This is a genomic window from Streptomyces sp. NPDC057287 (assembly GCF_042667905.1).
Taxonomy (GTDB): Bacteria; Actinomycetota; Actinomycetes; order Streptomycetales; family Streptomycetaceae; genus Streptomyces.
The window spans coordinates 56,702-107,246 of the sequence record NZ_JBHUYV010000008.1; the positions used below are offsets into that span (position 1 = coordinate 56,702).

Genomic DNA, 50,545 nt, shown 5'->3' on the forward strand with positions numbered 1-50,545 from the left:
GGTGTTGGACGGCGCTACGTGCAGAAAGACCATGGCCACGTGTGTGCAGGCCAGCACCGCCATGACGGACAGTGCGAACGCCGCGACGACCTGGTACGGAAGCGAGAGCGCGGCCATACCGGCGCCCGGCCGCCGCCCGGCGGGCACGGATGCCGGGCCGGGTACGGGTGCGGGGCCCTGGCCGGGCTCAGGCTCAGGTGCGGAGGCGGGCGCGGAGGCGGTGTCCGGTGACGGCACCGTGGCGACCGGGCCCCGGGCATCGCCCGATCCGGCCTCAGGTATCCCGGCTGATGCGGCCTCCGCGTCCTGGTCCGACAGCGGGCGGTTCGTCACGCCGGGCCAGGAGAGCTTCTTCTCGTTTCCGGTGCGCCCACCGTGGTCCGCATCCATCCCGCCCCGATCACCGTCGATCACCACTCAGTTATCCACAGGGTTGACACCCTACGGGCCTCCGACCCACCATTGAAGTCGATGAACCGAACGATCGGTCGGTAGGGAGCCCGGGATGGCGGCAGTGACTGCGGACCAGACGACGCAGGAGACGGCAAGCACGGCGGACGCAGCGGACGCGGAGCGCTTGGCGGCTTTCGACGCCGCGGTGGCGGCGGACGACCGGATCGAGCCACGCGACTGGATGCCCGAGGCGTACCGGGCATCACTGGTCCGCCAGATGGCCCAGCACGCCCACTCCGAAATCATCGGCATGCAGCCCGAGGCGAACTGGATCTCACGCGCCCCCTCACTGCGCCGCAAGGCGATCCTCATGGCGAAGGTCCAGGACGAGGCGGGTCACGGCCTCTACCTGTACAGCGCGGCGGAGACGCTGGGCACCAGCCGCGAGGAGCTGCTCGACAAGCTGCACGCCGGCCGGCAGCGCTACTCATCGATCTTCAACTACCCCACGCTGACCTGGGCGGACGTCGGCGCGATCGGTTGGCTGGTGGACGGCGCCGCGATCACCAACCAGGTGCCGCTCTGCCGCTGCTCCTACGGCCCCTACGCCCGGGCCATGGTCCGGATCTGCAAGGAGGAGTCCTTCCACCAGCGCCAGGGGTACGAGCTGCTGCTCGCCCTCAGCCGAGGCACCCCCGCCCAGCACGAAATGGCGCAGGACGCGGTGAATCGCTGGTGGTGGCCGTCCCTGATGATGTTCGGTCCGCCCGACGACTCCTCGGCACACTCCGAGCAGTCGATGGCCTGGAAGATCAAACGGCACTCCAACGACGAGCTGCGCCGCCGGTTCGTCGACATCTGCGTCCCTCAGGCGCAGGCTCTGGGGCTCACCCTCCCCGACCCCGACATCCGGTGGAACGAGGAGCTCGGCCAGCACGACTACGGAGCGATCGACTGGACGGAGTTCCAGGAGGTCCTCAAGGGCAACGGCCCCTGCAACGAACAACGGCTCAGCCAGCGGCGCACGGCCCACGAAGAAGGCGCCTGGGTGCGCGACGCGGCAGCAGCGTACGCAGACAAGCACGCGGCACGACCCGGCCCGACCGGAGCGGCCGTCCAGCCCGTGGAGGCGACCGCATGAGCAGCTCGACCGACTGGCCCCTGTGGGAGGTGTTCGTGCGCTCGCGGCGCGGACTGTCCCACACCCACGCGGGCAGCCTGCACGCACCGGACGCCGAGATGGCTCTGCGCAACGCCCGCGATCTGTACACACGCCGCTCGGAAGGCGTCTCCCTCTGGGTGGTCCCCTCGACAGCGATCACCGCGTCATCGCCCGACGAGAAGGACTCCTTCTTCGAGCCCGCCGGGGACAAGCCGTACCGCCACCCGACGTTCTACGAGATCCCGGAAGGGGTGAAGCACCTGTGACCGCGGCCCTGGCTCTCGGCGACGACGCACTGGTGCTCTCGCACCGCCTGGGGGAGTGGGCGGGCCACGCCCCGGTCCTGGAGGAGGAAGTCGCCCTCGCCAACATCGCGCTGGATCTGCTGGGGCAGGCCAGGTTGCTGCTCTCCTTCGTGGGCGACGAGGACCAGCTGGCCTTCCTCCGCGAGGAGCGGGCCTTCCGCAACGTCCAGCTCGTGGAGCAGCCGAACGGCGACTTCGCCCACACCATCGCCCGGCAGCTCTACTTCTCCGTCTACCAGCACCTGCTGTACGAGGAGCTCGCCGCCGGTGACGGCGAATTCACGGATCTCGCGGCCAAGGCCGTCAAGGAGGTCGCCTACCACCGCGACCACGCGGAGCAATGGGTCCTGCGGCTGGGCGACGGCACCGCAGAGAGCCACGGGCGCATGCAGGCCGCCCTGGACGCGCTGTGGCGGTTCACCGGCGAGCTGTTCGAGCCCGTCGAGGGGGTCGACGCCGACTTCCACGCCCTGCGCGACGGATGGCTCGCCGCCGTGTCCTCCGTGGTGGAGCGTGCCACTCTGGCTCTCCCCTCGGGGCCGCAGTCCGGAGCGTGGGCGGCCGGCGCGGGCCGACAGGGCCTGCACACGGAGCCGTTCGGGCGGCTGCTCGCCGAGATGCAGCATCTGCACCGCAGCCACCCGGGGGCGTCATGGTGACCACCGAGACCCCGCTGGAGGCGGAGCTCCACCGGATTGCGGGCTCCGTGCCCGATCCTGAACTCCCGGTCCTGACCCTGGACGAACTCGGCGTGGTCCGTGGTGTGCGGGTGGACGGGCCGGACAAGGTCACCGTGCGGCTCACCCCGACGTACACGGGCTGCCCTGCCATCGAGACCATGTCCCACGACATCGAGCGTGTGCTGCACGAACACGGGGTCGTGGAGGTGTCCGTGGTCACGGTCCTCGCCCCGGCCTGGTCGACGGACGACATCAGCGACGAAGGCCGCAGGAAGCTCGCGGAGTTCGGCATAGCACCGCCGCGGCCCGGGAGCGCGCCGGGCGGACCGGTACCCCTGACTCTGTCCGTCCGCTGTCCGCACTGCGGCTCCACGGACACGGAGCTGCTGAGCCGCTTCTCCTCCACGGCGTGCAAGGCACTGCGCCGCTGTGTGGCGTGCCGCGAACCGTTCGATCACTTCAAGGAGTTGTAGATGTTCCATCCGCTCCGGGTCAGCGCGATCGAACGGATCACGGACGATGCGGTGGCCGTCACCTTCGCCGTGCCGCCGGAACTGCGTGAGACCTTCCGGCACACGCCCGGACAACACCTGAACGTGCGCTACCGGGTCGCCGGCGAGGAGATCCGGCGGTCCTACTCGATCTGCGCGCCTGCCACCGAGCAGCCGGGCGACCCCTTGCTGCGTGTGGGCATCCGCATGGTCGACGGGGGCGCGTTCTCGACGTACGCCCTCAAGGAGCTGGCGGTCGGGGACCGGGTCGAGGCGATGGCCCCGATGGGCCGTTTCCTCCTCGATCCGCGCCCGGGCCACTTCGCCGCGATCGTCGGCGGCAGTGGCATCACACCGGTGCTGTCCATGGCGGCGACGCTGTTGGCGCGGGAGCCGCTCGCGCGCTTCTGTCTGATCCGCAGCGACCGCACCGCCGCCTCGACGATGTTCCTCGACGAGGTGGCGGACCTCAAGGACCGCTATCCGGACCGCTTCCAGCTGGTGACCGCCCTGTCCCGGGAGGAACAGGCTGCCGGTCTGCCCTCGGGCCGGCTGGACCGCGAGCGGCTCACCGTGCTGCTGCCCGCGCTGCTGTCGGTGCCCGATGTGGACGGCTGGTTCCTGTGCGGGCCTCTCGGCCTGGTCCGAGGGGCGGAAGGCGCGCTCCGCGCCCTCGGCGCCGACCGGTCACGCATCCACCAGGAGATCTTCCACGTCGCCGACGAGGGGACGGCTCTACCGACAGCCGCCCGGGTCGCCGCGCCGTCGGAGAGCACCCTCACGGCGACGCTCGACGGACGATCGGGCAGCTGGCCTGTCCAGAACGGCGAATCACTGCTGGACACGGTGCTGCGGAGCCGCTCGGACGCTCCGTATGCCTGCAAGGGGGGAGTGTGCGGGACCTGCCGTGCCTTCCTGGTCACGGGCGAAGTTCGGATGGACCGCAATTTCGCACTGGAACCCGAGGAGACCGAAGCCGGCTTCGTTCTGGCCTGCCAGTCGCACCCCGTAACTCCGGAGGTCGAAGTCGACTTCGACCGCTGACAGCCCGCTCGAGGCCCACCCGGGAGACCGCTCGACCGCACAGCGGTCAGCGGTCAGCGGTCAGCGGTCAGCGGTCAGCGGTCAGCGGATGGTCTCCGGCCGAGCCCGTGCGACGTAGTACGCCGCGCCCCACCTGCCCGGGTGTGGTGTACGCGCAGCGCGCCTACGCCACACCCGGGGCGACCTCGGAGGCGGCCTGGGGCCGCCGCGGTCAAGGAGCACCGACCCGACTGTCGCGGCGACGGGTCGGCACCAGCAGGCCTCGGCAGCCCGCCCGCCGGCGGAGGCGGGGAGGGCGGTGAAATGGCTGATGGCGGATTGGTCGAAACGACGGAGCCTGCCGGGGAAACCGTCAGAGCACGAAGGCCGGGCTTCCGTTGTCCGCGACCATCGGGCGCCCGGCGCCGTCCCACGCCTGCATACCGCCGTCGATGTTCACCGCGTCGATGCCCTGCTGCACCAGGTACTGGGTGACCTGGGCGGACCGGCCTCCGACCCGGCACATCACGTGCACGCGCCGACCGTCGTCCGCCGCCTCGGTCAGCTCGCCGAAGCGGCCCACGAAGTCACTCATGGGAATGTGCAGCGCACCCTCGACATGCCCGGCCGCCCACTCGTCGTCCTCCCGGACGTCCAGCACGAAGCCGTCCGACGGAACCGCCGCGGCGTCCACCGAGGGCAGCTGAGCGAAATTCATGGGGATGCCTTCTCTCGTACGTACGCGCCAGAGTCATCCGGAACGCTACTGCACCAGCCCTGCAAGCTCGTCCTCCCGCTGGGCCACATCGGCCAGCAGCTTCTCGCCGATGTCGTCCAGCAACCGGTCGGGGTCGTCCGGCGCCATGCGCAGCATCGAGCCGATCGCGCTCTCCTCCAGCTCCTGGGCCAGAACCGTCAGCAGCTCCTTACGACGGCTGAGCCATTCCAGCCGCGCGTAGAGCTCCTCGCTCTCGCTCAGACGCAGCTCCGGCGTCACGGGCCCCGCCGCCCACTCGGCGGCCAACTCCTTGAGCAATGCCACGTCCCCGCGTCCGTACGCCGCGTTGACCCGGGCGATGAACTCGTCCCGCCGTGTCCGCTCCGTCTCGTCCGGTGCCAGGTCCGGGTGGGCCTGACGGGCCAGCTCCCGGTAGAGCTTGCGCGCCTCCTCGCCGGGCCTGACCCGCTTCGGCGGCCTGACCGGCTGCTCGGTGAGCATGGCCGAGGCCTCCGGCGAGAGACCGTCCGAGTCCATCCAGTCGTGGAAGAGCTCGTCGACGCCGGGCATCGGCATGACGATCGCACGCGCCTCCTGGGCCTTGCGCAGATCCTCCGGATCACCGGATTTCGCGGCCCGCGCCTCCGCGATCCGGGCATCGAGCTCGTCCAGGCGTGCGTACATCGGACCGAGCTTCTGGTGGTGCAGCCGGGAGAAGTTCTCCACCTCGACCCGGAAGGTCTCCACCGCGATCTCGAACTCGATCAGCGCCTGCTCGGCCACCCGGACGGCCCTGGCGAGCCGCTCCTCGGGCCGAGGAGCACCGGTCTCACCCGCCACGCCGTCGCCCGCCTCACCGCCCGTGGACCCTGCCGGATCACCCTCCGCGCCGCCGGTGGCGGGGCCCGCCGGCGGCGTGTCGTCCGGATCCGCCGGCACGTCGCTCCGCGGCTCGTCCTGAGCACGCTGCGGCGCGTCCTGCCGGTCCTGGTCCTGCCGGTCTTCGTCGTTCCGGGTGGTCGGCACCCCGGCGGCTTCGTGGGTCACCCGTCCAGCGTATGGCCACCGCCCGTACCTCGAGGACACACGGTGGCGCCACGGCCCGCTCAGACACCGAGCTCCGCGGCTATTCGCCCGGACCGGACGGCCCTGACGAGCTCGGCGTGGTCCGCCTCCGTCCGGTTCGCGTACGTCACGGCGAACTCGGCCACCGCCGCGTCCAGCTCGGTGTTCTTCCCGCAGTAGCCCGCCAGCAGCCGGGGATCGGCGCTGTGGGCGTGCGCCCTGGCCAGCAGCGCCCCGGTCATCCGCCCGTAGTCGTCCACCAGGTCCGCCGCCAGGGCGGCAGGATCCACACTGCCCTTGCGATTCCTGAACTGTCGTACCTGATAGGGCCTGCCGTCCACCTCGGCCCAGCCGAGCAATATGTCGCTGACCACCTGCATCCGCTTCTGGCCGAGCACCACGCGTCGTCCCTCGTGCACCACGTCCGGCACCTCGAAGCCGGCCTGCGGGAGAAAGGGGGTGAGCGCGGACGGCCGGGCCTCCTTCACCTGCAGGACCAGCGGCTCTCCACGGTGATCGAGCAGCAGCACCACGTAGGACCGGGTTCCCACACTTCCCGTGCCGACCACCCGGAACGCCACATCGTGGATCGCATAGCGGGCCAGTAGCGGAACCCTGTCCTCCGAGAGCGTTCCGAGGTACCCCCCGAGCCCTGCCGCGACGGCCGCGGCCTCCGCGTCCGGCACACGGCGCAGCACGGGCGGCGCGTCGACGAAGCGGCGCCCGCCGTCCTCGCACTCCTCCGTGGACCTCGCGGCGAAGCGGGCACTCGTGTTGTTGCGCGCCTTGGCGGAGACCCGCTCCAGGGTCCCCAGCAGGTCCCGCGCGTCCGTGTGGGAGACGAGCTCCTCGTCCGCGATGGCGTTCCACGCGTCGAGTGCGGGCAACCCGGCCAGCAGCCGCATCGTTCGCCGGTACGCGCCCACCGTGTCGTAAGCGCCCCGGCGGCAGGTGTCCTCGTCCGCCCCCGCCTCCCGGCCCGCGAGCACCAGCGACGTGGCGAGCCGCTTGAGATCCCACTCCCACGGCCCGAACGCGGTCTCGTCGAAGTCGTTGAGATCGATGACCAGGTTGCCGCGGGCATCGCCGTACAGCCCGAAGTTGGCCGCGTGCGCGTCGCCGCAGAGCTGGGCGCCGACCCCCGTGACCGGAGTTCCCATCAGGTCATGTGCCATGAGGCCCGCCGAGCCGCGCAGGAACGCGAACGGTGTCGCAGCCATCCGTCCCACCCGTATGGGCGTCAGACCGGGGACCCGCCCCTGGTTCGATTCCTCGACCGCCTGCAACGCGTCCGGCCTTCCGGCGGGCAGGACCAGGGAACTGTGCGCGGACCGGGGCACCTTGAGCCTCAGCGCCTTGCCGGCCGCCTTCGGGGACACCGCCCCCGCTCCGGCAGGCCGCACCCCTCCGGCCACACGCCGCGCGAAACCGGGAACGACGGGGATGCGCCCGCCTCCCGCAGCCCTCTGTGCCGGCACCGTCGCCTCGACTTCGCCCATGGAGCGCCGCCTCCCCCGCTCGTCAGCCGTTCCGCCCGGTCAACATCAACTGCGGGCGACGGTACAGCCGGTCCGTGACGACCGTCTTCCCCTGTGGACAACTTGGGAGCCGCTCTGTGGACAACGTCGTCGGCAGGCACATCCCTCACCGCCAGCGGGTACGCCACCCCATCACGCACCCCCCAACCGCACCCCGCAAGCCCCCGCAGTCCCGGGCACCTCGCCGGGTCACACCCCGACGGCCTCTTCCATCTCTTCCTCGGCACCGGCCGTAGTCCGCGCGGCCGCCGCCTCACGGGCGCGGGCCCGCTCCGCGACCTCACGGCGTCGCCTCGCCTCGGCCGCACCCGCCACCGCCATGACGACCAGGCCTGCCACGAACCACAGCGCCAGCACCAGCAGGTGACCGCCCAGCGCATGCCCGCCGAAGTACACGTGGCTGCGGACGCCCTCGACGAAGCCGGCGCCGTTCCAGAACGAGTGCAGGGATCCGAAGAAGCCGGGCTGGAGCTCAGGCCGGAAGATCCCGCCGGAACTCGTGAAGTTGAGCATGACGAAGAGCAGCATCACGCCGAGCGTGGTCCACCGCTTGAGGAAGGTGTGCAGCCCGACCCCGACCAGCAGGATCCCCGCCGAGTAGAGCCATGCCATCCCCCAGAGCCCGCCGAGCCCGTGGTCCACCAGGCCGAACACAGGTCCGGCGAAGGCGGCGCCTACAAGGCTGACCACGAAGGAGGTACCGAGGGCGAGCACGGCCCTGATCCGCAGGGCGAGAACCGCACCCGCGCCGCCGATCACCGCGACCGACGCGTACGACCCGATGCTCACCGCCACCAGCAGGAAGAAGGTCCCCTGTCCGGTCGGGTCCCCGTGCGCCGTGGGCGACACGTCCGTCACCTGGAGAGGTGAGCCCTGCTCGGCGGCGACCTCGGTGAAGACCTTCTGCACCACGGTCGCGCTGGTGTCCGACGATGCGGTGGCCACCATCAGTCGGGGGCTGTCCCCCGGCACGTAGGCGCCGTAGCTCTGCTGCGTCCGCAGGTGGTTCACCGCTGTGCCGCGGTCGGCTACGGTACGCACACTCAATGCGCCGTCGCCCTTGTCCTGCAGGGTCTGCGCAAGCACCTGCGCGCTTGCTCCCGAGCCCACGACGTCCACTCTCAGGTCGTGCGGCTCCGGGGCGTGAAAGGCCCCCAGATAAGCAAGCCCCATGCCGATACACATCAGCAGCGGCGTGACGAGATGACTGAGTACATGACGCAGCGCACCGGCGTTCGAGCCGGGAGCGGAGCTCGGACCTGCGGACATTCGGCCACTCCTCCAATAGTTGGCTTTTACAACCCTTACACTCGTTGTAGCATACAACTAAAATCTCGAGAAGGTGATTCATGTGGCAGACACCACCAGGGGCCGCGAGGATTCGCTGGATGTCATCCAGCGCGAGCTGACCGCTTTCGCTCGCCGCGCACGCTCAACCGCGGCACGGCTCCACCCGGACCTGCCTCTGGTCTCGTACACGCTGCTCGCCCACATCGACCACCGGCACGGCTGCCGTGCGACGGATCTGGCAGCGCACTACATGCTGGACAAGTCGACAGTCAGCCGACAGGTCGCGGCGCTGGAGAAGCTCGGCCTGGTCGAGCGCCACCCGGACCCGGACGACCAGCGCATCCAGGTGCTGCATCCCACCGTCGCCGGCACCGAGGCCCTCGCCTCGACACAGGCCAGCCGCCGCGCCGCCTACCGCGAACGACTCGGCGCCTGGACGTCGGACGATCTCGAGCAGTTCGCGGAGTACTTGCTGCGCTACAACGCAGCGGGCGAAGACACCCCGCCCCGGTAGACAACCCCACACCGCATTTCCGGCGCCACACCGGAGACCCACACGCGTCGGCGGCACACCCGGTGGGCGGTCAGCAGCCCCCCGGCTCCGTCAGATACGTATCCGCCCACTGCCCCAGCTCCTTGAGCGCGGGCCCCATGGCGGCACCGGCCTCCGTCAACCGGTACGCGACCCTCAGCGGTGGCCCTTCATCGACCTCGCGCACCACAAGGCCGGCCGCACCCAGCTCGGACAGTCGGTCCGACAGCATGCGCTCGCTGATGCCAGGAATCGCCCGGCGCAGATCGGCGAAGTGCACCGGCTGCTGCATCAGCACCGAGACGATCGGCCCCGTCCAGCGCTTCCCGAACAGCCCGAAGACGCGAGTGATGCCCACATCCACCCGCCGACAGGCCTGTTCGCTGTGATCCGCCATGCCCCCAGCGTACTGCGCCGCAGTGAGGGGCTTATTAAAAGTAAGGGACTGTGTTATCAATAGGTACGTACAGAAAAACCATGCGCTCTTGCGCCTCTGTGGCACCACCCGCGGGACCTCAGAGAGCCGACCACTCGATTCCTACGGAGATCCCCATGGCTACGCTCCTCCACCTCGACTCCGCCGTCTTCCCTCAGGGCTCCACGTCTCGCGAGGTCACAGCCGCCTTCGTCGCAGCCTGGCGCGAGCAGCACCCCGACGGTGAGGTCGTGTACCGCGACCTCGCCGCCGACCCACTGCCCCACCTGGATGCCTCTGCTGTGGCCGCAGGCGCCGCAGACACGCTGCGGGGCGAACTGGCCGCAGAACTGACCGCTGCGGACGCCGTACTCATCGGCGCTCCGATGTACAACTTCTCCATCCCGTCCACGCTCAAGGCATGGCTGGACCAAGTGATCATCGTGGGCCACAACGCGGGAGCCGACGGGCCCGTCGCCGGGACCCCCGTCACCGTTGTGGCCAGTCGCGGAGGTTCATACGCCCCCGGCACCCCGCGCGAGGACTTCGAGTTCGTCCAGAACTACCTGGAGAAGGTGCTGACGGGCATGCTCGGCGCTGAAGTCGACTTCATCGTGCCGGAGTTGACGCTGGCCCACTCGAAGCCCGAGATGGCCGACCTCATCCCCCTCGCCGACGCGTCCCGCGACCAGGCGTTCACTGCCGCCACAGAGAAGGCCAAGGCCCTCGCTGCGCGCCTCGCCGCCTGACACGCCACCACGGGCGGCCGCACGAGCCGCCTTCGGTGCGGATGCGACGTTTCACGTGAAACAGCACCCCTCTTCGGCCTCAGTGCGTGCTTCGTCACAGAGCACGCCAGGCCGTCGTGGGTCGGCCGAGACGGCCCGGAAGGACTCTCGCGAGGCGGCCGCAGGCGACCCGGGCCAAAGGCCCGCACCGGCAACCCGGAGAGATACGCACAACGAAGAACCCCCGCACCGAATCTCTTCGGTGCGGGGGTTCTGTCGAACCAACCCGGCAGTCGCAAGCGACTACCCGTTGTGCGCGAGGGGGGATTTGAACCCCCACGTCCCTAAGGACACTGGCACCTGAAGCCAGCGCGTCTGCCGTTCCGCCACTCGCGCAAGAGTGGTGTTTTCAGGCTCTCCCACTGTTCGGTGCGAGCGCCTGGCGACAAACGAAAGATTAGCACGCTGGGCAGGGTGGATTCGCATCTGTTGTTTCACCGGACCCACGAGGGGAAGCGGGAACGCGGGAAGCTCGGCCCCACTCCTCCAGAGTGCGCCCGGAGTGCGGGACACTGTCAGGAGGGCACCTCTACGATCCGTGTGAGAGGTGACACTCATCCACTGTGCAGACAAGGGGAACCAGCCGATTTCCCGACGCGTGGATACGATCAGTAAGCAGTACAGGGATGACGACACCGGAGGAGGTGCCCCATGGGAGTCATGAAGCGTTTCGAGCAGCGTCTCGAAGGTCTGGTCAATGGCACCTTCGCCAAGGTCTTCAAGTCCGAGGTGCAGCCGGTCGAGATCGCGGGAGCCCTCCAGCGCGAGTGCGACAACAACGCGACGATCTGGAACCGCGAGCGGACTGTCGTACCCAACGACTTCATCGTCGAGCTCAGCACCCCGGACTACGAGCGGCTCAGCCCGTACTCCGGACAGCTCGGCGACGAGCTGGCCGGCCTCGTACGTGACTACGCCAAGCAGCAGCGGTACACCTTCATGGGACCGATCAAGGTCCACCTGGAGAAGGCGGACGACCTGGACACGGGTCTCTACCGCGTGCGCAGCCGGACCTTGGCGTCGAGTTCGTCACAGCAGGGCCAGCAGAGCGGCCCCGCTCCCCAAGCCCAGCCGAACCGCCCCTCCGCCCCCCAGGGGCAGGGCGGCTACGGCTACCCACCGGCCTCCGCCCCGCCCATGCCCCCGGCCCCGCCGGGCGCCGGGCGCTCCGGAGGCCCATCCAGCGACTGGCGCCCGCCGGCCGCGTCCGGCTCCGCGCCGGACGCACAGGTACGGCGCTGGATCGAGATCAACGGCACCCGCCATCAGATCTCCCGCCCGACGTTGGTGATGGGACGAAGCACCGACGCCGACGTGCGGATCGACGACCCCGGCGTATCCCGCCGGCACTGTGAGATCCGGACCGGAACGCCCTCGACGATCCAGGATCTCGGGTCCACCAACGGCATCGTGGTGGACGGGCAGCACACCACCCGCGCTACGCTCCGCGACGGCTCGCGGATCGTCGTGGGCAGCACCACCATCGTTTACCGGCAAGCCGAAGGGTGAAGCGGGGGCAATGTCAGAGCTGACCCTGACGGTCATGCGGCTAGGTTTCCTGGCTGTTCTGTGGCTATTCGTAATCGTGGCCGTTCAGGTCATTCGCAGCGACCTGTTCGGTACGCGCGTCACGCAGCGCGGCTCACGCCGCACTGCGGGTGACGCCCGTCCCCAGCAGGGCCGCCAACAGCAAGCAGCGCCGCCTCAGCAGCGCCAGCAGTCCGGGCGCCAGCGCCGCGGGGCACCCACCAAGCTGGTCGTCTCCGAAGGCACGCTGACCGGCACCACGGTCGCGCTCCAGGGCCAGACCATCACCCTGGGCCGGGCGCACGATTCAACGATCGTGCTGGACGACGACTACGCGTCCAGCAGGCATGCCAGGATCTACCCGGACCGTGACGGCCAGTGGATCGTCGAGGATCTCGGGTCCACCAACGGCACCTATCTCGACCGGACCCGGCTCACCACCCCGACACCTGTTCCGCTGGGCGCGCCGATCCGCATCGGCAAGACCGTCATCGAGCTGCGGAAGTAGTACGACAATGAGCGAGCGGAGCGAGCGAGCCGGGGCGGTCCGGACGACGGACGCTGCCCGGCTCCCGACCGGAGGGTGGGCAGTGTGGCTCGAGACCGGCTGTACCCCGAGCCGACGGGCGAGGTGCGCATGAGCTTGTCTCTGCGCTTCGCCGCCGGATCGCACAAGGGCATGATCCGGGAAGGGAACGAGGACTCCGGTTACGCCGGGCCCCGTCTTCTCGCCATCGCCGACGGCATGGGCGGCCAGGCGGCCGGAGAGGTCGCCAGCTCCGAGGTGATCTCCACACTCGTCCAGCTCGACGACGACGTGCCGGGCTCCGACATCCTCACCGCGCTCGGCACGGCGGTCCAACGGGCCAATGACCAGCTGCGCGTCATGGTCGAGGAGGACCCCCAGCTGGAGGGCATGGGCACGACGCTCACCGCCCTGCTCTGGACCGGTCAGCGCCTCGGCCTCGTCCACGTGGGCGACTCCCGTGCGTACCTCCTGCGCGACGGCGTCCTGACGCAGATCACCCAGGACCACACCTGGGTGCAGCGTCTCGTCGACGAGGGCAGGATCACCGAGGAGGAAGCCACCACCCATCCGCAGCGCTCCCTGCTGATGCGGGCCCTGGGAAGTGGCGACCATGTGGAGCCCGATCTCTCCGTCCGGGAGGTCCGCGCCGGTGACCGCTACCTGATCTGCTCGGACGGGCTCTCCGGCGTCGTCTCCCATCAGACGATGGAGGAGACCTTGGCCAGCTACCAGGGCCCGCAGGAGACCATCCAGGACCTCATCCAGCTCGCCCTGCGCGGCGGCGGTCCCGACAACATCACCTGCATCGTCGCCGACGTCCTGGACGTCGACAGCAACGACACCCTGGCCGGGCAGCTCAACGACACCCCGGTCATCGTCGGTGCGGTCGCCGAGAACCAGGCGGCCCAGGCGAACGACGGCAGGGGCATGGAGACGCCGGCCGGCCGCGCGGCCGGCCTCGGCCGCCCGGTCCCGCCGCCCGCCGGAGGCTTCGGTCCTCCCGGCAGCGGCAACGACATGGGGTACGGCTCAGGTCCGGACGGCGCTTTCGACGCGTACACCGACGACGACTTCGTGAAGCCGCGGGGCCGCCGCAGGTGGCTGAAGCGTTCGTTCTACATCGTGCTGGCGCTGGCCGTCATCGGCGGTGGCGTCTACGGCGGCTACCGCTGGACCCAGACCCAGTTCTACGTGGGCGCGCAGGACGACAACGTCGCGCTGTACCGCGGAATCAGCCAGGACCTCGCCTGGGTGTCCCTCTCGAAGGTCGAAGAGGACACCAAGATCGAACTGAAGTACCTCCCGCCGTACTGGCGCAAGAAGGTCGAAGCGACGATCTCCCAGGGCAGCCTCGCCGACGCACACAAGAAGCTCGGCGAGCTCGAAGTGCAGGCCTCCGCCTGCAAGAAGGACGCCCAGCGCCGCGCGGCCGAGGCGGACAGCAACGCCGCCAAGGACAAGGCCGACACCAATGCCGCCAAGGACCAGGGCGACAGCACTTCCGCCACTTCTCCCGCCAAGGGGACCAAGACCGCGACTCCCACTCCCGGCCCCAGCCTCTCGGAGGAAGAGAAGAAGCTGGCCCTGCAGTGCGGTAAGCAGTAAGCCGTAGGGGGCCTTCAGCACATGAGCGTTGTCACCAACACGACCACCATCGGCGCGATCGACGCGCCTAGCCGCCGTAACACCGAACTGGTTCTGGTCGCCTTCGCCGTCCTGATCTCGGTGTTCGCGTACGCCAACGTGGGCCTCGCCCTCCACGGCGAACTGCCCGCAGGCATGCTCGGCTACGGCCTGGGCCTCGCGCTGCTCGGCGGTGTGGCACATCTCGCGGTACGGAGATTCGCCCCGTACGCGGACCCGCTGCTCCTGCCTCTGGCAACGCTGCTGAACGGGCTGGGCCTGGCCTTCATCTGGCGCCTGGACCAGTCGGAGCGGTTCCAGGCCACCGACGACTTCGTGGCCGCGGCCTCCAAGCAGCTGATGTTCTCGGCCGTGGGCGTGGCCCTGCTGGTCGGCGTCCTGATCGCCCTCAAGGACCACCGCATTCTGCAGCGCTACACCTACATCTCCATGCTGGTGGCGCTGGTCCTGCTGATCCTTCCCATGTTCTTCCCGGCGGTGAACGGCGCCAAGATCTGGATCAAGATTCCCGGCGTCGGCACGATCCAGCCCGGAGAGTTCGCGAAGATCATCATCGCGGTGTTCTTCGCCGGCTATCTGATGGTGAAGCGCGACGCCCTCGCCCTGGCCAGCCGGCGCTTCATGGGGCTCTATCTGCCCCGCGGGCGTGACCTGGGCCCCATCCTCATGGTCTGGGCCTTCTCGATCCTGATCCTGGTCTTCGAGACCGACCTCGGATCCTCGCTCCTGTTCTTCGGCATGTTCGTCGTCATGCTGTACGTCGCCACCGAGCGCACCAGCTGGATCGTCTTCGGCCTGCTGATGTCGGGGGCCGGCGCGGTCGGTGTGGCCACCTTCGAGCCGCACGTCCAGGACCGTGTCACCGCCTGGCTCGATCCCTTCGCGGGATGGGGAAAGCTGGCCGCCAGCGAGCAGATGGCCAAGTCCCTGATGGCCTTCGGCTCCGGAGGCACGCTCGGCACCGGCCTCGGCCAGGGCAACTCCGACCTGATCGGCTTCGCCGCCAACTCCGACTTCATCCTCGCCACCGTCGGTGAGGAGCTCGGACTGGCCGGAATGATGGCGGTCCTGCTCGTCTACGGCCTGGTCGTCGAGCGCGGCGTCCGTACGGCGCTGGCCGCCCGGGACCCGTTCGGGAAGCTCCTCGCCATCGGGCTCTCCGGCTCCTTCGCCATCCAGGTCTTCGTCGTCGCCGGCGGTGTCATGGGGCTCATCCCGCTGACGGGTATGACCATGCCCTTCCTCGCGGCCGGTGGTTCGTCCGTCATCGCGAACTGGGCACTCATCGGGATCCTGATCAGGATCAGCGACACGGCACGCCGTCCCGCCCCGGCCCCCGCACCGTCCCCGGACGCCGAAATGACCCAGGTGGTCCGACCGTGAACAAGCCGCTCCGCAGGATCGCTATCTTCTGCGGCGTACTCGTCCTGGCCCTGTTGGTCCGCACCAACTACATCCAGTACGTCCGCGCCGACGAACTCAACTCGAGCGAGCACAACCGCCGCGTCCAGATCGAGCGCTACGCCCACGAGCGCGGCAACATCATCGTGGACGGCGAACCCGTCACCGGCTCCGTCGAGACCGAGGACAGCGACTTCACGTACAAGCGCGTGTGGAAGAACGGCCCCATGTGGTCGCCCGTCACCGGCTACTCCTCGCAGGCCTTCGACTCCTCGCAGCTGGAGAACCTCGAGGACGGCATCCTCACCGGCAACAGCGACCAGCTGTTCTTCGACCGCACCCTGTCGATGTTCACCGGTGAGAAGAAGACCGGCGGCAACATCGTCACCACGCTCAACGGTGCCGCCCAGAAGGCCGCCTTCGAGGGACTCGGCAGCAAGAAGGGCGCGGTCGCCGCGCTCGACCCGCAGACCGGCGCCGTCCTCGCGCTGGCCAGCACGCCGTCGTACGACCCCTCGGTCTTCGCCGGCAACTCCATGAAGGACTCCGACGCCCGGCAGAAGCTGCTGGACGACAAGGACAAGCCGATGCTGAACCGGGCCCTGCGGGAGACCTACCCGCCCGGCTCGACGTTCAAGGTCGTCACGGCGTCCGCGGCGCTGGAGAACGGCCTCTACACGGACATCGACGCGAAGACGGACTCCCCGCTGCCCTGGCGGCTCCCGCAGTCGTCCAACCTGCTGCAGAACGAGGGCAGCATCCCCTGCAAGGACGCCTCGCTGCGGGTGGCGCTGCGCTACTCCTGCAACACCGTCTTCGGCAAGATGAGCGACGACCTCGGCAACGAGAAGATGATCGAGCAGGCCGACAAGTTCGGCTTCAACAAGGAAGTCTTCACCCCTGTCCGGGCCGACGCCAGCGTCTACCCGGAGGACAACAAGCCGCAGAACGCCATGGCGGGCATCGGCCAGGCCTCCAACCGCGCCACACCGCTCCAGATGGCCATGGTGGCGTCCGCGATCGCCAACGACGGCAAGCTCATGCAGCCGTACATGGTCGCGCAGCGCCAGGCCCCCAACCTCGACGTCATCTACACCCACGAGAAGGAGCAGCTCAGCGAGCCGCTCTCGGCGGAGAACGCCCAGAAGGTGCAGCAGATGATGGAGACCGTGGTCAGTGAGGGCACGGGAACCAACGCCCAGATCGACGGCGTCACTGTCGGAGGCAAGACCGGCACCGCCCAGCACGGCCTCAACAACAGCGAGAAGCCGTACGCGTGGTTCATCTCGTACGCCAAGACCGACAGCGGGTCCCCCGTCGCCGTGGCCGTGGTCGTCGAGGACGGCAACGCCAACCGGGACGACATCTCCGGTGGCGGCCTGGCAGCACCGATCGCCAAGAACGTGATGAAGGCGGTACTCGACGGAAAGTAGTGACACCCGTCACAAGTTCTGTCCACACCGGCACATTGGGATACCGGTCGGATATCAGCTGACGGGTGCGGGCCGATCACGCTGTGGGTGCCCGGTAGCGTAGGCGCGAGCAGCGCACCGCCGGACCACACACGGGTGCGGTCGGGACTGACGGAGAGGGCTGGATCAGTTATGGAAGAGCCGCGTCGCCTCGGCGGCCGGTACGAGCTGGGCTCGGTGCTCGGCCGTGGTGGCATGGCCGAGGTCTACCTCGCCCACGACACCCGGCTCGGCCGCACCGTAGCTGTGAAGACGCTCCGGGCCGATCTCGCCCGCGACCCGTCCTTCCAGGCACGGTTCCGCCGTGAGGCCCAGTCCGCCGCCTCGCTCAACCACCCCGCGATCGTCGCCGTCTACGACACCGGCGAGGACTACGTCGACGGGGTCTCCATCCCGTACATCGTGATGGAGTACGTCGACGGATCGACACTCAGAGAGCTCCTGCACTCGGGCCGCAAGCTGCTGCCGGAGCGGACCCTCGAAATGACGGTCGGGATCCTCCAGGCACTGGAGTACTCGCACCGCGCGCAGATCGTCCACCGCGACATCAAGCCGGCGAACGTCATGCTGACGCGCACCGGCCAGGTCAAGGTCATGGACTTCGGTATCGCCCGCGCCATGGGTGACTCCGGCATGACGATGACCCAGACCGCGGCGGTCATCGGAACCGCTCAGTACCTCTCTCCGGAGCAGGCGAAGGGAGAGCAGGTCGACGCACGCTCCGACCTGTACTCCACGGGCTGCCTGCTCTACGAGCTGCTCGCGGTCCGGCCCCCGTTCGTCGGGGACTCGCCCGTCGCGGTCGCGTACCAGCACGTGCGCGAGGAGCCGCAGCCTCCGAGCAACTTCGATCCCGAGATCACGCCCGAGATGGACGCGATCGTCCTGAAGGCGCTGACCAAGGATCCCGACTACCGCTACCAGTCGGCCGACGAGATGCGCGCCGACATCGAGGCCTGCCTCGACGGCCAGCCGGTCGCGGCCACGGCGGCCATGGGCGCGGCGGGCTACGGCGGGTACGACGCCTACGGCAACGACCAGCCGACCACCGCCCTCCGCGCGACGGACCCGGGTGGCGCCCAGACGTCGATGCTGCCGCCGGTCAATCCGGACGACGGCGGCTACGGCTACGACGACCGTCCCGACCGGCGGCGCCAGAAGAAGAGCAACACCTCGACGATCCTCCTGGTCGTCGCCGGCGTTCTCGTCCTCATCGGCGCGATCCTCATCGGACGTGTGGTCTTCAGCGACACCGAGGGCGACGCCACCAAGTTCGACGCACCGAACATGATCGGCTCCACGGTCAGTGAGGCGCAGAAACTCGCCGACAACGCGGAAGTCGTCCTGGCGGTGGGTTCCAGGGAGCCCTGCGAGGACCAGGAGAAGGGCCAGATCTGCAGCCAGCGCCCGTCCCCGGACGCCCAGATGAAGACGGGCGAGACCGTGACGGTCGTCGTCTCCACCGGCGCCCCCAAGGTCGAGGTGCCGGATGTCCTGGAGAAGTCCGAGGCCACCGCGCGCAAGGCGCTGGAGGACGACGGCTTCACGGTGAACGTGAAGACGGTCGAGTCCGAGAAGACCACGGACACGGTCATCTCGCAGGACCCCGAGGGCGGTTCGAAGGTCGAGAAGGACACCGAGGTCACGATCACGGTGGCCAAGGAGGCGACCGAACCGATGCCCGACGTGCGCACCCGCTCCTACGACGCGGCCGTGGCACAGCTGAACGGCCTCGGCTTCACGAACGTGTCGAAGCAGGACGTCGACTCGGAGGAGCCCGCCGGGACGGTCGTCGAGCAGAGCCCGACAGGACCGAGTGACCAGGCCAAGGACGTCCAGATCGTCCTGAAGGTCTCCAAGGGCCCGCCGCAGCCCGAACAGGTCACCGTCCCGGGCGACATCGTCGGCAAGCGGTACCAGGAGGCGAAGGCCCAGCTCGAGGGCATGGGCCTGGTGGTCGCACTGGCCCCCAACTCGCCCGACAAGCCCAACGCCTTGGTGATGGGTGCCGAACCGGGAGCCAACGCCCAGGTCGCCAAGGGCGGCACAGTCACCCTCACCACCCTCGGTGGCGGAGGCGACGGCAACATCTTCGGAGGCCCGTCCGGCACAGCGGCGGACTGACCCGCCGAGCGCCCGGAAACGGATCAGGGCCCCGGTCACCTCAACGGTGACCGGGGCCCTGTGTTTCTGTCCGCGGGCGCCTTACCGCAGCTCCTCCGGGAGCGTGCGGTCCCTGTCCACCTTCTCGGTGCGCACCAGCTCGCCCCACACGATGTAGCGGTACTTCGAGGTGTAGACGGGCGTGCACGTGGTCAGCGTGATGTAACGGCCGGCCTTCTTCACACCCGATTCCCTGGGTACGGCAGCGATCGCGTCGACGTTGAACTTCGACGTCTCCGGAAGCTTCGCGAAGACCTTGTAGACGTACCAGGTGTCCTTGGTCTCGAAGACGACCGCGTCGCCCTTCTTGACCTTGTCGATGTTGTGGAACTTGGCGCCGTGTCCGTCCCGGTGGGCGGCCAGCGCGAAGTTGCCCTGGTCCGCCGAGGGGAGTGCCGACTTCACGGGGTCCGTGTAGTAGCCGGCGATGCCGTTGTTGAGGGTCTCGGTGTCGGTGCCCTTCTTGACCAGCACCTCCCCGTTCTTCATGGCGGGGACGTGGAGGAATCCGATGCCGTCCCTCGTGTCCAGCGCCCCCGGGCCGCCGGCCCACCGGTCGCGGACGGTGTTGCCCTGCTTGTCGGCCTCGCGGTCGGCGAGCACATTGGTCCACCACAACGAGTAGGCGACGAACAGGCCCAGCACCACCCCGGCCGTGATCAGCAGTTCGCCGAAGACACTCACCGCCGTCGCGACGGGATGGCGGCTCCTGCGGCGCACCGGGGCCGACGGCTCTCCGGTGCGCTCCTCGTGCTCGGTCCTCGCTGCCACCGCACCCGTCCCTGTCGTGATGTCGTCCAGCCCCGCGTCAGCCGACGAGCGCGTCGGGCTTCCCCTTGCTGCGCGGCCGTTCGTCGACCATTTTGCCCCACACGATCATTCGGTACGTACTCGTGAATTCCGGCGTGCAGGTCGTCAGCGTGATGTACCTGCCCGGGCCGGTGAAACCGGAGCCCGGGGGGACTTCGTCGATCACGGCCACGTTCGACGGCGACGTCTGCGGAAGGATGCTGGTCATCTCGTACGTGTAGTAGGCGTCCTGCGTCTCGACCACGATCGGATCGCCCGGTTTCAGCTTGTTGATGTAGCGGAAGGGCTCGCCGTGGGTGTTGCGGTGGCCCGCCACCGCGAAGTTCCCCTGCTCCGCCGAGGGCATGGCGGTCTTCAGCTTGCCCTCGCCGTAGTGACCGACCATGCCGCGGTCGAGGACCTTCTCCTTGCTGATGCCCTCGGCGATCGGCGCGACCACGTCCAGCTTCGGGATGTGCATGATCGCGAAGCCCTGGCCGGGCTCGAACGCGCCGGGGCTGCGCGCGCCGCTCGCCCAGTCGTCCTGGATCTTGTGCGTCTCCTGGCCGGCGATCTGGTCGGCGCGGACGTTGGTCCACCACAACTGGTAGGTGACGAACAGGAGCATCAGCACGCCGAAGGTGATGAACACCTCGCCGACGACCCGGCTGGCCACGACGGCGGGGCTGTCCTTGGCGGCACGCGCCGCGCGGCGCGCCTCCAGCCGTGACATCGGAACCGCGGGCGCACCGGCCTCGGGTTCGGGGGCGGGCCGGGCCTCACCCCGTCGTCTTCCCCGCCCCTTGGCCGCCCTCCGGCGCTCGGCCCTGCCACCTGTCGGCAGCGGTTCGGGAGCGGCCTCCGCATCCGCGGGGCCTGCGGGCGCGGCCACCCTCCGCGTATCGGCCGTCCGCAGGGCGACGGTCTCGTCGTTCCGGACCGTAGGGTCGCCGGCCACAGGCCGCACGGGATCCGGGACGCCGGGGACAGGCCGCCCGGGATCGGGGACGGGCGACGCCGGCACCGGGGCCGGCCCTTCCGCCCTGGGACCGGGCACGCCCGCCGTCGGGCCGGGTATCACCGCGGTCCCCCGGACGGTCCCCGCCATGGGAGCCGCCGCAGCCTCCTGCGGCCCGTACCAGTCCCTCTGATAGCCCTCCGGGTCGTACCACTCACCCGGGGCCTCCGCAGGCCCCTGAGCCGCCGTCTGGGGCGCCTGGGGTGCACCGTCGTCGGCCGATGCGGCCTCGGTCCGGAACCAGGGCGAGGTGTGCGGTCCCGGCAGCGGGTCGTTCAGCGGGTCCGCGAGCTGCTCCACCGCCTCGGCGAATGTGCCGTCGGGCTCGTACGCTCCCTGCGCGTACGGGCCTTCCTGTCCGGCGCCGGGGCGGGGTGAGGTCACGCGGCGGCCTTGCCCACCACCGGGGCGAGCCCCGCCGATCTCCCGACGGCCCCCGCGTCACCGCACTGCCCGAGCCAGTTGGCGAGCATCAGGTGGCCGTGCTCCGTGAGCACCGATTCGGGGTGGAACTGCACGCCCTCCACCGCCTGTTCACGGTGGCGCAGGCCCATGATGATGCCGTCGGCGGTGCGTGCGGTGACTTCGAGCTCGGGCGGAACCGTCGTGGGTTCGGCGGCGAGCGAGTGGTAGCGCGTCGCGGTGAAGGGGGACGGCAGACCGGCGAACACACCCTTGCCCTCGTGCAGCACGGGGGAGGTCTTGCCGTGCAGCAGCTCCGGCGCGCGGTCCACCACGCCGCCGTACGCGACGGCCATCGACTGCATCCCCAGGCACACGCCGAAGACGGGGACGCCGGACCGCGCGCAGTGGTGCACCATCTCGATGCAGACACCCGCCTGCTCCGGTGTGCCCGGGCCGGGCGACAGCAGGACGCCGTCGAAGCCGTCGTCCGCGTGTGCCGTGGTCACCTCGTCGTTGCGCACCACCTCGCACTCGGCACCGAGCTGGTAGAGGTACTGGACGAGGTTGAAGACGAAGCTGTCGTAGTTGTCGACGACGAGAATGCGTGCGCTCACTGGCCGGACCCCGCTCCGCCGGTGCCTTCGCCGTCCAACGTCGCATCACCGAAGGGGAGCAGCGGCTCCGCCCAGGGGAAGACGTACTGGAAGAGCGCGTAGACAACGGCCAGGGCCAGCAGGAGCGAGATGAAGCCCCGCACCCATGCGTTGCCCGGCAGATGCCGCCAGATCCAGCCGTACATGCTGTTGCCTCCATTCGGTACGGCACCAGACTAAACGGCCGGGGCACAGGCGTGGGTCAGCTGTGGAAAGCCGCTTGTCCGCCGCCTGTCGCGGGCGCCGCGCATACCGTCGGCCCCGTCGACCCGGGGCTACTTCACCGGCTGTGCGTAATGGAGATCGACGGTGCCCGAATAGCCGGGAAGCGTCAGCTTGTCATCTTCTTCGACCTTCCATCCCAGACCGTACGCCTTTACGTACAGCTGGTAGTTCTGGATGGCCGTGGAGCCGTCGAGCGCCTGCCTGAGCTTCTCGCGGTCACCGACGGCGGTGACCCTGTACGGAGGCGAGTAGACCCGGCCCTGAAGGATCAGCGTGTTGCCGACGCAGCGCACCGCGCTGGTGGAGATGAGCCGCTGGTCCATCACCCGGATCCCGCGGGCCCCGCCCTCCCAGAGGGCGTTGACCACGGCCTGCAGGTCCTGCTGGTGGATGACCAGGTCGTTGGGCTGGGGCTCGGGGTACCCGGGGTTGGCCGTGGCGTTGGGCGGGGCGTCGTTCAGCGTGACGGACAGCGCTTCGCCGGTGACCGCCGTGGTGCCCGCGGCCTTCTCCAGCGCGTCGAGCTCGGCGTCCTCGGCGCGGGTACTCCCGTCGTCGCGCCGGGCGAGGGTGTCGATGTCCGCGCGCACGGAAGCGGTCGATTCGTCCAGCTCGGCGTTCTTCTCACTGCGCTGCTGAATGAGGTCGGAGAGCTTCAGCAGGGAGGAGTCGGTCCGGATATCGGTCCCTTTGGCCGTGTTGGCACTGGTGACGAAGATCAGTCCGGCCAGTGCGAAAACGGCAGCGGTGAGGCTTTGGACCGGCCATCGGGACAAGCTCCGGGCCCGGCCTCGGGGAGAGTCGGCAGAATTGCTCAACGTACCCTTATCTCCTTAGGCGCCACGGAAGCACTACGCTAACGGACGCCCCGGGGAGGCAGCATTCCCCCTCGCGCCCCGGCGCCAGCCACAGATCCCTGCGCGGTCACGCAGCGCATCGACAGGAGAGTCCCTCGTGCCGAAGTCACGTATCCGCAAGAAGGCAGATTTCACGCCTCCGCCGGCGAAGCAGGCGACGAGCATAAAGCTGACCAACCGCAGTTGGGTGGCGCCGGTGATGCTGGCGCTCTTCCTGATCGGCCTGGCCTGGATCGTGGTCTTCTACGTCACCGAGGGCGACCTGCCGATCGACGCCCTCGGCAACTGGAACATCGTCGTGGGCTTCGGATTCATCGCCGGCGGCTTCGGCGTCTCCACCCAGTGGAAGTAGCTCTGCCCTGAAGTTACCCACAGAGTTATCCACAGGTGGGGGAAAAGGTCTGACGATCTGTGGATAACTTCCCTCGAAGTTGACGCCGGTGTGACTACACACTTACGCATCCCGAGGCCGTGCGCCCCTTGTCCTGACTGGAAAAACCCGGTTCAGCGACAAGGGGCACACCTGTTCCCCACGTCATGCACAAGATCCGGCACCCTCTGTGGACAACCGGCCTCCTGGAGCGATGGTTCCGCTCAGGTGAGCGCCACTGTCCTGACGAGGACGGCCACGACGACCACCACGAGGGCCAGCGCACAGGCGCCGTACTGCACGAGATTCCGGCGCTCGCGCGGCGCGTGGACCATGGCGACCGCGATCAGGGCTCCGGCGACGAGCCCGCCCACATGAGCCTGCCAGGCGATCCCGCCCCAGGGGTTGAAGGTGAAGATCAGGTTCACCACGAGGAGCGCGATCACCGGCCGCATGTCGTAGTTCATCCTGCGCATCAGGACCGCCGTGGCACCCAGCAGACCGAAGACGGCGCCGGACGCACCGAGCGAACCCTGCGCGGGGTCGGCGATCCAGTAGGTGAGCGCGCTGCCCGCGAGCCCGGAGAGCAGGTAGAGCGCGAGGTAGCGGGCACGGCCCAGAGCGGCCTCCAGGGGCCCGCCGAGCCACCACAGCCCCAGCATGTTGAAGGCGATGTGCCACACCTCCTGGTGCAGGAACATCGACGTCACCAACCGGTACCACTGGCCTTCCGCCACTCCCTCGATGCCGCCGGACGGGCCCGTGTAGGCACGTCCGAACAGCAGCAGGTCGTCGACCAGCGGATACTTCGTACGCTCGGTGACGAGGACCGCGACGAAGACGGCTAGGTTGATGCCGATCAGGATCTTGGTGACCAGCCTGGGGTCGGCGGCGACACGACCGCCCGCCAGGGTCCGCGGCCGCCGGGCCGCGGGGTGGCGCCCCGCACCCGCCCCTTCGCGGACGCACTCCGGGCAGTGGAAACCGACCGAGGCCTCGATCATGCAGTCCGTACAGACCGGGCGGTCGCACCGGGTGCAGCGGATCCCCGTCTCCCTGCCCGGATGCCGGTAACACGTGGGCGGACCGCCCGCGGCCGCGGACCCGTCCTGGTCTTCCGGCGGCTGCTGGTCCATCGGTCACGGCCCCTTCGGTCCTCGTCCGTGGAGGCGGCGCACACACGGCCGCCCCGCTCGCCCGTTATGTATCAGTACGGACGAGCAGGGCGGTTGGTTCCCGAGAGGGCGGCGGCCGCAGGTCAGCGGCCCGTGCGGCTCAGCCCTCGGATCAGCGGGTCTCGATGACGACCGACTCGATCACCACGTCCTGGAGCGGGCGGTCGGTCCGGGGATTGGTCTCAGCCGCGGCGATGGCGTCCACGACCTTCCTGCCCGCCTCTTCGGAGACCTCACCGAAGATCGTGTGCTTGCCGGTCAGCCACGCGGTGGGCGACACCGTCACGAAGAACTGCGAACCGTTGGTGCCCGGACCCGCGTTGGCCATGGCCAGAAGGTACGGCTTGGTGAACGCGAGGTCGGGATGGAACTCGTCACGGAACTCGTACCCGGGGCCGCCCGTGCCGTTGCCCAGCGGGTCGCCTCCCTGGATCATGAAACCTTTGATGACGCGGTGGAAGACGGTGCCGTCGTAGAGCTTGTCCGTGGACTTCCTGCCGGTCGCCGGATCGGTCCACTCACGCTCGCCCGTGGCGAGCTCGACGAAGTTCTTGACCGTCTTCGGCGCGTGGTTCGGCAGGAGCCGGATCTCGATGTCGCCCTGGTTGGTCTTCAGAGTGGCGTAAAGCTGCTCGGCCACGATCCGCCTTCCTTAAGTCTTCGCTGACGACCACCGATCCTCGCACGGGGGCGCTCGTCCGCCGGGCGACCACGGCCCGGGGACGGGCCCACTCACCTTGTTGCCCGCTTTCCTGCACCTTTCCCACACTTCCCGCACGACATGGGCGGCCAGGTGCCCGACGGCGCGGAGCGCGCCGACACGAACCGTGGCATCGTCGGCGACACGCTCCCCTTGCACCGCTTTGCCCGAGAATGACGTTCATGACCCGGATGCCCGTCCCGCATGGCGCACAAGGCCCCAGCGGGCATGATTTCGAATTGGGTGGATAGGCGGAGTACCTACCCGCCACCAAGGAGGAGGATCCCGTGACCCGCATCGACAGCGTGCGCGCCGCAACCTACTCGGCGAAGGACAGCGCGCAGCACGCCGCGGAAGTGGTGGCGCCCTACGCCGACACGGCCAAGGAACAGGCCGCGCACTACGCGCAGGAGGCTCGTGCACGGCTCGCGCCCAAGGTGTCGAAGGCAGCCGCGCAGGCCCGCGTCCAGTACGGCGCGCATCTCGCACCTCGCATCGAACAGGCGCTGACCCACGTGCCGCCCAAGGTCGACGTAGCCGCGCACAAGGCCGCCACCCGGACGCGCAGCGCCGCCCGCACCGCAGCCGACTACACCGTTCCGCGCGTCGAGTACGCGGTGGCGGCGAGCCGGCCCATGGCCGAGGAGGCCACCGCCCGCAGTACGGCCGCGCTGGCCGCACTGCGCGGTCAGGTGACCGCCAAGGAGATCCAGAAGCTGGTCAGGAAGCACGAGCGCCGGGCCAGGGCGGGCCGGGCGGCCAAGGGCTTCCTCGTCCTGGGCGTCCTGGCCGGCGGAGCCTTCGCCGCCTGGAAGTGGTGGGACAAGCAGGCCAACCCGGACTGGCTGGTCGAGCCGCCCGCCCCCACCGATGTGTCCGACGACCGTGCCCCGCTGACCTCGGTGGACGGCAGCGGCCGTACGGTGCTCGACCCGGAGGTCCGCGTCAAGCAGGACGAGGCGGAATCCGGATCGGACCCGGTGGACGGAACCGACCGCGACGACCGGCGCTGACCCGGCCCGCCGGGAACGACGCCTGAGAGGGGCGCCGGAAGACCTCAGGGTCTCCGGCGCCCCTCTCTCGTGCGGTGCTTGCGGGGAGCCCTCAGCCGACCCGGCACGGCTCGAAGACCGTGCTGCGGAGGCCTGCCAGGGCATGCTGCTCGGCCCGGTGGAAGTGGAGGCCCCGCGCGATGCGAAGGGCCTCGCGGTGGTGCTCGGCGGCCTCGCGGGGGCAGCCGAGCGCGGACATCGCGCGTCCCGCGGCGTTGCGGCACTCCGCCTGGGCCCAGAGGTCTCCCAGCTCCTCCGCGACCTCGATACCGGCCAGACACAGGGAACGGGCGGCCTCGCGGTCGCCCGTCCTCGCCTTCAGGGCGCCCAGATAGGACTGGGCCAGGGCCTTGGGGCGCTGGAGCCCTCGGTGGTCCCTGCTGAGGGCGAGACCGGCTTCGAGGGAGAGCGCGGCGGTGTGCGGGTGGCCCAGCGCCTCGTGGACCAGACCCAGCTCGACCAGGGTCATCGCCTCGGCCCCGCGGTGTGACTGCGAGCGGGTCAGCCGCAGGCAGCGGGAGTACAGGCGGTATGCGGCGCCGGGCGCCCCTGCGTCCAACTCGACGCGGGCGAGCGCCCCGTAGGCGAGGGCGGTCCGCAGATGGTCGGTCCCCGCCGAATAGAGGCGGACGGATTCCGTCAGGTGCCCGCGCGCCTCGTCCAGCGCGCCGGTGGTCCAGCGGGCGCGTCCCAGTTCCTCCCTGGAGGCGGCCAGCAGATCCGGCCAGTCGTGGAGCTCACTGAGCCGCAGGGCTCGCTGGACGTGTTCCTCCGCGGAGTCGACGAGGCCCGCGGTGAGGGAGGCGTCGACGAGGCTGAGGGAGAGTTCGGTCTCCGCCCGCGGGTTCGATCCCCGTTGCGCGGCCCGCAGCCCGGCCCGCGCGACGGCGAGCCACTCGGGGACACGTGACCGGCGCTTGCAGGTCTCCCGCAGCATGCCCGCGAGTGTCCAGGCGGCGACGTACGGACCGTGCTCGGCGGTGTGCTCCACGGCGGCGGTGAGATTGCGCAGTTCGGCCTCCGCGTCCTCCCTGGAGACCGGTGCGCCCTCGGTGGCACGGGGCTGCTGCCCCACCACGTGGATCCGGCCGGCACGGCCGTCGAGCACGCTGGCGACCTGCGTGTACCAGCCCAGGAGACGGTTCAGCGCCTCGTGGCGCGACTCCGCCGGCTCCTCGTCGCCCGCCCGGTTCCAGGCGTACTCCCGGAGCAGGTCGTGCGGGAAGCGGAAACGGCCCGGAGCGTGCTGGACCAGGAGGTTCGCCGTGGCCAGCGCGTTGAGGGCGGGGCGCACGGCGGTCTCGTCCGTGCCGGTGAGGGCGGCAGCGGCCGCGTAGGTCAGATCACGGCCGGGGAGAAGGCCGAGCATGCGCAGGGCGCGCCGGTCCCGGTCGTCGAGCCGCTGGTAGGACAGGTCGAGCGACGCACCCACGGACGCCCGTTCGTCGTCCGCGACGGAGGCTCCGGCCAGCGGTCCGGCCGCGGCGAGCTCCCGGGCCACGGACCTGAGGTCGAAGTGCGGGGAGACCGCGGATCCTGCCGCCACCACCCGCAGGGCGAGCGGCAGGTGTCCGCAGAGCCGCGAGATCTCCGCCACGGCGGGATCCGGTTCCCCCGTCGGCCGCGGGCGGCCCAGCGCGCTCCTGAGCAGCTCCGCCGATTCGTCGGGCCCCAGCACGGGCAGCACGATGCGCTGCGCGTCCTCGTGCACCGCCAGGCTGACCAGTGCCCGCCGGCTGGTGACGAGGACGGCGCAGCCCGTCGCGCTGGGCAGCAGGAGCCGTACGTGGTCGGCGTCGGCCGCGTTGTCCAGAACGATCAGCATGCGACGGGTGGCGATGACCGAGCGGAAGAGTGTGCCGCGTTCGAGGCAGTCGTTGGGGACGTGCTGGGCCGCCACACCCATCGCCCGCAGGAACGAGCCGAGGATCTCGCACGGATCCGCCGCGCCGAGACGGTCGAAACCCCTGAGGTCGACGAAGAGCTGACCGTCCGGGAAGTCGTCGGCGACCTGGTGGGCGCAGTGCACCGCCAGTGCCGTCTTGCCGATCCCCGCGGTGCCCTCCACACAGACGACGGGCGCGTTCCCGGAACGGAGCCGGTCGGTGATCCGGCCGATCTCTTCCGTGCGGCCTGTGAAGTCCCGTACCGCGCTGGGCAACTGGTGGGGTGTGAGGGGTGCTTCCGGAGTCCGTTCCCGGGGCAGCACCGCGCTCAGGACGAACTGGTGCGCGTCCCTGAGCTCGGCGCCCGGCTCCACGCCGTACTCCTCGACCAGCCGCTCGCGGATGCGCGCGTAGGCGTCCAGAGCCTCCACCTGGCGGCCGCTGTCGGCGAGCGTCCGCATGAGGAGGGCGTGCAGGCGTTCGCGGAGCGGGTGCACGTTGATGAGGCGCACGAGCTCGGGGAGGTGGCGTTCCCCCTGTCCGAGCGAGACCTCCAGTGCGTACAGCTCCTCCTCGGCGGCGAGCCGGCGCTCCTGGAATCGATCGCGCTCCAGTTCGATACCGCGGCTCTCGGTTCCCTCGGCGAGCGGGCCGCGGGCCAGGGCGGTCGCCCGGGCCAGTGTCTCGGCGGCGTCCGCGGGCCGCCCCGAGTCGCTCAGGGCACGGGCGGCGGCGAACAGTTCCTCGAACTCGAGGAGATCGCAGTCGAAGCCGCCGGGCGTGCCGAGCACGTAGCCGGCCTCGGAATGGGTGAGGGGCAGGGAGGACGGCAGACAGCGCCGCAGTCCCGAGACGTACTTCTGGACGAGATTGAGGGCGTGGGCCGGCGCGTCGTCACCCCAGACCATCGCGATGATCCGGTCCGCGGGTACGGGACGGGGGCCGCCGAGCAGCAGGGCGACCAGCACCGCGCGCTGGCGGGGCGGTCCGAGCGGCAGTGACAAGTCGTCGACCAACGCCCTTAACGGGCCCATCACTTCGAAACGTACATGCGAGTCAATCATTTTCCCCCCCGGTAACGGTAAAGAGAGCGTAAGCCTCCGGCCGGTCGGATCTCTTGGTATTAACACGCTGTTTCTGCGCCAGCCTCGACGGGCGCCGTGCTTCCGAAGCAGTTCAGCGTCCCTTCCAGCGCCCCGTCAGCACCTCCGGCGAAGGTCCTCCCCAGGAACCGACCCGAACGAGACATCTGCAGACAGGTCCAGGAGGACTTCCGGAATGACACTGCCCGTCGGCCGCCAGTCAGCATCCGAATCAGCCCCCGTCCCCGTCGTCGTCCCGGCGCCCGTGCCGCTCAGCTTCGACTCCACCCTTCCCCGCTCAGTGGTCCACCGGGCCTCCGTGGCGGAGGTGTTCGTCACGGACTCGGTGGAGACCGGCACGCCCGCGCCGGGCGCCACCACCCGCACCTTCGACGTGGCCGCCCAGCTGCCCCGCGGCCACCTCGTCGGCGAGCACCCGGCCGCGTACGACTTCCTGCTGCTCGTCGAGGTCCTGCGGCAGTCCGGGGTGTGCGTCGCGCACCGCCACCTCGACGTGGCGATAGACAGTGCGTTCATATTCAGCGCGCTCAACTTCGACGTGCTGTCCCTGGAGGCGCTGCGCATAGGCGCGCGCCCGGCGCAGACGGTGCTGCACCTGTCCGTGCGGCCGGAGACGAACCGCGGCGGCCGGATCCTGGGCTTCGACTTCGACATCGTCGTGGATCTCGACGGAACACCCACGCTCCGGGCGTCGGGCGGTCTGACCTTCGTCAGCCGCCGGGCGTACGGGATGCTCCGGGCCCAGGGGCTCGGCAAGGCACGGGCCGCGTCCGCCGCGCGCGCCCACCGGCCTGCTCCCGCCGCCCCCACCACCATCGGACGCAAGGACGCCCGGAACGTCGTGCTGACCGAGCCGGCCGTCGGTGTGGGAGGCGAGGCCTCCGCGTTCCTGGTCGTCGACACCGCCCATCCGCACCTGTTCGACCACCAGCTGGACCATGTGCCGGGGAACCTCCAGCTGGAGGCCGCCCGGCAGCTCGCGGTGGCCTCGGTGGCACGGCTGCACGGACTGTCCCCCGTGGATCTGGTCGTGACGTCCGTGCGCGCGCGGTTCACCGACTTCGCCGAGCTCGGCCTCAGCACCCCGGTGACCGCCCACGTCGACGGGGTCCAGCACGCGGAGGCCCTCGGAACCCTGACCGTCCCCGTCGAGGTGCGTCTCGGCCAGGGCGACAGCTCGGTGAGCGAGGTCAATCTGGAGGTGGCCCAGTGGGCGTGACCCCCGGGACCCGGACGGCCACGGCCGCGCTCCCCGACGCACCACCGATCACGACGCTGGTCTGCGACTACGGAGGCGTCCTGACGAACCCGCTCGCCGAGACCTTCGCGGTCTTCTCGGACAGCACCGGCATCCCGGTCGAGGACCTCCAGGTGGCCTTCGGCCGCGCCACCCGGCGGTACGGCGTGAGCCCCATGGCGGAGCTGGAGATCGGCGCCATCCGGGAGGACGAGCTCGTACGGCGCGTGCTGTCCGAGCTGGACACGGACCCCGGCGATGTTCTCCGGGGCCTCCCGTTCGGCGAGGTCTGGTTCCGCGGCCGGCGCACCAACGAGGACCTGACCGCCTTCCTCCGCACCGTCCGGGCAGCCGGTCACCGGGTCGGGCTGCTCACGAACAACGTCCGGGAGTGGGAACCGCGCTGGCGCGCGGCCCTCCCCGTCGCCGAGCTGTTCGACACCGTCGTCGACTCCTCCCGGGAGGGCGTCCGCAAGCCGGACCCCGAGATCTACCGCCGGCTCGTCGCCCGGCTGGACGCCGTCCCGGCCACCGTCCTCTTCCTGGACGACCTGGAGGAGAACTGCGCCGCCGCCCGGGCGCAGGGGATGCATGCGATCCGCTTCGACTCGACGGATCAGGCCGTCCGGGACGTGGGCCGCCTGATGGATCTGCCCGCTCTCACCGAGGAACCCTCCGGAGGTACGTCATGACCCGTTCGCCCACCCCTCAGGTGCTGATCGTCGGCGCGGGCCCGACCGGTCTCACCGCGGCCTGCACCCTGCTGCGGCACGGTGTGCAGGTCAGGGTCGTGGACCGCCGGCACGGACCCACCAGCGCCCCCAAGGCGCTGATCCTGTGGAGCGGCGCCCTGGAGGTGCTCGACCGGCTCGGGACGGCGGTCGCGATCGGCGAGCGGTCGCTGCCGCTCACCGGCGCCTCGTACTGGTCGCGCGGCAGGAGAATCGCCGGGCTGGGGTTCGGCGCCCTGCGCGGCACCCGTTTCCCCGGCCCTCTGTGCGTCCCGCAGCCGGTGACGGAGGAGCTGCTGTACGAACGGCTCATCCAGCTGGGCGGCGCCGTCGAATGGTCGACGGAGGCCGAGTCGGTCACGGTGGAGGCCGAAGAGGCCGCTGTCGTGCTGAACGGCCCCGGCGGGGACCGCAGCACCTCGCGCCCCCGTTGGCTGATCGCCGCCGACGGGGCGCACAGCAGGGTCCGCGAGGAGCTGGGCATCCCCTTCGAAGGCAGCACGTACGCCCGTGACTTCCTCCTCGGTGACGGGCTGCTGGAGGCCACCGGCGCCACCCCGCTGCCCCCCGCCGAGGCGCAGTACCACCTCACTCCGGACGGTGTACTCGTCGTCGTCGCCCTCCCCGAGGGCGGTCACCGGGTCTTCTTCGACCTGCCGGCCGGCAGCGGCGAGGGTCCGCCTGACGACGCCGAGCTCCAGCAGCTCCTCGACGCCCGCGGGCCCGGAGGCTGGACCCTGACGAGCACCGCGTGGACCAGCAGGTTCCGGGTGCACACCAAGGTCGCCGCGGCCTTCAGGTCGGGTCCGGTGCTCCTCGCCGGGGACGCCGCTCACTGCCACAGCCCGGCCGGCGGCCAGGGCCTCAACACCGGGGTGCAGGACGGCTACGACCTCGGCTGGAAGCTCGCGGCGGTCTGCGCGGGTGCGGATCCCGCCCTGCTCGACAGCTACGAGGCCGAACGGCGGCCCAGCGCCGTCCGGGCCGTGGGCAACGCCGACCGGCAGACGAAGCTCTGGCTCCTGCGCTCCGCGGTCTCCCGCTTCCTCCGGGACACACTGCTCCGCAGGCTCTCGGCGAGCGGCGCGCTGGAGAAGCGCCTCGTGCCCGAACTCGCCCAGGTCGACCTGGACCTGACCGGCAGCCCGATCGTCTCGGGAACCCCCGTGGACGGTGTGCGGCCCGGCCGCCGCGTCCCCGACACGGTCCTGTCCATGGTCTACGGCCGGGAGGCCGACAGCCTCCACGGCTACGTCGCCGCCGGCCGGCACACCGTCGTCGTGCTCGGCGTCTCCGGCACCGACACCGTCGCGGTGCAGGCGGCCGAGACGGCGGCGGCGCGTCACCGCGGCACGTCGGGCGGAAACGTCGACGTACTGCTGATCCGGCCGACCGACCGCGGCGACGCCTTCTCCGTTCCCTCGGCTCTGCCCGCGCACGATGTCGCCGCCGGCCGGTACGGCACCACCACGCAGGCCCTGTACGTCCGGCCCGACGGGGTCGTCGGCGCCCGGGTGTCCCTCGACGGACCGGGCCGCATCGCCGAGCTCCTCGCCAGAATCCCGGTCGGCGGTGAGCAGGACCGTGTTCCGCACATCTCGTGAGTCCCGTTCCCCGGTGCGGCGGCGCGGGCCCTGGTTCGTCCTGCTCTTCACCCTGCTCCTCGCGGCGAACTCCGTCGTCATAGGCGCGGACGTCGGCGACCGGCTGCTCGGCGGCGGGACCGACGATCCGTCCTCCGCCTCCTCCCGCGCCGGTGCCCTGCTGGAAGCCCACTTCCCGTCGAGCGCCCCCGATCTGGTGCTGCTGGTCCGCGGCGAGGACGGTGCGGGCGTCGACAGCGAACAGGTGGCCGCGCAGGGGGCCAGGCTCGCCGAACGCCTCGCCTTCGAGCCACGGGTCTCCGGCGTCGTCTCGTACTGGCAGACCGGATCCGAGCGCCTGCGGTCCGCCGACCGCTCCGAGGCGCTGATCCTCGCGCACCTCGAAGGCGACGACGACACGGCGGCCAGGACCTATGACCGGCTGGCACCGCTCTACCGGGGCAGCCCGCCCGACGCGGACGCTCTGGACGTGTCCCTGGGCGGCAGCGTCGCCGTGCAGCAGGAGATCCAGACGACGATCGAAGCCGACCTGCTCACCGCCGAACTCATCGCCCTGCCCCTGACGCTGATCATCCTGGTCCTCGTCTTCGGGGGCGCGGTCGCGGCGCTCCTGCCTCTCGGTGTCGGCGTGCTCGCCATCCTCGGTACCAATGCCGTGCTGCGCCTGCTGACGTCCGTCACCGAGGTCTCCGTCTTCGCACAGAACCTCACCACCGCGCTCGGGCTGGGCCTGGCCATCGACTACGCCCTGCTGATCGTGCGCCGCTTCCGCGAGGAGCTGCACCAGGGAGCGGACCCGCGCACGGCGGTCCGCACGACGCTGCGCACAGCGGGGCGCGCGGTCCTCTTCTCCGCCCTGACCGTCGCGGTCTCGCTGGCCGCGATGCTGGTCTTCCCGCTGTACTTCCTCCGCTCCTTCGCCTACGCGGGCCTCAGTGTCGTCCTGCTCGCCGCCGCGGCGTCCCTGATCGTGCTGCCGGCCGTGCTGCTGCTGCTGGGGCACCGGGTGGACGCCCTCCGCCTGCGCAGGAAGCCACCGCGGACCCGCCAGGAGGGTGGTCTGGTCGAGCGCGTGGTGCGCCGCCCCTACCGGTACGCCGTCACCGTCGCCGCCGTCCTGGTGGCTGCCGGAGTCCCATTCCTCCAGGTCGAGTTCGGGACCGCCGACGACCGGCAACTGCCCGCTGCCTCGGAGTCCCGCCTGGTCCAGGAGGCGATACGGGACGACTTCGCCGCCAGCACGACCGGCGGGGTGGAGATCCTCGCCCGGGACGCGAAGGGACTCGACCGGTACGCGGCGAGGCTTTCCCTGCTCGCGCACGCCGCCGAGGTGGACACCCCGCTCGGCACCTACCGCGACGGCCGCAGGAAGGACGCCGCCACCCCAGCCGACGCCTCCCGCGCGGCCGACGGACTGGTGCATCTGTCCGTGGTCCCGGAGAAGGGCGTGGAGGACGTGTCGCCCGAGAGCCGGCGCCTCGTCGAGGGCGTCCGGGACGCCTCGTCGGGATTCGAGGAACTCGAACCCCTCGCCGGGGGCCGGGCCGCGGTCCTGGAGGACAGCAAGCGAGCCATAGCCGACGGGCTGCCCGCAGCCGGACTGCTCATCGCCGGCACCTCCCTCCTGCTCGTCTTCCTCCTGACCGGGAGCCTGCTGATCCCTCTCCTCTCCGTGGCGTCGGGAGCACTGAGCCTCACCGCCATGTTCGGCCTGGTGGTGTGGGTCTTCCAGGACGGCCACCTGTCCGGACTGCTCGGATTCACGCCCACCGGGACCATCGAGGCGACCCTGCCGGTGCTGATGTTCTGCATCGCGTTCGGCCTCTCCATGGACTACGGCGTATTCCTCCTCTCCCGCATGAAGGAGGAGTACGACCGCACCGGCGACCCCCGGCTGGCCATCGTCACCGGAGTGCGCCGCACCAGCGGCGTCATCACCGCGGCCGCGGCGATCATCGCCGTGGTCTTCGTCGCCATCGGCACCTCGCAGATCACCAACAGCAAGATGCTCGGCCTGGGCGCCGCCCTCGCCGTCCTCGTGGACGCCACCGCCGTCCGGGGCCTCCTCGTCCCGGCCGTCATGCGGCTCGGCGGACGCGCCACCTGGTGGGCACCGGCCCCCCTGGCGCACTTCCAGCAGCGTTTCGGTCTGCGTGAGGAACCGGCCGCCGCTCCGGCCCCGGAGCGGCGGACACCCACAGAACCCGTACTGGAGACAGCGAAATGAACGCGTCCGATCCCGGCCTCCGGCACGGCCGTGTGGTGGTGACCGGTGCGACCGGCCTCCTCGGAACCGCCGTCGTCAACCAGCTCCTCGCCGAGGGCAGGGAGGTGACGGCGCTGGTCCGCGACCCCGCCAAGGCCGCCCGCCAGTTCCCCGCGCTCCCGAAGTCGGCCGTCGTGACGGCGGACATCCGGAAGCCGGAGACGTACCGCGAGGCACTGCCCGGCGCGGCTGCGGTGATCCACACCGCCGCGTACTTCCGCGAGTACTACCTTCCCGAGGCCGACCTGCCCCGGCTCTTCGCCACCAACGTCGACGCCGTCACCACACTCCTGCGGGAGGCGGTCGCCGCAGGAGTGCCCGCCGTCGTCCAGACCAGCTCCGTCAACACCCTCGGCGCCGGGACGGAGGAGGACCCGGCGAGCGAGTCGGCCGACCCGCCACCGGACTGGGAGCGCAACGCCTACCGCGCCAGCAAGGTCCGTGCGGAGGCCGCCATCCGGGCCTTCGCGCGGGATCCCGAGTACGCGGGCCGGATCCGGGTCCCGATCGTCCTCCCCGGCTGGATGTGGGGCCCGGCCGACGCCGGCCCCACCTCGGCGGGCCGGCTCTTCCTCGCCGTCGCGCAACGGGGCATCAAAGCGGTCCCCCGTGCGGGGAACCACGTGGTGGACGCCCGCGATGTGGCGTACGCGCTGGTCAGGGCAGCCGATCAGGGCGAGCACCTGCGGCGCTACATCGTCGCCGGCCGATGGCGGTCCCTCTCGGGGACCTGCGCGGCAGTCGCCCGCGCCACGGGAGCTCCCGCGCCCAAGGAGGTCCCCGCCCGGGCGGCCATCGCGTTCGCGACCGTCCTGGAGACCTCGGCCAGACTGCGCGGCACTCCCCCCGTCGTCACCCGTGAGGGCGTGCGCGCCCTGCTCGACGGGGACCGCACCCGTATCACCTCCGCGCGGGCCCAGCGGGAACTCGGCGTCACCTTCCGCCCGCTGGCCCGGACCGTCGCGGACACCGCCGCCTGGTACCACCGCGCCGGCCTGCTCGACCACGTGACCACAGAGGAGAATGCCGCGTGAATTCCGCCAGGATCAGCCGGCTGCGGACCGTCCTGCTCGGTGCGGCGGCGGCGCTGCTGGCCGTCACCCCGGTGTACTGGGCGAACGCCGTAGCTCCGTCGCCCGGCACGACCGAGGGCCGCACGACGGATGTGAACGCCCCGCAGCAGCAGAAGACATGGACCCTCGACAAGGGCATCTCCGACATCCCTGTCAGCTTCACCGTCCGCAACATCAACCGGACCAAGGCCGCGTGCCCGGTCGACGGCCGCACGTACACCGTCCGCGGGCACCTCACCGCCCCCACCCGTCTCCTGGAGGGCAAGGACACGGACAGGGCCGTCACGCTCTACCAGCACGGCATCGCCGCGGGCGAGTGGTACTGGCGGGTCGAGGCCGACGGCTACCACCACGCGGAGGAGCTGGCCGCACGGGGCCACGCCTCGCTCACCATCGACCGCATCGGTTACGACAACAGCGACACCCTGGACGGCCTGGCCACCTGCATCGGCGGACAGGCCGACATCACCCACCAGATCGTCCAGCAGCTCCGCAAGGGGACCTACCGGAGCGAGGGCACCGGAGAGGGTAGAACCGCGGCCAGGTTCGGCAAGGTCTTCCTCGCCGGCCAGTCCAACGGCGGCCAGATAGCGCAGATCGCCGCGTACTCCTTCCGCGACATCGACGGCCTCGTCCTCATGGACTGGACGGACCGCGGGCTCACCCCGCAGGCCAACGCCCGCTTCTTCTCCTCCCTCCAGACCTGCCTCCGGGGCGGGACCAAGGGATACGTCTACTACGACCTGGGGCCCGCCGAATTCCGTTCGGGCAACTTCCACGACACGGACCCGGCCGTCCTCGGCCTCGCCGTGCCGCACCAGAACCGCCACCCCTGCGGGGACATGGTCTCCCAGCTCGGCGCGGTCCTGGTCGACCTGCGCGAACTGAAGACCATCACCGTGCCCGTCCTCTTCATGTACGGGGAGAAGGACGCCCGCGTGGAGGGCGGCGAGGAGCACCGCGCGCTCTTCACCGGCGCCGAGGACACCCAGCTGATCGACATCCCGGACGCCGGTCACTACATGGGCATGGCCCGCCAGGCCCCTCTGGTCCACGACACCCTCGCCGACTGGCTCGACCGCCGCTGAACCGGCCCGGAAAGCGTCACGGGGGTCCACGGCCCGCCGTACCGCACGCCTCCGCCACACCGCCCGGCCCGGGCCCCTCCCCGGCCGGGCTTCAGCGAATCTTCCAGCGACTGGTCAGCGGGCACGGTCATCGTCGACCGTACGGAGCCCTTGTGCCTTCCTCCCACCCCCGAAACCCAGGGAGTTCATCCCATGCCAGCCACACCGTCCCCGCTCCACCGGCTCGGCGCCTTCGCCGCGGCCCGGCGGCGCACCGTCCTGATCGCCGGTGCGGTCCTCTTCCTGCTCGCCGCGGCCTTCGGCGCGGGGGCCCAAGCAGCCCTGTCCCTGTCGCGCTTCGAGGCGCCGGGCTCCGAGTCGGACACCGCGGAGCAGATCCTGCACCAGGAGTTCAAGGACGGCTCCCCGAACTACGTGCTCCTGGTCACCGCGAAGGACGGCGGGACGGTCGACGACCCGGAGACGGCAGCCGAGGGCCGGAAGCTGACCGAGGACCTGGCCGGACGCGACGGCGTCGACACGGCCGGCTCCTACTGGTCGCGCGGCGCGGACAGCGCCCTGGTCAGTGAGGACCGCTCGCAGGCGCTCGTGGTGGCCTGGCTCCGGGGATCGGCTACCGAGGTACGGACCGAACTGGCGGAGATCACACCCGATTTCACCCGGGACACCGAACTCCTCACCGTGCGCCCCGGCGGCCAGGACGAGGTCTTCCGCCAGGTCGGCGAGGAGACCCGGCGGGACTTCCTCCGCGCGGAGGCCATCGTCATCCCCGCCGTCTTCCTGCTGCTCCTGTGGGTGTACCGCCGCTGGTCGGCCGCCGGGCTGACGCTCGGCGTCGGCTTCTTCTCGGTGCTGGCCACGCTCGCCATGGTGCGCGGCGTCACCGCGTTCACCGAGGTCTCCACCTTCGCCGCCAACCTCGCCCTCGTGCTCGGTCTGGGACTCGGCCTGGACTACAGCCTGTTCGTCATCTCCCGCTTCCGCGAGGAGATGGCCGCCACTCCCGGCGGCAGCGTCGCCGACCGGCACGCCGCGGTCGTCCGCACCGTCGCCAGCGCCGGACGCACCGTCCTGTTCAGCGGCTTCACGGTCGCCGCCTCGCTCGCGGCCCTCTTCCTCTTCCCCTTCCCCTTCCTCCAGTCCTTCGCGTGGGCCGGCATCGCCGTGGTCGTGTCCGCGGCGTTCGGCGCAGTCGTCCTGCTGCCCGCCGCTCTGGCCGCTGTCGGCCGGCGCACCCTGCGGCCGGGCCGGACCGAACCCGCCGTGGAGAGCGGCCGCTGGTACCGCAACACCCTGAAGGTCATGCGCAGGCCGCTCCTCTACGGCCTTCCCGTGCTGATCGCCCTGCTCGCCCTGGGCGCGCCGTTCCTCGGCGCCCGGTTCGGCCTGCCCGACGAGCGGGTGCTCCCCGCGAGCGCGTCCAGCCGCATCGTGCAGGAGGAGATCCGCACCGGCTTCGCGGCCGAGGAGACCGACGCGCTCCAGATCGTCACCACCGGCGAAGCGGCGCAGGACGGCTCGGACTACGCGGAGCGACTGTCGCAGGTCCCCGGCGTCTTCCAGGTGGACACCGGAAGCGGCACGTACCGCGACGGCGGGCGTGCGGGCGCCACGGCGGATCCCGGCCGCTTCGAAGCCGGTGAGCACACCCTCCTGACGGTCGTCCCCGACCAGAAGGCGCTGGCCGGCGACATGGCGCAGTTCGTGGAGCGGGTGCGCTCGGTGGACGCCCCGTACACCGAGGTGCGGGTCGGCGGGTTCCCCGCCGCGATGACGGACTTCCGCGGAGAGCTTCTCGACCGCCTCCCCTACGTCGTCGCCCTGATCCTGTTGGTCACCTTCGTCATCCTCTTCCTGATGACGGGCAGCCTGCTCATCCCGGCGAAGGCCACGATCGCCAACATCCTCAGTCTCAGTGTGATGTTCGGCGTGCTGGTCTGGGTCTTCCAGGAGGGCAACCTCTCCGGAGTCCTCGGCTTCACCGCGAGCGGCCGTATGGAACCCAGCATCCCCATCCTCATGTTCTGCATCGCCTACGGGCTGTCCATGGACTACGAGGTGTTCATCATGGCCAGGGTCAAGGAGGCGTACGACCGGACCGGGGACAACACGCGCGCGGTCGCCGAAGGCATCCAGCGCAGCGCCCCGCTCGTCACCTCGGCCGCCGCGATCCTCGCCCTCACCTTCGCGACGTACGCCACCGGCGGTGTGGTCTTCCTGAAGGAGCTGGGCATCGGCATGGCACTGGCGGTCCTCGTCGACGCCCTGCTGATCCGTACCCTCCTCGTCCCGGCCTTCATGGGACTGGCAGGCAAGGCCAACTGGTGGGCACCGGCTCCGCTGCGCCGTCTGCACGCCCGGTACGGGATCAGTGAGGCGCCCGCTGCCGAGACTCCCCGCCAGGACCTGATCGAGGCCAAGTAATGCTCGCACCCCTGGTGAACCTGCTCATCGTCGTGGCCTCCGCGCTGATCCACCGCTGGCTCTGGGTCCGGCTGGTGCGCGACACCACGCGCCAGGGAGGCAGGGCACGCCGGGTGGGAACCGTCGCGACGGTCGCCTCCGCAGCCCTCGCGGCCGCCCCGCGCATCCTCGTCCCGGCTCTCGGCCCGGACACGGGACGGCCGCTGGCCTGGGCGGGGTACGTCTGGCTGGGAGTGCTGCTGTACCTGATCCTGGTTCTGCTGGTGCTGGAGATCCCGCGTGCGGTCCTCGGGATCCGGGCGCTTACCCGGCGGCGGAGCGGGCCGGCGCGGCCGCCGGCGGCCGCGGAGCCCGTAAGGGTTCCGGCGACGACCGTTTCACGTGAAACAGAGGGAGACCCTGTTTCACGTGAAACAGAGACAGCTTCTCCGAGTGCCGGACCGACGTCCGGAGAGGCGGGCGACGGCCCCGGCGGGGACCGGGACACCGGCCCCGCGCGTCCGGACCGGCGCCTCTTCCTGAGCCGCGCGGGCGCGCTCGCCGCAGGAGGGATCGCCGTCGCCACCACCGGTGCCGGCATGCGGACCGCGCTCGGCGACCCGGTGATCAAGCGGGTGCCCATCCGCATCGCCGGTCTGGCACAGCCGCTCTCCGGGCTGCGGATCGCGGTCGTCAGCGACCTGCACCTCGGTCCGCTGCTGGGACGGGGCCACACCGAGCGCATCGTCCGGATGATCAACGGCCTGGAGGCCGACGTCGTGACCGTCGTCGGGGACCTGGCGGACGGCAAGCCGTCCCAGCTGGCCCCCGCCGCCCGCCCACTACGCCACCTGGAGTCCACGCACGGCGCCTTCTTCGTCACGGGCAACCATGAGTACATGTTCGACGGCGCCGAGGCGTGGGTGGACGAACTGCACGACCTGGGGGTCACCACGCTCCTCAACGAACGCACGGAGATCCACCACCACGGCGCCGTGCTCGACCTGGCCGGGGTCGAGGACCTGTCCGCCACCGAGCACGGGCGCGGGCCTGACTACGAGCAGGCGCTCGGCGGCCGGGACACCGGTCGGCCGGTCGTCCTCATGGCGCACCAGCCGGTGATGATCGAGGAGGCCGCACGGCACGGGGTAGACCTCCAGCTCTCGGGGCACACCCACGGCGGTCAGATGTTTCCGCTCACCCAGCTGACCAAACTCGCCAACCCCGTCGTCTCGGGCCTCGGGAAGGTCGACAACACTCAGCTGTACGTCACCAACGGCGCCGGATTCTTCGGCCCGCCGGTACGGGTCGGCGCCGATCCCGAGATCACCGTGATCGAGCTGCGGCCCTGACACCGTCGCGGGCGGAGCCGGGGCGCCTCCCGGCCCCGCCCGCCCCTGGGTGAATGCGCCTGACCGAACGCCGATCGGCCCGGCATCCTTCCGAGGGCCGCCGACGCACAGACCGGCCCCGCTCGGACGATTTAAGGCATTCGAGCCGCATCCCTCCTGGAGCCTCCACGAGATATGCACAACTGCTCTTCACGGATACGGACTCCGCCCCATGTGAACATCCTGGCGAATTGCTAGCTTGGCCTGGAGCCGAGGCGTCCACCGGACGCGACGGGACGGGACAGGGACGCGGGGGAAGGGTTGTCCATGGCATGGGACGAGTGGGAGCAGCTGAAGGCGGACGCCTCCGAGCGGCAGGCGACCGGGATGCAGTTGAACCAGCTCGAGCCCGGCGGCGGAGGCTCGGCGGCTCTGCCCGGGCAGACGGGCGATCTCAAGGTGGGCCACGACGATCTGACGAAGATCGGCAGCCAGGCCCACGGCCTCTACGACGACCTCTGGAACAAGGCCCGGGTGGCCATTCCCAGCAGCGACAAGGCCGCGGGTGACCTGAGCGGCCAGGGGTTCGCGCTGGGCGGCGGGCTCAAGCACGTGTCGAACCGGTGGGACGAGCAGCTGAAGTCGCTCATGGACGCGTGCGCCCACATCTCCAACCACATGCAGGTGACCAAGAACGTGCACGCCGGTGACGAGCACTACATCCAGCGGCAGGTGAGCAGCATCGACGCCCTGGATGCCGGATTCGACGAGCGGGCCGGCGAGCCGGGCGCGAAGAACCCGGCGTACGAGCCGAAGAAGTAGCAGCGCGCCCACAGACGTACAGGAGAACGACAACTCATGGATCTCGACGCGCTGCGGTTCGCCAACTTCTCGACGCTGGACGACGCCGTCTCCGACTGGAACCTGCTCGTACGACACCTGGTGGAACTGAAGAAGCAGGCCGAGGACGGCCTGCACAAGGCCGCCAACACGGCCGACTGGGCCGGCATGAACGCTCAGGTCACCAAGGAGTTCATCGGCAAGACCGCCGGCGAGTTCAGTGACGCCCACACGCAGGCCAACACCATTCACAAGATCCTCAGTGACACCCGCGACGAGCTGAGGCAGTACAAGAAGGATCTCGAGGCCGCCATCAGCCGCGGGAACAAGAAGAATCTGACCGTCACGAGCACGGGCGGCGGCGGCTTCACCGTCACCATGAACATCCATCCTGACCGGGCAGCCAAGGGCACCTCGGTGCCGGAGCACAGCGAGAGCGATGTCACGGCACTGCGTGACGAGGTGCAGGGGATCCTCAAGAAGGCCTCGGAGAGCGACGACTCGGCGAGCATGGTGCTGACCGCGATCGCCGATCAGGCCAAGATGGGCTTCTCGGACGCCGACTACAAGGACCGCGACTCCGCGGCGGAGGCCGTCAAGGCGGCGGAGGACCTCGCCAAGATCGCGGCGAAGAACCCCAAGGACCTCACACCGGCCGACTTCGACAAGATCGACGGCGGCCTGGCCAAGTACAAGGACGACCCGCTGTTCGCCGAGCGGTTCGCCACGCATCTCGGGCCCACGAAGACCCTTGAGTTCTGGCAGGGCATCAACGACCCCGCCGTGAACCCGAACGTGGGCCGCGAACGCCTCGACAAGCTCGACGACCTCCAGCGCAATCTCGGCATGACGCTCGCCACCGCCACACAGAGCGACTCCGCCGACATGACGAGCTGGAAGGGCAACATGATCAAGCTCGGCGACCAGCCCATCGGCCGGGACGGCGGCGGCCCCATGGGCTTCCAGGTCATGAGCAACCTGATGCGGACCGGCGACTACGACGACCAGTTCCTCAAGAGCTACGGCACCAAGCTCATGGAGACGGACCGCAGGCTCACCGGCAACGGCGAGCACGCGAACCTGGCGTGGCAGCACATGGGCATGGACCCGTGGCTCAACCGGATCGGTGACGACAGCGGCGACGACCCGCTGACCGGCTACCTCAAGGGTCTGTCCAACAGTCCGGACGCGGCGACCGACTTCTTCAACGAGGAGTACGTCTCGAAGGAGGACTCCCCCTTCGAGCGCGACACGGACGGCAACGGCAAGAACGGGAAGGTTCCGCTCTCCAACTTCCAGTACCTGTTCGAAGAGCGGGAATGGCCGCAGGAGAGCAACCTCAAGGGCGACGATGACAACACCGGCCGCAACAACCTCGCCCTCGCCCTGGAGGCCGCCACGACAGGGCATCCGGCGGGCGAGTTGCCGACGGCGGACACCCCGGCCCACGACGACGGGCAGACCAAGCTCTTCGAGTCCATCGTGTCCTCCGTCTCGGACGACAACGAACGGCTCACCAAGCACGGCTACATGTCCGACAGCATCGGACAGATCACCTCGGAGTACCTGCCGGACATCAACCGGGCCATGACCGACGACCAGGACGAGGACACCAACAAGCTGTTCCCCGTGGCCGGCAGCTCCGCCACCCTCAACCACCGAGATGTGAACGCCCTGTTGGTCACCGTCGGACAGAATCCTGAGGGGTACGCGGCCGTGGAGGTGGCCAACAAGTCGTACATGGCGAACCTCATGGACTACCACATGAACCCCGACCTGCCGGCCGGCGAGCGCTACTCGAACGACACACAGTTCGCCATCGAGCAGATCGCCCACGGCTCGGGCGAGGTGTCCGGCACGCTGGCCATCGGACGTCAGGAGGCGGTCGCCGGCCCCGCCGAGGAAGCCGACAAGAAGTTCGACCAGTCCGTGGGCCAGTGGAAGAACGCCGTCTCCGGAGGCATCGGCACGGGCATCGGCGTCGGCACGTCGTTCATCGCCAGCCCGATCGGCGGCGCGGTGGCCGGCGGCGTGGCGGGGACGGCGAGCAGCATGGTCCTCGAAGCCCTCTTCCAGGACGCCGAGGGTCACGCCAAGGACGACGCGGGGTCCGTCATGGGCGAGAAGTGGGAGAGCGGCCTCGACCAGAACGCGGGGTACACCGAGAAGGCCGTGGAGAACGCGGCGAAGGCGCACCACCGTGACGACCTGATGGACGACAGCATCGACGAGAAGGCGCGCGCGGCCGCCCAGGAGGGGTTCCGGGCCGCGGGTACGAACACCGACTTCATGTCCCCGCACCTGAAGACGGACATCTGATCGCATGTCCGAGGACGGCGCCCGCCGCGTCGTCCCCTTCCGAACCTCGAAAGGCTTTCCGCGTTGTCTGTCCGTGGATCTCTCCGGCGTCACCGGTTCATCGGTGCGACCGTCTCCCTGTCGGCCGCCGTCGTCCTCGCGTCCACCCTGTCGGCGTGCTCGGGCGACAGCGACGACTCGGCCGAGAAGAAGTACACCGTGCCCACGTCACTCTGCGGGGTCGCTGTCGATCCCGCACTGGTGAAGGCCTTGCTCCCCGGCGGCGATTCGGTCTCGTCGGCCTCCTCGCAGCCGAACGGCGGGACGACTCGCTGCGACGTGTCCGTGGACGGCAAGGCGGCCCTGCGCCTCGCCCAGGCATGGTGGGGGGCGGGAGAGACCGCGGCGACGGTCGCGCAGGGGTACGCCGACACCGACGGCGGGACGGCGTCGGACGACTCCCGGTTCGTCCACACCGGCAAGGCCGCCGTGGGCAGGACCGCTTCCTGCACGTCGTCGGCCCACCCGGAGCAGGACCTCTTCGCGGTGATCCAGGTCCTCGGCTCGGGCATCGACGACCCGACGGCCATGAAGAGCCTGGTCACCGACTACACCGAGGCGGTCGACCGGTCTGCGGCATGCCGGTGATCCCGCCGCACGGCGGGGGACGGCACGTCGCCGGTACCGACGTGCCGTGACCGACGCGAGGTGCCCGCCACAACACACGAAAAACCCCTCCGGTCTGCGATTTCCGCAGACCGGAGGGGTTTTTCGGGATGTGGAGCCTAGGAGATTCGAACTCCTGACATCTGCCTTGCAAAGGCAGCGCTCTACCAACTGAGCTAAGGCCCCGAAAAACCGGACACCGCAGGACACATCCATGCCTCGACGTCCGTCGCAGAACAGAGTACCGGGTGACCCCCCGAATCCTGCAAAAGGATTGGGACTCCCGGCCTGCAACCGCTCTCCGTAAGATGCACACGAGGTTCGCAGCAGCGAAGCCGCAGCGAAGGGGAGACGCAATGGACGCAGCACAGCAAGAGGCGACGGCTAGAGCCCGGGAGCTCCAGCGCAGCTGGTACGGAGAGCCGCTGGGGGCGCTCTTCCGCAGGCTGATCGACGACCTCGGTCTCAATCAGGCGCGCCTCGCGGCGGTGCTGGGGCTGTCCGCACCCATGCTTTCCCAGCTGATGAGCGGGCAGCGGGCCAAGATCGGCAACCCTGCGGTCGTCCAGCGGGTCCAGGCACTTCAGGAGCTGGCCAGCCAGGTGGCGGACGGCAGCGTCAGCGCGGGGGAGGCCACCGACCGGATGGAAGAGATCAAGAAGTCTCAGGGCGGATCGGTCCTGACCAACACCGGCCAGACCTCCACCACCGGCGGTGCCCCCACCGTGCGGCGCGTGGTCCGCGAGATCCAGTCGCTGCTGCGGTCGGTGGCCGCGGCCGGCGACATCATCGATGCGGCCGACTCCCTCGCACCGGCCCACCCCGAGCTGGCAGAGTTCCTCAGGGTGTACGGAGCGGGACGCACCGCTGACGCGGTCGCGCACTACGAAGGCCACCAGAGCTAGGCCGGGACGGCCCCGGGGCGGCGGGGCCGTGGCAGTATCCCGACAGCCGGGGCACGAACCGAAACGGGAACGGGAGCGGGCGCAGCGCAATGGGTGAGGTCTTCGCTGGTCGGTACGAGCTGATCGATCCGATCGGACGTGGTGGGGTCGGGGCGGTCTGGCGCGCATGGGACCACCGGCGCCGCCGTTATGTGGCGGCCAAGGTCCTGCAGCAGAGCGACGCGCACACGCTGCTGCGCTTCGTCCGCGAGCAGGCGCTCCGGATCGAGCATCCGCACGTCCTCGCCCCGGCCAGCTGGGCCGCGGACGACGACAAGGTCCTGTTCACGATGGATCTCGTCAGCGGGGGCTCGCTGGCCCATGTCATCGGTGACTACGGCCCGCTGCCCCCGCGATTCGTCTGCCTCCTGCTCGATCAGCTGCTGTCCGGGCTGTCCACGGTGCACGCCGAGGGGGTCGTGCACCGCGACATCAAACCGGCCAACATCCTGATGGAGGCCACCGGAACGGGCCGGCCGCACCTGCGGCTCTCCGACTTCGGCATCTCGATGCGCAAGGGTGAGCCGCGCCTGACCGAGACCAACTACGTGGTGGGAACGCCCGGTTACTTCGCGCCCGAGCAGATGATGGGAGCGGAGCCGGACTTCCCGGCGGACCTGTTCGCCGTCGGCCTCGTCGCGCTCTACCTGCTCCAGGGCCGTAAGCCGGACGCCAAGGCGTTGATCGAGTACTTCGCCGAGCACGGCACTCCGGGCGCCCCGCAGGGGGTACCGGAGCCCTTGTGGCAGGTTCTCGCCGGCCTGCTGCAGCCGGACCCGCACGCCCGCTTCCGTACGGCCACGGGGGCGCGCAAGGCCCTCACGGCCGCGGTCGAGATGCTGCCGGAGGCCGGACCGGGCGAGGAGCCGGTCGAGGTGTTCGACCAGATCGGCCCCCTTCCCGCGGGGTTCGGCCCCGACGGCCCGGAATCACCTGACAGGGGCCCCCGGACACCCGCACAGTCCGTCGGCGGCCCCCCGTCGGCGCCACAGCCGCACACGCCCCTCGACGCAGGCCCGCAGCAGCACACGGGGCACCAGCCGTACGCGCCACCCTCGTCGATGTCGGAGACGGGCAGCTTTCACCTCGCACCGCCGCCCCCGCGCCCCGCACCCCTGGACCAGCAGACGCCGTCCTCCCCGCTTCCGGCCCACGCGGCGAACCCCCACACGGCGGACCCGCACGCGGCGAGCCCGCTCACAGCGAACCCCTACGCCGCCGGAGCCTCCCCGGACCTCGCACAGGCCCCCACGGCCGCCGTGCCGTACGGGGCGGCGCAGACGCGCGCCTACACCGCCCAGCACCCCCAGGCTCCCCGGAGCGTCTCCCCGCCCGCGCCACGGCCGTCCCCCGCGAAGCGGCCGGGACCGCCCCCGAAGGTGGCGGTCCCGGTACTGCTGGTGGCTCTGGTCTGCTTCGCCGTGGGGATCTGGGCCCTCACCCAGGCCTGAGCGCCCTACCAGACCTGCGGCGGACCCCCGAGCGGCGCCTGCCCGCCCGGGGTACCCGGCGGCACGGCGGCGGGAGCGGCCCGGCGGCGTGCCAGCAGGGTCCACGCACCGAGCCCGAGCACCAGCACGGAGCCCGCGCCGATCCCGGCCGCGGCCACCGTCCTCATCGTGGCGCTCCTTTCGGCCGCAGCGTCGCTCTGACCGGTCTCGGCCATGTCCCTGTCGTCGTCGGTGACCCCGAAGATCCCGGCGTCCCCCTGGTACGGCGACGGCTTGCTGTCGTTGACGACCTTCACCCTGAGCGTCAGCGCGAGGCCGTCGTCCCCGTAGTGCTCGGCGACATCGGGCGAGAGCGTCGCCGACAGGTAGTACCAGCCCGCGAAACGCATGGCGCTGACGTCCGCCGCGGAGTCGTAGCGGTTCTCGTACGCCACCGGGGGCAACGGGTCCAGGGCCACCGAGTTGGACGCCCCGGAGTACGAGAGGGTCGCGTCGTCCACGTGGCCGTGGGCCGGGTTGTCCAGCGCGAGCGCAAGGGCGTTGCCGAGGTACTCGGTCGACTTCTTGCTGTTGCTCAGCGCGGCCGTGGCGAAGATCTGCTGACCCCAGTCCACGGGCACCCGGTAGAAGCGGGTCTGCCCCGGCGCGATGGTGTCCACCCACTCGCCGGACCCCAGGCTGGTCGCGTCGTGGAATCCGCTGCCGCCGGACCTCTCCTGCTTGCCGGCAGGCGGCACCGGCGACGCGGATGGCCAGTCCTCCGGTGCCTCGGTCGGCAGTGACCCGCCGTCCTTCGGCGCCGGTTCGGTCTCGTAGCGCAGCTCGAGGTCCCAGGCCTCGGGCGACGAGGTCGCCTTGCTCTCCCGCTCGATCAGCACGTTGTACGTCCCGCCCGCCGCACAGGTGGTGCTGTCCTTCTCCACGGTCCGGTGGGCGTACGCGGCGATCGGGCGCGCGAACTCCGCCGACTCGAAGGCCGCGTCCTCGGAACTGCACACGTTGTCGTCGAGGTCCCTGACGCTGATCGTGATGCCGTCCCCGTAGGCGACCTTCCCGCCGGCCTTCGGCACGGCCACGGCCGAGACGTACGCGTCTGTCCTGGCGCCGAGCTCCAGGCGGTAGTAGAGCTTCTGGCCGCTCTTGACGGAGCTCCTGTAGACCGACCCGGGCTTCAGCTCCGCCGCGTCGGAGTTCGTCTCGACGCCCTGCACCGATACCGCCGCGGGGTCGAAGGTGTACGCCGCGGGGCCGTCGGCCGCGTGCGCCTGCCCCGGCAGTGCCGCCACCGCGCACACCGCCGCGACCGTCGCGAGCGTCACCCGGCCCCTGTTGCGCTGCCTGTTCACGCGCTTCCCCTCGTCGTCTGCGTGCCTGCTCTGCGCCGGCTGCGTACGAGCAGGAGACCGGAGATCGCAACGACCACGGCACCCGCTCCGGCAGCCGTCGCGATGCCGGTCCATCCTGCCCCGCCCCCGCCACCGCTGTCTGCGGCCCCCGCCGGATTACCGGGATCGCCCGACTCGGCCCGTGCGCGGGCCCCGTGCTGCGGACCGGCCAGCTCGTCACCGAGCACCGCCACCCGCAGCACCACTCCGATCCGTGGGTTCTCGGCGATCTCGGCCGCCTTCGCCCCGAGGGTCACCGCGATGTAGAAATCTCCCCCGGCATGCACCGGCCGCACCGCTGCGGCGGACTCGTAGCGGTTGGTCCACGCGACCGGGACGGACCCCATCCGCAGCGTCGCCGGCCTCCCGCCGTACAACGCCGTCGAACGGAACTCGCCGCCGCTGCCGACCGGGAGGCGCGCCGGGGTGAACAGCTGCGTCCCACCGTACGAGTAGGTGGCGGCGGCGCCTTCCACGGTGGGCTCGTTGGCGAACTCGACGTCGTAGCGCACCTGCTGGCCCCAGCCTGCCGGAACCTTGTACCAGAGGGTCTGCGACGGAAGGATCCGGTCCCGCCACACGCCCCGGCCGAGCTGCACGGCGTCGTTGAAGCCGGTTCCGCCCCGCACGTCACGCGGGTCCCCCGTCGGCAGCGGGGCCTGCTCGCCGCCCTTCCCGTACTCCGGCTCGGACTGTGCCGGCGTGACTCCGCCGGCCAGCGGCTTCTCCACGCCGTACACCAGCTCCAGAGGCCAACGGGCCGTGTCGGAGTCCTTCTTGCTCTGTCGCTCGACCACCAGCAGGTAGCGGCCCGCCTCGTCACAGGTGCGGCTGCCGTCCTCCGAACGGATCCGGGACACCGCCGAAGTCAGCGGAGTCGCCCCCTCCTGCTGGAGGAAGCGTGCGGTGTCCGACTCACAGGTGGTGCCGGCGCCGCCGACGAGACGGGTGCTCAGGGCGTCGAGGCCGTCGACGGCCGCACCTGGCTGCGGGACCGCCGTGGCCGCGAGGTCCGCTGTGGAGACGGCATCGAGGCCGACGGCGTAGTACCGCTTCTCGCCGGGGCCGATGCTGTCGAGGTACTGGCCGGGAGCCATCGTGGGAGCCTCGTCCGCGGCGGCCCCTCCATCGATCCTGTCGCCCTTCAACCGGTAGCCGCCTGCGGAGAGTTGTGCGGACCTCTGCAGCTGACGGGCGAGCGCGTCAGCGTCCGGCGCGTCGTAGTAACGCCCGTTCCCTGCCTCGGCGATGCACTCCAGCTGCTCCCGGGCCGCACCCTCGACCTGGAAGCCCACCGTGTCGATCCGCAGCCCGACGCCGTCCCTGCCGAGCTGTTCTGCGACCTCGCAGGGGCTCGGCCCACCGCAGTTGTCCTCCCCGTCGGAGATCAGGAGGATCGTCCGCGTCCCGACCGCCCCGCCCGACGGGGCGGGAAGGTCTTCGGCGGCCTTCCGGAGGGAGAGCCCGATCGGGGTGTCCCCGCGGGGCCGTACGCCCGCGACGGCCTCCTTGACGGCCGCCCGGTCCACCGCGCCCACCGGCCGGACGAGCCGGGTGTCCGTGCAGCCCCTGGGCCGGTCGGCGCCGTAGACCCGCAGGCCGGTCGGATGCCCGTCGGGGAGCGCGTCGACCACGGCGCCCACGGCTGTACGGGCACTCTCCATCCGGGTCCGGCCCGTGCCGTCGTCGTCCCCCATGGAGCCCGAGGAGTCGAGCACCATGACGAGGCTGCCGCCTGCGGGACCGTCCTGCGCGGCGGGGGTGGGGGGCCCCCCGGGGCCCCCCCCCCCGCGCCCCCCCCCCCCCCCCCCCCCCCCCACCCCCCCCCCCCCCCCCCGACACCCCCCCCCCCCCCCACC

General features: G+C 70.4%; 44 protein-coding genes and 2 tRNA genes (1 of these 46 only partly in view). 28 read left to right on the forward strand and 18 right to left on the reverse strand.

Features of this window, described 5'->3' with window-relative positions; genetic code table 11:
- Window positions 1-390 carry the beginning of a DUF5819 family protein gene (locus tag ACFUNE_RS17215; RefSeq protein ID WP_383567932.1) on the reverse strand. It extends 546 nt beyond the left edge of the window, so only the first 390 of its 936 coding nucleotides appear in the window; its start codon is at window positions 388-390; its stop codon lies off the left edge, out of view.
- A gap of 115 nt (window positions 391-505) precedes the next feature.
- Here ACFUNE_RS17215 and paaA point away from each other — a divergent pair, with 115 nt between their 5' ends.
- From paaA to ACFUNE_RS17240, 5 genes are read left to right on the forward strand one after another with little or no spacing between them, the layout of a single operon-like run.
- Entirely contained in the window at window positions 506-1,534 is a 1,029-nt protein-coding gene (gene paaA, locus ACFUNE_RS17220; RefSeq protein ID WP_383567935.1) for a 1,2-phenylacetyl-CoA epoxidase subunit PaaA, read from the forward strand.
- A complete protein-coding gene (gene paaB / locus ACFUNE_RS17225) occupies window positions 1,531-1,821 on the forward strand; it encodes a 1,2-phenylacetyl-CoA epoxidase subunit PaaB (protein ID WP_069171673.1) in 291 nt (96 codons plus the stop codon). The genes paaA and paaB overlap by 4 nt, the downstream gene beginning before the upstream one ends.
- Window positions 1,818-2,519 (forward strand): 1,2-phenylacetyl-CoA epoxidase subunit PaaC, encoded by a 702-nt coding sequence (gene paaC / locus ACFUNE_RS17230; RefSeq protein WP_383567939.1) that lies wholly within the window; start codon window positions 1,818-1,820, stop codon window positions 2,517-2,519. Before paaB ends, paaC begins: the two co-directional genes overlap by 4 nt.
- Window positions 2,516-3,013 carry a 1,2-phenylacetyl-CoA epoxidase subunit PaaD gene (paaD, locus tag ACFUNE_RS17235; RefSeq protein WP_383568658.1) on the forward strand — a complete coding sequence of 166 codons (498 nt, stop codon included), beginning with the start codon at window positions 2,516-2,518 and terminating at the stop codon, window positions 3,011-3,013. The genes paaC and paaD overlap by 4 nt, the downstream gene beginning before the upstream one ends.
- Complete coding sequence (locus ACFUNE_RS17240; RefSeq protein WP_383567942.1) at window positions 3,014-4,075, forward strand: 2Fe-2S iron-sulfur cluster-binding protein; 1,062 nt, start codon at window positions 3,014-3,016, stop codon at window positions 4,073-4,075. It abuts the gene before it with no gap.
- A gap of 352 nt (window positions 4,076-4,427) precedes the next feature.
- On the opposite strand, the gene ACFUNE_RS17245 is transcribed toward ACFUNE_RS17240, so the two are convergent.
- The 4 genes from ACFUNE_RS17245 to ACFUNE_RS17260 form a co-directional block, all read right to left on the reverse strand.
- Window positions 4,428-4,772 carry a rhodanese-like domain-containing protein gene (locus ACFUNE_RS17245; protein WP_383567945.1) on the reverse strand — a complete coding sequence of 115 codons (345 nt, stop codon included), beginning with the start codon at window positions 4,770-4,772 and terminating at the stop codon, window positions 4,428-4,430.
- Window positions 4,773-4,817: 45 nt separating this feature from the next.
- On the reverse strand, window positions 4,818-5,819 hold the full coding sequence (locus ACFUNE_RS17250) for a J domain-containing protein (protein ID WP_383567948.1): 1,002 nt from the start codon (window positions 5,817-5,819) through the stop codon (window positions 4,818-4,820).
- A 59-nt stretch (window positions 5,820-5,878) separates the two neighbouring features.
- Window positions 5,879-7,336: a DUF2252 domain-containing protein gene (locus ACFUNE_RS17255; RefSeq protein WP_383567950.1), complete on the reverse strand. Its 1,458-nt coding sequence runs from the start codon at window positions 7,334-7,336 to the stop codon at window positions 5,879-5,881.
- A 228-nt stretch (window positions 7,337-7,564) separates the two neighbouring features.
- Window positions 7,565-8,644, reverse strand: coding sequence for a hypothetical protein (locus ACFUNE_RS17260; protein ID WP_383567953.1), 1,080 nt, complete (start codon window positions 8,642-8,644; stop codon window positions 7,565-7,567).
- Between the two features lie 82 nt (window positions 8,645-8,726).
- Between ACFUNE_RS17260 and ACFUNE_RS17265 the strand changes: the two genes are divergently transcribed.
- Complete coding sequence (locus tag ACFUNE_RS17265; protein WP_383567956.1) at window positions 8,727-9,179, forward strand: MarR family winged helix-turn-helix transcriptional regulator; 453 nt, start codon at window positions 8,727-8,729, stop codon at window positions 9,177-9,179.
- 70 nt (window positions 9,180-9,249) lie between these two features.
- On the opposite strand, the gene ACFUNE_RS17270 is transcribed toward ACFUNE_RS17265, so the two are convergent.
- Window positions 9,250-9,594: a winged helix-turn-helix transcriptional regulator gene (locus ACFUNE_RS17270; protein WP_383567958.1), complete on the reverse strand. Its 345-nt coding sequence runs from the start codon at window positions 9,592-9,594 to the stop codon at window positions 9,250-9,252.
- 155 nt (window positions 9,595-9,749) lie between these two features.
- Here ACFUNE_RS17270 and ACFUNE_RS17275 point away from each other — a divergent pair, with 155 nt between their 5' ends.
- The gene (locus tag ACFUNE_RS17275) at window positions 9,750-10,361 is read left to right on the forward strand and encodes an FMN-dependent NADH-azoreductase (RefSeq protein ID WP_383567961.1); all 612 of its coding nucleotides are present in this window, start codon (window positions 9,750-9,752) and stop codon (window positions 10,359-10,361) included.
- Window positions 10,362-10,653: 292 nt separating this feature from the next.
- On the opposite strand, the gene ACFUNE_RS17280 is transcribed toward ACFUNE_RS17275, so the two are convergent.
- Window positions 10,654-10,736: transfer RNA gene (locus ACFUNE_RS17280), tRNA-Leu, on the reverse strand.
- A 315-nt stretch (window positions 10,737-11,051) separates the two neighbouring features.
- Between ACFUNE_RS17280 and ACFUNE_RS17285 the strand changes: the two genes are divergently transcribed.
- From ACFUNE_RS17285 to pknB, 6 genes are all read left to right on the forward strand, one after another.
- A complete protein-coding gene (locus tag ACFUNE_RS17285; protein WP_383567964.1) occupies window positions 11,052-11,909 on the forward strand; it encodes an FhaA domain-containing protein in 858 nt (285 codons plus the stop codon).
- A 10-nt stretch (window positions 11,910-11,919) separates the two neighbouring features.
- On the forward strand, window positions 11,920-12,435 hold the full coding sequence (locus ACFUNE_RS17290) for an FHA domain-containing protein (RefSeq protein ID WP_031090454.1): 516 nt from the start codon (window positions 11,920-11,922) through the stop codon (window positions 12,433-12,435).
- 129 nt (window positions 12,436-12,564) lie between these two features.
- Window positions 12,565-14,061 (forward strand): Stp1/IreP family PP2C-type Ser/Thr phosphatase, encoded by a 1,497-nt coding sequence (locus ACFUNE_RS17295; protein WP_383567967.1) that lies wholly within the window; start codon window positions 12,565-12,567, stop codon window positions 14,059-14,061.
- 21 nt (window positions 14,062-14,082) lie between these two features.
- Complete coding sequence (locus ACFUNE_RS17300) at window positions 14,083-15,483, forward strand: FtsW/RodA/SpoVE family cell cycle protein (protein ID WP_383567970.1); 1,401 nt, start codon at window positions 14,083-14,085, stop codon at window positions 15,481-15,483.
- Entirely contained in the window at window positions 15,480-16,934 is a 1,455-nt protein-coding gene (locus tag ACFUNE_RS17305; RefSeq protein ID WP_383567973.1) for a peptidoglycan D,D-transpeptidase FtsI family protein, read from the forward strand. The genes ACFUNE_RS17300 and ACFUNE_RS17305 overlap by 4 nt, the downstream gene beginning before the upstream one ends.
- 171 nt (window positions 16,935-17,105) lie before the next feature.
- On the forward strand, window positions 17,106-19,097 hold the full coding sequence (gene pknB, locus ACFUNE_RS17310) for a Stk1 family PASTA domain-containing Ser/Thr kinase (protein ID WP_383567976.1): 1,992 nt from the start codon (window positions 17,106-17,108) through the stop codon (window positions 19,095-19,097).
- Between the two features lie 81 nt (window positions 19,098-19,178).
- On the opposite strand, the gene ACFUNE_RS17315 is transcribed toward pknB, so the two are convergent.
- The 5 genes from ACFUNE_RS17315 to ACFUNE_RS17335 all read right to left on the reverse strand — a co-directional run bounded on the left by ACFUNE_RS17315 (window position 19,179) and on the right by ACFUNE_RS17335 (window position 23,044).
- Entirely contained in the window at window positions 19,179-19,907 is a 729-nt protein-coding gene (locus ACFUNE_RS17315) for a class E sortase (RefSeq protein ID WP_383567979.1), read from the reverse strand.
- A 37-nt stretch (window positions 19,908-19,944) separates the two neighbouring features.
- A complete protein-coding gene (locus ACFUNE_RS17320) occupies window positions 19,945-21,327 on the reverse strand; it encodes a class E sortase (RefSeq protein WP_383567982.1) in 1,383 nt (460 codons plus the stop codon).
- Window positions 21,324-21,962, reverse strand: a complete 639-nt coding sequence (locus ACFUNE_RS17325; RefSeq protein ID WP_383567985.1) for an aminodeoxychorismate/anthranilate synthase component II — start codon at window positions 21,960-21,962, stop codon at window positions 21,324-21,326. The genes ACFUNE_RS17320 and ACFUNE_RS17325 overlap by 4 nt, the downstream gene beginning before the upstream one ends.
- On the reverse strand, window positions 21,959-22,147 hold the full coding sequence (locus ACFUNE_RS17330; RefSeq protein WP_383567988.1) for a hypothetical protein: 189 nt from the start codon (window positions 22,145-22,147) through the stop codon (window positions 21,959-21,961). Before ACFUNE_RS17330 ends, ACFUNE_RS17325 begins: the two co-directional genes overlap by 4 nt.
- Before the next feature lie 129 nt (window positions 22,148-22,276).
- On the reverse strand, window positions 22,277-23,044 hold the full coding sequence (locus tag ACFUNE_RS17335) for a DUF881 domain-containing protein (RefSeq protein ID WP_383567991.1): 768 nt from the start codon (window positions 23,042-23,044) through the stop codon (window positions 22,277-22,279).
- 136 nt (window positions 23,045-23,180) lie between these two features.
- Between ACFUNE_RS17335 and crgA the strand changes: the two genes are divergently transcribed.
- Window positions 23,181-23,435, forward strand: coding sequence for a cell division protein CrgA (gene crgA, locus ACFUNE_RS17340; RefSeq protein WP_383567994.1), 255 nt, complete (start codon window positions 23,181-23,183; stop codon window positions 23,433-23,435).
- Between the two features lie 242 nt (window positions 23,436-23,677).
- Here crgA and ACFUNE_RS17345 read toward each other — a convergent pair whose 3' ends face one another.
- Window positions 23,678-24,589 (reverse strand): rhomboid family intramembrane serine protease, encoded by a 912-nt coding sequence (locus ACFUNE_RS17345; RefSeq protein WP_383567997.1) that lies wholly within the window; start codon window positions 24,587-24,589, stop codon window positions 23,678-23,680.
- Between the two features lie 151 nt (window positions 24,590-24,740).
- Window positions 24,741-25,268, reverse strand: a complete 528-nt coding sequence (locus ACFUNE_RS17350) for a peptidylprolyl isomerase (RefSeq protein WP_383568000.1) — start codon at window positions 25,266-25,268, stop codon at window positions 24,741-24,743.
- A 347-nt stretch (window positions 25,269-25,615) separates the two neighbouring features.
- Here ACFUNE_RS17350 and ACFUNE_RS17355 point away from each other — a divergent pair, with 347 nt between their 5' ends.
- Window positions 25,616-26,341 carry a DUF5324 family protein gene (locus ACFUNE_RS17355; RefSeq protein WP_383568003.1) on the forward strand — a complete coding sequence of 242 codons (726 nt, stop codon included), beginning with the start codon at window positions 25,616-25,618 and terminating at the stop codon, window positions 26,339-26,341.
- A 91-nt stretch (window positions 26,342-26,432) separates the two neighbouring features.
- Here the strand turns inward: ACFUNE_RS17355 and ACFUNE_RS17360 are convergent, their stop codons facing one another.
- Window positions 26,433-29,330, reverse strand: coding sequence for a BTAD domain-containing putative transcriptional regulator (locus ACFUNE_RS17360; protein WP_383568006.1), 2,898 nt, complete (start codon window positions 29,328-29,330; stop codon window positions 26,433-26,435).
- A gap of 214 nt (window positions 29,331-29,544) precedes the next feature.
- On the opposite strand from ACFUNE_RS17360, the gene ACFUNE_RS17365 reads away from it, so the two are divergent.
- The 11 genes from ACFUNE_RS17365 to ACFUNE_RS17415 all read left to right on the forward strand — a co-directional run bounded on the left by ACFUNE_RS17365 (window position 29,545) and on the right by ACFUNE_RS17415 (window position 44,888).
- On the forward strand, window positions 29,545-30,588 hold the full coding sequence (locus ACFUNE_RS17365; protein WP_383568009.1) for a ScbA/BarX family gamma-butyrolactone biosynthesis protein: 1,044 nt from the start codon (window positions 29,545-29,547) through the stop codon (window positions 30,586-30,588).
- Window positions 30,585-31,298: an HAD family hydrolase gene (locus ACFUNE_RS17370; RefSeq protein ID WP_383568012.1), complete on the forward strand. Its 714-nt coding sequence runs from the start codon at window positions 30,585-30,587 to the stop codon at window positions 31,296-31,298. The genes ACFUNE_RS17365 and ACFUNE_RS17370 overlap by 4 nt, the downstream gene beginning before the upstream one ends.
- The gene (locus tag ACFUNE_RS17375) at window positions 31,295-32,941 is read left to right on the forward strand and encodes an FAD-dependent monooxygenase (RefSeq protein WP_383568015.1); all 1,647 of its coding nucleotides are present in this window, start codon (window positions 31,295-31,297) and stop codon (window positions 32,939-32,941) included. Before ACFUNE_RS17370 ends, ACFUNE_RS17375 begins: the two co-directional genes overlap by 4 nt.
- Window positions 32,922-35,168 carry an MMPL family transporter gene (locus ACFUNE_RS17380; RefSeq protein WP_383568018.1) on the forward strand — a complete coding sequence of 749 codons (2,247 nt, stop codon included), beginning with the start codon at window positions 32,922-32,924 and terminating at the stop codon, window positions 35,166-35,168. The genes ACFUNE_RS17375 and ACFUNE_RS17380 overlap by 20 nt, the downstream gene beginning before the upstream one ends.
- Complete coding sequence (locus ACFUNE_RS17385; RefSeq protein WP_383568021.1) at window positions 35,165-36,241, forward strand: NAD-dependent epimerase/dehydratase family protein; 1,077 nt, start codon at window positions 35,165-35,167, stop codon at window positions 36,239-36,241. The genes ACFUNE_RS17380 and ACFUNE_RS17385 overlap by 4 nt, the downstream gene beginning before the upstream one ends.
- Window positions 36,238-37,368, forward strand: a complete 1,131-nt coding sequence (locus tag ACFUNE_RS17390) for an alpha/beta hydrolase (RefSeq protein ID WP_383568024.1) — start codon at window positions 36,238-36,240, stop codon at window positions 37,366-37,368. The genes ACFUNE_RS17385 and ACFUNE_RS17390 overlap by 4 nt, the downstream gene beginning before the upstream one ends.
- A 192-nt stretch (window positions 37,369-37,560) precedes the next feature.
- The gene (locus ACFUNE_RS17395) at window positions 37,561-39,792 is read left to right on the forward strand and encodes an MMPL family transporter (RefSeq protein WP_383568026.1); all 2,232 of its coding nucleotides are present in this window, start codon (window positions 37,561-37,563) and stop codon (window positions 39,790-39,792) included.
- A complete protein-coding gene (locus ACFUNE_RS17400) occupies window positions 39,792-41,123 on the forward strand; it encodes a metallophosphoesterase (protein ID WP_383568029.1) in 1,332 nt (443 codons plus the stop codon). Before ACFUNE_RS17395 ends, ACFUNE_RS17400 begins: the two co-directional genes overlap by 1 nt.
- A gap of 306 nt (window positions 41,124-41,429) precedes the next feature.
- Window positions 41,430-41,924, forward strand: a complete 495-nt coding sequence (locus ACFUNE_RS17405) for a hypothetical protein (RefSeq protein WP_383568032.1) — start codon at window positions 41,430-41,432, stop codon at window positions 41,922-41,924.
- Window positions 41,925-41,960: 36 nt separating this feature from the next.
- Window positions 41,961-44,261, forward strand: a complete 2,301-nt coding sequence (locus tag ACFUNE_RS17410) for a hypothetical protein (RefSeq protein WP_383568035.1) — start codon at window positions 41,961-41,963, stop codon at window positions 44,259-44,261.
- Between the two features lie 63 nt (window positions 44,262-44,324).
- Complete coding sequence (locus tag ACFUNE_RS17415) at window positions 44,325-44,888, forward strand: hypothetical protein (RefSeq protein WP_383568037.1); 564 nt, start codon at window positions 44,325-44,327, stop codon at window positions 44,886-44,888.
- A gap of 131 nt (window positions 44,889-45,019) precedes the next feature.
- On the opposite strand, the gene ACFUNE_RS17420 is transcribed toward ACFUNE_RS17415, so the two are convergent.
- Window positions 45,020-45,092, reverse strand: a tRNA-Ala gene (locus ACFUNE_RS17420).
- A gap of 170 nt (window positions 45,093-45,262) precedes the next feature.
- Here ACFUNE_RS17420 and ACFUNE_RS17425 point away from each other — a divergent pair.
- Both ACFUNE_RS17425 and ACFUNE_RS17430 read left to right on the forward strand, forming a co-directional pair.
- Entirely contained in the window at window positions 45,263-45,811 is a 549-nt protein-coding gene (locus ACFUNE_RS17425) for a DNA-binding protein (protein ID WP_103760647.1), read from the forward strand.
- Between the two features lie 89 nt (window positions 45,812-45,900).
- Window positions 45,901-47,301, forward strand: a complete 1,401-nt coding sequence (locus ACFUNE_RS17430; RefSeq protein ID WP_383568040.1) for a serine/threonine protein kinase — start codon at window positions 45,901-45,903, stop codon at window positions 47,299-47,301.
- Between the two features lie 5 nt (window positions 47,302-47,306).
- On the opposite strand, the gene ACFUNE_RS17435 is transcribed toward ACFUNE_RS17430, so the two are convergent.
- A complete protein-coding gene (locus ACFUNE_RS17435) occupies window positions 47,307-48,647 on the reverse strand; it encodes a hypothetical protein (protein WP_383568043.1) in 1,341 nt (446 codons plus the stop codon).
- Window positions 48,644-50,407, reverse strand: coding sequence for a VWA domain-containing protein (locus tag ACFUNE_RS17440; protein ID WP_383568046.1), 1,764 nt, complete (start codon window positions 50,405-50,407; stop codon window positions 48,644-48,646). Before ACFUNE_RS17440 ends, ACFUNE_RS17435 begins: the two co-directional genes overlap by 4 nt.
- Between the last annotated feature and the right edge of the window lie 138 nt (window positions 50,408-50,545).

Excerpts from the sequence above, each read along its gene's own strand:
- paaA (WP_383567935.1), top strand. The coding sequence starts at position 506 with ATGGCGGCAGTGACTGCGGACCAGACGACGCAGGAGACGGCAAGCACG.
- paaB (WP_069171673.1), top strand. The coding sequence starts at position 1,531 with ATGAGCAGCTCGACCGACTGGCCCCTGTGGGAGGTGTTCGTGCGCTCG.
- ACFUNE_RS17240 (WP_383567942.1), top strand. The coding sequence starts at position 3,014 with ATGTTCCATCCGCTCCGGGTCAGCGCGATCGAACGGATCACGGACGAT.
- ACFUNE_RS17245 (WP_383567945.1), bottom strand. The coding sequence starts at position 4,772 with ATGAATTTCGCTCAGCTGCCCTCGGTGGACGCCGCGGCGGTTCCGTCG.
- ACFUNE_RS17255 (WP_383567950.1), bottom strand. The coding sequence starts at position 7,336 with ATGGGCGAAGTCGAGGCGACGGTGCCGGCACAGAGGGCTGCGGGAGGC.
- ACFUNE_RS17260 (WP_383567953.1), bottom strand. The coding sequence starts at position 8,644 with ATGTCCGCAGGTCCGAGCTCCGCTCCCGGCTCGAACGCCGGTGCGCTG.
- ACFUNE_RS17270 (WP_383567958.1), bottom strand. The coding sequence starts at position 9,594 with ATGGCGGATCACAGCGAACAGGCCTGTCGGCGGGTGGATGTGGGCATC.
- ACFUNE_RS17275 (WP_383567961.1), top strand. The coding sequence starts at position 9,750 with ATGGCTACGCTCCTCCACCTCGACTCCGCCGTCTTCCCTCAGGGCTCC.
- ACFUNE_RS17285 (WP_383567964.1), top strand. The coding sequence starts at position 11,052 with ATGGGAGTCATGAAGCGTTTCGAGCAGCGTCTCGAAGGTCTGGTCAAT.
- ACFUNE_RS17290 (WP_031090454.1), top strand. The coding sequence starts at position 11,920 with ATGTCAGAGCTGACCCTGACGGTCATGCGGCTAGGTTTCCTGGCTGTT.
- ACFUNE_RS17295 (WP_383567967.1), top strand. The coding sequence starts at position 12,565 with ATGAGCTTGTCTCTGCGCTTCGCCGCCGGATCGCACAAGGGCATGATC.
- ACFUNE_RS17300 (WP_383567970.1), top strand. The coding sequence starts at position 14,083 with ATGAGCGTTGTCACCAACACGACCACCATCGGCGCGATCGACGCGCCT.
- pknB (WP_383567976.1), top strand. The coding sequence starts at position 17,106 with ATGGAAGAGCCGCGTCGCCTCGGCGGCCGGTACGAGCTGGGCTCGGTG.
- ACFUNE_RS17330 (WP_383567988.1), bottom strand. The coding sequence starts at position 22,147 with ATGTACGGCTGGATCTGGCGGCATCTGCCGGGCAACGCATGGGTGCGG.
- ACFUNE_RS17345 (WP_383567997.1), bottom strand. The coding sequence starts at position 24,589 with ATGGACCAGCAGCCGCCGGAAGACCAGGACGGGTCCGCGGCCGCGGGC.
- ACFUNE_RS17360 (WP_383568006.1), bottom strand. The coding sequence starts at position 29,330 with ATGATTGACTCGCATGTACGTTTCGAAGTGATGGGCCCGTTAAGGGCG.
- ACFUNE_RS17365 (WP_383568009.1), top strand. The coding sequence starts at position 29,545 with ATGACACTGCCCGTCGGCCGCCAGTCAGCATCCGAATCAGCCCCCGTC.
- ACFUNE_RS17375 (WP_383568015.1), top strand. The coding sequence starts at position 31,295 with ATGACCCGTTCGCCCACCCCTCAGGTGCTGATCGTCGGCGCGGGCCCG.
- ACFUNE_RS17385 (WP_383568021.1), top strand. The coding sequence starts at position 35,165 with ATGAACGCGTCCGATCCCGGCCTCCGGCACGGCCGTGTGGTGGTGACC.
- ACFUNE_RS17395 (WP_383568026.1), top strand. The coding sequence starts at position 37,561 with ATGCCAGCCACACCGTCCCCGCTCCACCGGCTCGGCGCCTTCGCCGCG.
- ACFUNE_RS17400 (WP_383568029.1), top strand. The coding sequence starts at position 39,792 with ATGCTCGCACCCCTGGTGAACCTGCTCATCGTCGTGGCCTCCGCGCTG.
- ACFUNE_RS17405 (WP_383568032.1), top strand. The coding sequence starts at position 41,430 with ATGGCATGGGACGAGTGGGAGCAGCTGAAGGCGGACGCCTCCGAGCGG.
- ACFUNE_RS17410 (WP_383568035.1), top strand. The coding sequence starts at position 41,961 with ATGGATCTCGACGCGCTGCGGTTCGCCAACTTCTCGACGCTGGACGAC.
- ACFUNE_RS17425 (WP_103760647.1), top strand. The coding sequence starts at position 45,263 with ATGGACGCAGCACAGCAAGAGGCGACGGCTAGAGCCCGGGAGCTCCAG.
- ACFUNE_RS17430 (WP_383568040.1), top strand. The coding sequence starts at position 45,901 with ATGGGTGAGGTCTTCGCTGGTCGGTACGAGCTGATCGATCCGATCGGA.
- ACFUNE_RS17440 (WP_383568046.1), bottom strand. The coding sequence starts at position 50,407 with ATGGTGCTCGACTCCTCGGGCTCCATGGGGGACGACGACGGCACGGGC.